The organism is Phenylobacterium sp. (assembly GCF_016124325.1).
In the GTDB taxonomy this organism is placed as follows: domain Bacteria; phylum Pseudomonadota; class Alphaproteobacteria; order Caulobacterales; family Caulobacteraceae; genus Phenylobacterium.
The window spans coordinates 112,225-167,031 of sequence record NZ_WGNY01000017.1; the positions used below are offsets into that span (position 1 = coordinate 112,225).

At 69.2% G+C, this 54,807-nt stretch carries 56 protein-coding genes and 1 tRNA gene (2 of these 57 cut by a window edge); 35 read left to right on the top strand and 22 right to left on the bottom strand.

All coding sequences use genetic code 11. The features are described from left to right. Window positions 1-1,081 carry the 3' portion of an amino acid ABC transporter substrate-binding protein gene (locus GC203_RS09885; protein WP_293453781.1) on the top strand. The gene continues 20 nt to the left of window position 1, outside the view, so 1,081 of the gene's 1,101 nt are visible here — the last part of the coding sequence; the start codon falls outside the window, past its left edge; its stop codon occupies window positions 1,079-1,081. A 96-nt stretch (window positions 1,082-1,177) separates the two neighbouring features. Here GC203_RS09885 and GC203_RS09890 read toward each other — a convergent pair whose 3' ends face one another. The 4 genes from GC203_RS09890 to GC203_RS09905 all read right to left on the bottom strand — a co-directional run bounded on the left by GC203_RS09890 (window position 1,178) and on the right by GC203_RS09905 (window position 4,818). Beyond that, the gene (locus GC203_RS09890; RefSeq protein ID WP_293453783.1) at window positions 1,178-1,585 is read right to left on the bottom strand and encodes a GNAT family N-acetyltransferase; all 408 of its coding nucleotides are present in this window, start codon (window positions 1,583-1,585) and stop codon (window positions 1,178-1,180) included. A gap of 114 nt (window positions 1,586-1,699) precedes the next feature. Next, on the bottom strand, window positions 1,700-2,542 hold the full coding sequence (gene sseA / locus GC203_RS09895; protein WP_293453784.1) for a 3-mercaptopyruvate sulfurtransferase: 843 nt from the start codon (window positions 2,540-2,542) through the stop codon (window positions 1,700-1,702). After that, a complete protein-coding gene (locus GC203_RS09900) occupies window positions 2,539-3,561 on the bottom strand; it encodes a cysteine synthase A (protein WP_293453786.1) in 1,023 nt (340 codons plus the stop codon). The genes sseA and GC203_RS09900 overlap by 4 nt, the downstream gene beginning before the upstream one ends. Before the next feature lie 45 nt (window positions 3,562-3,606). Further along, on the bottom strand, window positions 3,607-4,818 hold the full coding sequence (locus GC203_RS09905) for a cyclopropane-fatty-acyl-phospholipid synthase family protein (protein ID WP_293453788.1): 1,212 nt from the start codon (window positions 4,816-4,818) through the stop codon (window positions 3,607-3,609). A gap of 174 nt (window positions 4,819-4,992) precedes the next feature. Between GC203_RS09905 and kdsA the strand changes: the two genes are divergently transcribed. The 6 genes from kdsA to GC203_RS09935 are packed head-to-tail and all read left to right on the top strand — an operon-like array spanning window position 4,993 to window position 11,567. Further along, window positions 4,993-5,847, top strand: coding sequence for a 3-deoxy-8-phosphooctulonate synthase (kdsA, locus tag GC203_RS09910; RefSeq protein WP_293453790.1), 855 nt, complete (start codon window positions 4,993-4,995; stop codon window positions 5,845-5,847). 33 nt (window positions 5,848-5,880) lie between these two features. After that, a complete protein-coding gene (rfaE2, locus tag GC203_RS09915; RefSeq protein ID WP_293453792.1) occupies window positions 5,881-7,356 on the top strand; it encodes a D-glycero-beta-D-manno-heptose 1-phosphate adenylyltransferase in 1,476 nt (491 codons plus the stop codon). Continuing rightward, window positions 7,353-8,354 (top strand): ADP-glyceromanno-heptose 6-epimerase, encoded by a 1,002-nt coding sequence (gene rfaD, locus GC203_RS09920; protein ID WP_293453794.1) that lies wholly within the window; start codon window positions 7,353-7,355, stop codon window positions 8,352-8,354. The genes rfaE2 and rfaD overlap by 4 nt, the downstream gene beginning before the upstream one ends. A 1-nt stretch (window position 8,355) precedes the next feature. Continuing rightward, entirely contained in the window at window positions 8,356-9,447 is a 1,092-nt protein-coding gene (locus tag GC203_RS09925; protein WP_293453796.1) for a DUF3089 domain-containing protein, read from the top strand. 33 nt (window positions 9,448-9,480) lie between these two features. Next, on the top strand, window positions 9,481-10,476 hold the full coding sequence (locus GC203_RS09930; RefSeq protein ID WP_293453798.1) for an NADP-dependent oxidoreductase: 996 nt from the start codon (window positions 9,481-9,483) through the stop codon (window positions 10,474-10,476). Further along, entirely contained in the window at window positions 10,476-11,567 is a 1,092-nt protein-coding gene (locus GC203_RS09935; RefSeq protein ID WP_293453800.1) for a M14 family metallopeptidase, read from the top strand. Before GC203_RS09930 ends, GC203_RS09935 begins: the two co-directional genes overlap by 1 nt. A gap of 111 nt (window positions 11,568-11,678) precedes the next feature. On the opposite strand, the gene GC203_RS09940 is transcribed toward GC203_RS09935, so the two are convergent. Then, the gene (locus GC203_RS09940) at window positions 11,679-12,029 is read right to left on the bottom strand and encodes a YciI family protein (protein ID WP_293453802.1); all 351 of its coding nucleotides are present in this window, start codon (window positions 12,027-12,029) and stop codon (window positions 11,679-11,681) included. A gap of 71 nt (window positions 12,030-12,100) precedes the next feature. Further along, window positions 12,101-14,176, bottom strand: coding sequence for an ATP-dependent DNA helicase RecG (gene recG, locus GC203_RS09945; protein WP_293453804.1), 2,076 nt, complete (start codon window positions 14,174-14,176; stop codon window positions 12,101-12,103). A gap of 58 nt (window positions 14,177-14,234) precedes the next feature. Here recG and GC203_RS09950 point away from each other — a divergent pair, with 58 nt between their 5' ends. The 3 genes from GC203_RS09950 (at window position 14,235) to GC203_RS09960 (ending at window position 18,637) form a co-directional block, all read left to right on the top strand. Continuing rightward, window positions 14,235-14,516, top strand: coding sequence for a succinate dehydrogenase assembly factor 2 (locus GC203_RS09950; protein WP_293453806.1), 282 nt, complete (start codon window positions 14,235-14,237; stop codon window positions 14,514-14,516). A 28-nt stretch (window positions 14,517-14,544) separates the two neighbouring features. Further along, a complete protein-coding gene (mfd, locus tag GC203_RS09955; RefSeq protein ID WP_293453913.1) occupies window positions 14,545-17,991 on the top strand; it encodes a transcription-repair coupling factor in 3,447 nt (1,148 codons plus the stop codon). A gap of 259 nt (window positions 17,992-18,250) precedes the next feature. Next, window positions 18,251-18,637 carry a hypothetical protein gene (locus GC203_RS09960; RefSeq protein WP_293453808.1) on the top strand — a complete coding sequence of 129 codons (387 nt, stop codon included), beginning with the start codon at window positions 18,251-18,253 and terminating at the stop codon, window positions 18,635-18,637. 4 nt (window positions 18,638-18,641) lie between these two features. On the opposite strand, the gene GC203_RS09965 is transcribed toward GC203_RS09960, so the two are convergent. Together GC203_RS09965 and GC203_RS09970 are read right to left on the bottom strand one after the other, a co-directional pair. Next, entirely contained in the window at window positions 18,642-19,151 is a 510-nt protein-coding gene (locus GC203_RS09965; RefSeq protein ID WP_293453810.1) for a CcdC protein domain-containing protein, read from the bottom strand. Further along, complete coding sequence (locus GC203_RS09970) at window positions 19,151-20,482, bottom strand: diguanylate cyclase (protein ID WP_293453915.1); 1,332 nt, start codon at window positions 20,480-20,482, stop codon at window positions 19,151-19,153. Before GC203_RS09970 ends, GC203_RS09965 begins: the two co-directional genes overlap by 1 nt. A gap of 150 nt (window positions 20,483-20,632) precedes the next feature. On the opposite strand from GC203_RS09970, the gene GC203_RS09975 reads away from it, so the two are divergent. The 3 genes from GC203_RS09975 to GC203_RS09985 all read left to right on the top strand — a co-directional run bounded on the left by GC203_RS09975 (window position 20,633) and on the right by GC203_RS09985 (window position 23,740). Then, window positions 20,633-21,364, top strand: a complete 732-nt coding sequence (locus GC203_RS09975) for an SDR family oxidoreductase (RefSeq protein WP_293453812.1) — start codon at window positions 20,633-20,635, stop codon at window positions 21,362-21,364. A gap of 79 nt (window positions 21,365-21,443) precedes the next feature. Continuing rightward, complete coding sequence (locus GC203_RS09980) at window positions 21,444-22,580, top strand: CaiB/BaiF CoA-transferase family protein (RefSeq protein WP_293453814.1); 1,137 nt, start codon at window positions 21,444-21,446, stop codon at window positions 22,578-22,580. Window positions 22,581-22,807: 227 nt separating this feature from the next. Further along, entirely contained in the window at window positions 22,808-23,740 is a 933-nt protein-coding gene (locus GC203_RS09985; protein WP_293453816.1) for a YihY/virulence factor BrkB family protein, read from the top strand. Here GC203_RS09985 and GC203_RS09990 read toward each other — a convergent pair. Beyond that, a complete protein-coding gene (locus GC203_RS09990) occupies window positions 23,737-23,967 on the bottom strand; it encodes a sulfurtransferase TusA family protein (RefSeq protein WP_293453817.1) in 231 nt (76 codons plus the stop codon). The genes GC203_RS09985 and GC203_RS09990 overlap by 4 nt on opposite strands. Window positions 23,968-24,042: 75 nt before the next feature. Between GC203_RS09990 and GC203_RS09995 the strand changes: the two genes are divergently transcribed. Further along, entirely contained in the window at window positions 24,043-25,494 is a 1,452-nt protein-coding gene (locus GC203_RS09995; protein WP_293453819.1) for an MFS transporter, read from the top strand. Window positions 25,495-25,555: 61 nt separating this feature from the next. Here the strand turns inward: GC203_RS09995 and GC203_RS10000 are convergent, their stop codons facing one another. Then, window positions 25,556-27,115 (bottom strand): pilus assembly protein TadG-related protein, encoded by a 1,560-nt coding sequence (locus tag GC203_RS10000; RefSeq protein ID WP_293453821.1) that lies wholly within the window; start codon window positions 27,113-27,115, stop codon window positions 25,556-25,558. 151 nt (window positions 27,116-27,266) lie between these two features. On the opposite strand from GC203_RS10000, the gene GC203_RS10005 reads away from it, so the two are divergent. The 5 genes from GC203_RS10005 to GC203_RS10025 all read left to right on the top strand — a co-directional run bounded on the left by GC203_RS10005 (window position 27,267) and on the right by GC203_RS10025 (window position 29,961). After that, the gene (locus tag GC203_RS10005; protein WP_293453823.1) at window positions 27,267-27,785 is read left to right on the top strand and encodes a TadE/TadG family type IV pilus assembly protein; all 519 of its coding nucleotides are present in this window, start codon (window positions 27,267-27,269) and stop codon (window positions 27,783-27,785) included. After that, window positions 27,782-28,306 carry a TadE/TadG family type IV pilus assembly protein gene (locus GC203_RS10010; protein WP_293453825.1) on the top strand — a complete coding sequence of 175 codons (525 nt, stop codon included), beginning with the start codon at window positions 27,782-27,784 and terminating at the stop codon, window positions 28,304-28,306. Before GC203_RS10005 ends, GC203_RS10010 begins: the two co-directional genes overlap by 4 nt. Window positions 28,307-28,602: 296 nt before the next feature. Next, complete coding sequence (locus GC203_RS10015) at window positions 28,603-29,025, top strand: hypothetical protein (protein WP_293453826.1); 423 nt, start codon at window positions 28,603-28,605, stop codon at window positions 29,023-29,025. Window positions 29,026-29,133: 108 nt separating this feature from the next. Continuing rightward, window positions 29,134-29,412, top strand: coding sequence for a hypothetical protein (locus GC203_RS10020; RefSeq protein WP_293453828.1), 279 nt, complete (start codon window positions 29,134-29,136; stop codon window positions 29,410-29,412). A gap of 315 nt (window positions 29,413-29,727) precedes the next feature. Further along, a complete protein-coding gene (locus GC203_RS10025) occupies window positions 29,728-29,961 on the top strand; it encodes a hypothetical protein (protein WP_293453830.1) in 234 nt (77 codons plus the stop codon). A 205-nt stretch (window positions 29,962-30,166) separates the two neighbouring features. Here the strand turns inward: GC203_RS10025 and GC203_RS10030 are convergent, their stop codons facing one another. Both GC203_RS10030 and GC203_RS10035 read right to left on the bottom strand, forming a co-directional pair. Then, entirely contained in the window at window positions 30,167-30,382 is a 216-nt protein-coding gene (locus tag GC203_RS10030; RefSeq protein WP_293453831.1) for a hypothetical protein, read from the bottom strand. After that, window positions 30,372-30,608 carry a hypothetical protein gene (locus GC203_RS10035; RefSeq protein ID WP_293453833.1) on the bottom strand — a complete coding sequence of 79 codons (237 nt, stop codon included), beginning with the start codon at window positions 30,606-30,608 and terminating at the stop codon, window positions 30,372-30,374. The genes GC203_RS10030 and GC203_RS10035 overlap by 11 nt, the downstream gene beginning before the upstream one ends. Before the next feature lie 152 nt (window positions 30,609-30,760). Between GC203_RS10035 and GC203_RS10040 the strand changes: the two genes are divergently transcribed. Then, on the top strand, window positions 30,761-31,213 hold the full coding sequence (locus GC203_RS10040; protein WP_293453835.1) for a hypothetical protein: 453 nt from the start codon (window positions 30,761-30,763) through the stop codon (window positions 31,211-31,213). Window positions 31,214-31,320: 107 nt separating this feature from the next. Next, a complete protein-coding gene (locus GC203_RS10045; RefSeq protein ID WP_293453837.1) occupies window positions 31,321-31,686 on the top strand; it encodes a hypothetical protein in 366 nt (121 codons plus the stop codon). 44 nt (window positions 31,687-31,730) lie between these two features. Here GC203_RS10045 and GC203_RS10050 read toward each other — a convergent pair whose 3' ends face one another. Together GC203_RS10050 and GC203_RS10055 are read right to left on the bottom strand one after the other, a co-directional pair. Beyond that, the gene (locus GC203_RS10050) at window positions 31,731-32,786 is read right to left on the bottom strand and encodes a site-specific integrase (RefSeq protein WP_293453839.1); all 1,056 of its coding nucleotides are present in this window, start codon (window positions 32,784-32,786) and stop codon (window positions 31,731-31,733) included. Between the two features lie 98 nt (window positions 32,787-32,884). Then, window positions 32,885-32,975: transfer RNA gene (locus tag GC203_RS10055), tRNA-Ser, on the bottom strand. 184 nt (window positions 32,976-33,159) lie between these two features. Here GC203_RS10055 and GC203_RS10060 point away from each other — a divergent pair. The 8 genes from GC203_RS10060 to mazG all read left to right on the top strand — a co-directional run bounded on the left by GC203_RS10060 (window position 33,160) and on the right by mazG (window position 39,887). After that, the gene (locus GC203_RS10060; RefSeq protein ID WP_293453840.1) at window positions 33,160-34,170 is read left to right on the top strand and encodes a septal ring lytic transglycosylase RlpA family protein; all 1,011 of its coding nucleotides are present in this window, start codon (window positions 33,160-33,162) and stop codon (window positions 34,168-34,170) included. Between the two features lie 45 nt (window positions 34,171-34,215). After that, window positions 34,216-34,851, top strand: a complete 636-nt coding sequence (gene tmk / locus GC203_RS10065; RefSeq protein ID WP_293453841.1) for a dTMP kinase — start codon at window positions 34,216-34,218, stop codon at window positions 34,849-34,851. Next, entirely contained in the window at window positions 34,844-35,845 is a 1,002-nt protein-coding gene (locus GC203_RS10070) for a DNA polymerase III subunit delta' (RefSeq protein WP_293453842.1), read from the top strand. Before tmk ends, GC203_RS10070 begins: the two co-directional genes overlap by 8 nt. A 21-nt stretch (window positions 35,846-35,866) precedes the next feature. Beyond that, a complete protein-coding gene (locus GC203_RS10075; RefSeq protein WP_293453844.1) occupies window positions 35,867-36,643 on the top strand; it encodes a TatD family hydrolase in 777 nt (258 codons plus the stop codon). Continuing rightward, window positions 36,640-37,461 (top strand): MBL fold metallo-hydrolase, encoded by an 822-nt coding sequence (locus GC203_RS10080; protein ID WP_293453846.1) that lies wholly within the window; start codon window positions 36,640-36,642, stop codon window positions 37,459-37,461. The genes GC203_RS10075 and GC203_RS10080 overlap by 4 nt, the downstream gene beginning before the upstream one ends. Before the next feature lie 5 nt (window positions 37,462-37,466). Further along, on the top strand, window positions 37,467-38,069 hold the full coding sequence (locus GC203_RS10085; protein WP_293453848.1) for a formyltransferase family protein: 603 nt from the start codon (window positions 37,467-37,469) through the stop codon (window positions 38,067-38,069). A 417-nt stretch (window positions 38,070-38,486) separates the two neighbouring features. After that, window positions 38,487-38,975 carry a hypothetical protein gene (locus GC203_RS10090; RefSeq protein WP_293453850.1) on the top strand — a complete coding sequence of 163 codons (489 nt, stop codon included), beginning with the start codon at window positions 38,487-38,489 and terminating at the stop codon, window positions 38,973-38,975. A gap of 78 nt (window positions 38,976-39,053) precedes the next feature. After that, complete coding sequence (gene mazG / locus GC203_RS10095; RefSeq protein ID WP_293453852.1) at window positions 39,054-39,887, top strand: nucleoside triphosphate pyrophosphohydrolase; 834 nt, start codon at window positions 39,054-39,056, stop codon at window positions 39,885-39,887. Window positions 39,888-39,892: 5 nt separating this feature from the next. Here the strand turns inward: mazG and hflX are convergent, their stop codons facing one another. The 8 genes from hflX to GC203_RS10135 all read right to left on the bottom strand — a co-directional run bounded on the left by hflX (window position 39,893) and on the right by GC203_RS10135 (window position 50,074). After that, window positions 39,893-41,212: a GTPase HflX gene (gene hflX, locus GC203_RS10100; protein ID WP_293453854.1), complete on the bottom strand. Its 1,320-nt coding sequence runs from the start codon at window positions 41,210-41,212 to the stop codon at window positions 39,893-39,895. Next, entirely contained in the window at window positions 41,209-41,454 is a 246-nt protein-coding gene (hfq, locus tag GC203_RS10105; protein WP_111274395.1) for an RNA chaperone Hfq, read from the bottom strand. Before hfq ends, hflX begins: the two co-directional genes overlap by 4 nt. Before the next feature lie 100 nt (window positions 41,455-41,554). Continuing rightward, the gene (locus tag GC203_RS10110; protein ID WP_293453855.1) at window positions 41,555-42,418 is read right to left on the bottom strand and encodes a D-amino-acid transaminase; all 864 of its coding nucleotides are present in this window, start codon (window positions 42,416-42,418) and stop codon (window positions 41,555-41,557) included. Between the two features lie 4 nt (window positions 42,419-42,422). Next, on the bottom strand, window positions 42,423-43,814 hold the full coding sequence (locus GC203_RS10115; protein WP_293453857.1) for a sigma-54 dependent transcriptional regulator: 1,392 nt from the start codon (window positions 43,812-43,814) through the stop codon (window positions 42,423-42,425). Between the two features lie 13 nt (window positions 43,815-43,827). Beyond that, window positions 43,828-46,035, bottom strand: coding sequence for a PAS domain-containing sensor histidine kinase (locus GC203_RS10120; RefSeq protein WP_293453859.1), 2,208 nt, complete (start codon window positions 46,033-46,035; stop codon window positions 43,828-43,830). A 66-nt stretch (window positions 46,036-46,101) separates the two neighbouring features. Then, on the bottom strand, window positions 46,102-48,510 hold the full coding sequence (locus GC203_RS10125; protein ID WP_293453861.1) for a TonB-dependent receptor: 2,409 nt from the start codon (window positions 48,508-48,510) through the stop codon (window positions 46,102-46,104). A gap of 24 nt (window positions 48,511-48,534) precedes the next feature. Continuing rightward, window positions 48,535-49,503: a FecR domain-containing protein gene (locus GC203_RS10130; RefSeq protein WP_293453863.1), complete on the bottom strand. Its 969-nt coding sequence runs from the start codon at window positions 49,501-49,503 to the stop codon at window positions 48,535-48,537. A gap of 55 nt (window positions 49,504-49,558) precedes the next feature. Continuing rightward, the gene (locus tag GC203_RS10135; protein ID WP_293453865.1) at window positions 49,559-50,074 is read right to left on the bottom strand and encodes an RNA polymerase sigma factor; all 516 of its coding nucleotides are present in this window, start codon (window positions 50,072-50,074) and stop codon (window positions 49,559-49,561) included. Window positions 50,075-50,232: 158 nt separating this feature from the next. On the opposite strand from GC203_RS10135, the gene GC203_RS10140 reads away from it, so the two are divergent. The 6 genes in view from GC203_RS10140 to GC203_RS10165 are tightly spaced (at most 25 nt apart) and all read left to right on the top strand, a layout consistent with a single transcriptional unit that may run on beyond the window. Beyond that, window positions 50,233-50,919 carry a thermostable hemolysin gene (locus GC203_RS10140; protein ID WP_293453867.1) on the top strand — a complete coding sequence of 229 codons (687 nt, stop codon included), beginning with the start codon at window positions 50,233-50,235 and terminating at the stop codon, window positions 50,917-50,919. Continuing rightward, window positions 50,916-52,373: an AMP-binding protein gene (locus GC203_RS10145; protein WP_293453868.1), complete on the top strand. Its 1,458-nt coding sequence runs from the start codon at window positions 50,916-50,918 to the stop codon at window positions 52,371-52,373. Before GC203_RS10140 ends, GC203_RS10145 begins: the two co-directional genes overlap by 4 nt. A gap of 10 nt (window positions 52,374-52,383) precedes the next feature. Continuing rightward, entirely contained in the window at window positions 52,384-53,055 is a 672-nt protein-coding gene (locus GC203_RS10150) for an iron-containing redox enzyme family protein (RefSeq protein WP_293453869.1), read from the top strand. Continuing rightward, window positions 53,045-53,800 carry an SDR family NAD(P)-dependent oxidoreductase gene (locus GC203_RS10155; RefSeq protein ID WP_293453871.1) on the top strand — a complete coding sequence of 252 codons (756 nt, stop codon included), beginning with the start codon at window positions 53,045-53,047 and terminating at the stop codon, window positions 53,798-53,800. The genes GC203_RS10150 and GC203_RS10155 overlap by 11 nt, the downstream gene beginning before the upstream one ends. A gap of 20 nt (window positions 53,801-53,820) precedes the next feature. Further along, a complete protein-coding gene (locus tag GC203_RS10160; RefSeq protein WP_293453873.1) occupies window positions 53,821-54,471 on the top strand; it encodes a tetratricopeptide repeat protein in 651 nt (216 codons plus the stop codon). Between the two features lie 25 nt (window positions 54,472-54,496). After that, window positions 54,497-54,807, top strand: the start of a protein-coding gene (locus GC203_RS10165; protein ID WP_293453875.1) for a hypothetical protein. It continues 463 nt past the right edge of the window; 311 of the gene's 774 nt are visible here — the first part of the coding sequence; it begins with the start codon at window positions 54,497-54,499; its stop codon lies off the right edge, out of view.

The following is a 54,807-nucleotide window of genomic DNA, read 5'->3' on the forward strand; positions in this document are numbered from 1 at the left end:
GATAGCGGTCCTGGCGGCCTACCTCGGTGGCTGCGGTGGCCCGAAACCGCCCGAAAAGGCGCCGCCGCCGACGCCCGAGACCAAGGTCACCTCCGCGCAGCCGGGCTACAAGGCCGCCGTCAGCCCGACGCTGGAGACGATCCGCAAGCGGGGCTACATGATCTGCGGCGTGCATCCCGGCCTGCCGGGCTTCGCCCTGCGCGATCCGCAGGGCCGGTGGCGCGGCTTCGACGTCGACATCTGCCGCGTGGTGGCGGCCGCCGCTCTTGGCGACGCCGCGAAGGTGCGGTTCCGGGTGATCGACGCGCAGGACCGGTTCGGCGCGCTGCAGAGCGGCGAGATCGACATGCTGTCGCGCAACACCTCCGAGACCTTCGCGCGCGACGCCGGACTGGGCCTGATCTTCCCCGTGATCACCTATTACGATGGCCAGGGCTTCCTCGCGCCCAAGGCGCTGGGGCTCGCGAGCGCCGCCGAGCTGGGCGGCGCGCGCATCTGCGTCCAGGGGGCGACGGCGAGCGCGGGCAATCTCGAGGACTATTTCCGGGTGCGCGGGCTCGAGTTCCGGCCGGTCCTCGCCAAGTCGGAGGAAGAGGCCCGCACGACCTACCAGAACGAGGGCTGTGACGCCTTCACGGCCGACATCTCGGCCCTGGCGGCGTCGCGATCCGTGCTGAACAACCCCAGCGCCCACGTGATCCTGCCCGATGTCATCTCGAAGGAGCCGTTGGGACCGGTCGTCCGCCAGTCGGATCCAATCTGGGCCGACATCGTACGCTGGAGCGTCTACGCCGCGATCCTGGGAGAAGAACTGGGGCTGTCGTCCGGCACGGTGGAGCAGGCGCGGGACACCGCGACCGATCCCGAGACCCGCCGCCTGCTCGGGTTGGAGGGTGACCTGGGCGCTCTGCTGGGACTGAAGGCCGACTGGGGCTATCAGGTCATCCGGCAAGTGGGCGCCTACCACGAGATCTTCCGCCGCAACCTCGGGGGAGATTCCGCCCTGCGGCTCGACCGGGGCCTGAACGCGCTCTGGAACGCGCCGGCGCCAGGGCTGATGTACGCGCCGCCGATGCGCTAGAGCCTTCCCGGATCAGGTGGGATCACCTGATCCGGACAAGAAGGCTCGATCTTCAAGAGCGTAGAGCCCGTCCGGGCGGGTGAACCGGTTCCCACTTCACCCTGACGGGCTCCAGATGGCGAGGCGCATGGCGCAGCGGTTGGCCACGTCCAGGCCGAGAGAAGCCTCGCGTTCGCGGATGATGCGCAGGCGTGCGTTCATTTCGCCGTCCGCCATCTCGGCGAAGCCGCACCGCGCATAGAACGGCGCGTTCCAGGGAATGTCGCGGAAGGTGCTGAGCGTGACCGCCGGCAAGCCACGTCTCCGCGCCAGCACCGCCACCGCGTCCAGCAGGGCGCGGCCGACGCCCCGGCCCTGGGCGTCGTGGCGCACGGCCAGCTCCCACAGGTGCAGGGCGTCGGCGCAGGCCTGGCAGGCCGCGAAGCCGACCACGGCCCCGCCGTCGACCGCCACAAGCACGAGGCCGTCGGCCTGGAACGGGACGTAGAACTCGGGTGGGCTCACTCCATCGTCGGCGATGGCGTCCTGGCTGGAGCCGCGGAACGCCTCGGCGGCCGAGCGCTCGATGTCGGGGAAATGGATCAGTTCGTCGGCGCGGGCAGGGCGGATTTCGATGGATCAGGCTCCGGTCACGACCTCGGTGTCGGCCCGGCCGCCCCACTCGGTCCACGAGCCGTCGTAGACCGCCACGTCGAAGCGGCCCAGCCGGGCGAGCGCGAGCGCCAGGATCGCGGCGCTGACGCCGGAGCCGCAGGTGGTGACGATGGGGCGTCCCAGATCCACCGCCGCCGCCTGGAAGGCCGTGCGCAGCTCGGCGATCGGCTTCAGCGTGCCGTCGGCGCTCACCAGCCCGGCGAAGGGCACGTTGCACGCTCCGGGCATGTGACCCGACCGCAAGCCGGCCCGGGGTTCGGGCGTCTCGCCGCTGAAGCGGCCCGCGGGACGCGCATCGATCACCTGCGTCGCGCCGTCCGCCAGCGCGGCCCGCACATCGGCGAGATCCCGTACGAGCGCCGCGTCGAACGCTGGAGCGGGCGTTGTGGCCGGCGGCGAAGCGGGGGCCGTCTCGATCGGTCGTTCCTCGGCGCGCCACTTCTTAAGGCCGCCATCAAGCACGACGACGTCGGGAAAGCCCATGGTCCGCAGGGTCCACCACACCCGGGGGCCCGAGAACAGGCCCTGGGCGTCGTAGACGACGACCGTGGCTTCACGGCGGAGACCGAGCTCGCCGGCCGCCTGCGCGAACGCGGCGGGGGCGGGAAGCATGTGCGGCAGGTCGGTCGAATGATCCGCGATGGCGTCGATATCGAAGAACACCGCGCCGCGAATGTGCCCGTCGGCGTAGGATCGGGCGCCGGTCATGGGATCGCCCGGCATGAACCAGGTCGCATCGACCACCTGAATGGCGGGATCACCCAGGCGCTCGGCCAGCCAGGCCGTGGAGACGAGCGGGTCGCTCATTGCCCGTCCATCCATGGCGCCAGCGGCAGGCCCTTCTCGCGCAGGAAGGCGGGGTTGAAGATCTTGGATTGGTAGCGCTGGCCGTGATCGCACAGCACGGTCACGATGGTGTGTCCGGGGCCCAGGTCGCGCGCCATCCTGATCGCGCCGGCCACATTGATCCCGGTGGAGCCGCCCATCACCAGGCCCTCGTGCTCCAGCAGGTCGTAGATCGCCAGCAGCATCTCCTCGTCCGAGACCCGATAGGCGTGGTCCACCGTCAGGCCTTCGAGATTGGCCGTGATCCGGCCCTGGCCGATGCCCTCGCTGATCGAGCCGCCTTCCGACTTGAGCTCGCCATCGGTGTAGTAGGCGAACAGGGCCGCGCCGTAGGGGTCGGCCAGGCCGATGCGGATGTCGGGCTTGCGCTCGCGCAGCGCCATGGCCACCCCGGCGAGCGTGCCGCCCGAACCGACGGCGCTGATGAACCCGTCCACCTTGCCGTTGGTCTGCCGCCAGATCTCGGGGCCCGTGCCGCGGACGTGCGCCTCGCGGTTGGCGACGTTGTCGAACTGGTTGGCCCAGATCGCCCCGGCGGACTCCTTGGCGTCAAGTTCTTCCGCCAAGCGGCCGGAATACTTCACGTAGTTCATCGGGTTGGCGTAGGGGACCGCGTCCACCTCCACCAGCTCGGCGCCGTAGAGCCGGATGGCGTCCTTCTTCTCCTGGCTCTGGGTGCGCGGGATGACGATGGTGCATTTGTATCCCAGCGCCTTGGCCACCATCGCCAGGCCGATGCCCGTGTTGCCGGCCGTGCCTTCCACGATGCGGCCGCCGGGCCGCAATAGCCCCTTGGCCTCGGCGTCGCGGACGATGTGGAGGGCGGCGCGGTCCTTGACCGATTGGCCGGGGTTCATGAACTCGGCCTTGGCCAGGATCTCGCAGCCGGTCAGCTCGCTCGCGCGGCGCAGCCGGATCAGCGGGGTGTTCCCGATCGCGTCGAGAACGCTTCCCAGGACTTCGGTGTGGGCGACTTGCATGGCCGCCTACTTAGGGAACACGGGGGGCTGGCGACAGGGGGGCGGTCAAGCTTTGGCCAGATTGAGCTGGACGACGTTGGTCCGCTCGGTGCGGAAACCGGCCTCGCAGTAGCTGAGATAGAAGCGCCAGAGCTTGCGGAACCGCTCGTCGAAGCCCAGGCGGGTTATCTCTTCCCAGGCGCCCTCGAAACGATGGGCCCATTCCGCCAGGGTGTCGGCGTAGTTCTGACCGAAGCGCGAGATCCCGGCCCACGACAGCCCCGCGCGATCGGTCTCGGCCCGCAGGCGCTCCTCCGAGGGCAGCATGCCGCCCGGGAAGATGTACTTCTGGATGAAGTCCGGCGTGCGGCGATAGTGGTCGAACAGTTCGTCCCGGATGGTGATGATCTGAAGCCCGGCGCGGCCGGCGGGGCTCAGGCTGTCGCGGATCTTGTCGAAATAGGTGGGCCAGTACCGTTCGCCGACGGCCTCGAACATCTCGATGGAGGCCACGCGGTCGAACTTGCCGGCCACGTCGCGATAGTCGACGAGCCGGATGTCGGCCCGCTCGGCCAGTCCCTCGCGGAACATCCGCTCCTTGGCGAACCGGTACTGCTCTTCGGAAATGGTGATGCCGGTGACCCGCGCGCCGACTTCCTTGGCCGCAAACTCGGCGAAGCCGCCCCAGCCGCAGCCGATCTCCAGGACGTGATGCTCCGGCGCCAGCGCCATGCCCTCGCACAGGGTCCGGTACTTGCGCTTCTGGGCCTCAGGCAGGGGCTCGCCCGGACGTTCGAAGCGCGCCGAGGAATAGGTCATCGTGGCGTCCAGCCAGCGGGAATAGAACGCGTTGCCGAGGTCGTAGTGGGCGTGGATGTTGCGCTTCGAGCCGGCCCGGCTGTTGCCGCGCAGCGCGTGCTCGATGGCGTTGATGACGGTGATGAGCGGATTGCCGAACGCCACGCGCTCGAAGCGCGCGAAGTTCAACGCCAGCACTTCGAGCAGGGTGGATAGGTCGGGCGTCTCCCACTCGCCGGCCATGTAGGCCTCGCCGAAGCCGATCGTGCCCCAGCGCAGCGTGCGGTTCATGAAGTTGTAGTCGCGGACGATCAGGCGGGATTCCGGCCCCGGCGTCTCGCCCTCCAGCCGGATTTCCCGGCCATCGGGCAGCACGAATGTCATCACGCCCGTGTTCCAGTTCTGCGCCATGATCCGCGCCGCCGAACGGAACGCGGCCGGCGTCCCCCTGAGGTCCGGCGCCTTGGCCTGCACGCTCATACTTACGTCCCCTGAACCCCTGCGATCACGATAGCCCCATGGCTGGCCAGTGGCCAATCCGGGAAGGGGATACGCGCACGATCCGATTCGGGAGGCGCCCGGATGCGCGAACGGGGGCTTGAGGCGCGCGCCGGATAGGGTCACACAGCCGTCGCGCAGACGTGCAGGATTCCCATGGCCGCCCTGACCCTCGACCGCTGGAACTTCGCGCTCGGCGACGGCCGCCCGTTGGCGGTGATCGCGGGCTTGAACGTGCTGGAGGATCTGGGCCTCGCCCTGGACGTCGGCCGCCACCTGCAGGACGTGGCGGGCCGGCTGGGCCTGCCCTTCATCTTCAAGGCCAGCTTCGACAAGGCCAACCGTTCGTCGATCAACAGCTATCGCGGCCCTGGGCTGGAGGCCGGGCTGAAAATGCTCGCGGAGGTGAAGTCGAGGCTCAACGTCCCGATCTGCACCGACCTCCACGAGGAGGGACAGGCCGAGGCGGTCGCCGCGGTGGCCGATCTGGTGCAGATCCCGGCCTTCCTCTGCCGCCAGACCGATCTCGTGGTGGCGACCGCGCGCGCGACCCACGCGGCGGGCGGCCTGCTGCATGTGAAGAAGGGCCAGTTCCTGGCCCCGGCCGACTGCCGCAACATCCTGGACAAGGTGGTCGAGGCCACCGGCGCGCACATGACAATCCTGTGCGAGCGCGGGGTTTCGTTCGGCTACAACAACCTCGTGGTCGACATGCTCGGCATTCCGCTGATGCAGGAGATGGGCTGCCCTGTGACGATCGACGCCACGCACGCCGTGCAATTGCCCGGCGCCGTGGTCGGCTCGAACGGCGCCTCCACCGGGGGGCGGCGCAGCGGCGTGCCGGTGCTGGCCCGGGCGGCCGTGGCGGCCGGGGCGGACGGCGTTTTCCTGGAATTCCACCCCGAGCCCGACAAGGCGCTCTGCGACGGGCCCAGCGCCCTGCCGCTGGAGGCGGCCGAGACCGTGCTGACGCAGCTCAAGGCGGTCCATGACGCCGTCCACGGCGCTTGACCGACCGGGCCACGCATCCCACACGCTAGCGCCATGGACCTGGCCGCCCTTCAGAGCCTTCTGGCCGAAATCCCCGGCAAGCGGGTCGCCTGCGTCGGCGACCTCATGGTGGACCGCTTCGTCTACGGCAGCGTGACGCGGGTTTCGCCGGAGGCGCCGATCCCCGTCCTGACCCGCTCGCGGGAGCTGAAGATGCTGGGCGGCGCCGGCAACGTGGCGCGCAACGTGGCTGCGCTGGGCGGAACCGTCGCGCTCGTCGGCCTGGTCGGCGGCGATCCGGAGGGCCACGAGGCGTCACGGCTCGTGGGCGAGGAAGAGCCGGCCATCGAAGGCTACCTCGTCACCGACGCCGATCGGCCCACCACCCTCAAGACCCGCTTCGTCTCGGGCGGCCAGCAGCTTCTGCGCGTGGACCTGGAGGAGAGCCGGCCGGTGTCGGGCGAGGTGGAGCAGCGCCTCATCCGGACCCTGCGCGATGCGGCCCGCGGCGCCGGCGTCATCCTGATCTCGGACTACGGGAAGGGCGTGGTGACCGACGCGATCATCGATGCGGCGCGCGCCGTGGCGGCCGAGACCGGCGCCAAGGTGATCGTCGACTCCAAGGCCCGCTCATTCGCCCGCTACGGCGACATCGACCTGGTGAAGCCGAACGCGGCCGAGTTGGCCTATGCGACCGGCCTCTCGACGGAGACCGACGCCGAGATCGAGGCGGCGATCGGCCGTGCGCTCGAACTTTGGCCGGTCCGCGGCGTCCTCGTCACTCGGGCGGGCAAGGGCGTGAGCCTCGGCCTGCGCGGTGAAGCCGTGCGCCACTTCCCCACCACCGCCCGCGAGGTGTTCGACGCCTCAGGGGCCGGCGACACCGCCCTGGCCGCCATCGGCTTGGCCCTGGCCGCCGAGGCGCCTATCGAGACGGCCATCGCCTTCGCCCAGCTGGCGTCGGGCGTCGCGATCGGCAAGGCCGGGACCGCGACGGTGACGCCCGACGAGACGGTCGAAGCCGTGCTGTCGGCTCATGCCGCCCTGGTGGAGGGCAAGGTGGCGACGCCGCAGCGGATGGTCGAGGAAGTGGCCCGCTGGCGGGCGCAGGGCCTGAAGGTGGGCTTCACCAACGGCTGCTTCGACATCCTGCACAAGGGCCATGTCGCCTACCTGACACAGGCGCGGTCATGGTGCGACCGGCTGATCGTCGGGGTGAATTCCGACGCCTCGGTGCGGGCGCTGAAGGGGGAGGGGCGGCCGGTCAACGACCTGGAGTCCCGCGCGCTCGTGCTGGCCGGCCTGCGCAGCGTCGACCTCGTCGCGCCCTTCGATGAGGCCACGCCGCTGACCCTGATCCAGGCGGCGCGACCCGATGTGCTGGTCAAGGGCGCGGACTACGCCGAGGACGAGGTGGTGGGCGGCGACCTCGTGAAATCGTGGGGCGGCGAGGTCCGGCTGGCCGACATCGTCGACGGCTATTCCACCACGGCGGCCATCGCGCGGATGGCGCGGAAGGAAGAGGCATGACCCGGCGCATCGTGCTCGTGACGGGGGGCGCGGGGTTCATCGGCTCGAACATCGTGGCCCGGCTGGCCGAGGATCGCGATCTCGACGTCGTGGTCTGCGACCGCCTGCGCGAGGCCGAGCTCGGCAAGTGGCGCAACATCGCCAAGCATCCGATCGGCGACTTCGTCGCGCCCGAGGCGATGTTCGAGTGGCTCGAGGCCCACCGGGATGACGTAGCCCTGATCGTCCACATGGCGGCGATCTCGTCGACGACCGAGCCCGACGCCGACCGGATCGTCCATTCCAACTTCACCCTCAGCCGCGACCTGTTCCGCTGGTGCGCCGAGCGGAAGCGCCGCCTGGTCTACGCCTCGTCGGCGGCGACCTACGGCGCGGGCGAGCACGGCTTCGACGACGACAACGCCTACGAGGCGCTCGCCCGCCTGCGTCCGCTCAACGCCTACGGCTGGTCGAAGGCCCTGTTCGACCTCTTCGTGGTCCGGGAGGCGGCCCGCGGCTACGCCCCGCCGCAGTGGGCAGGCCTGAAGTTCTTCAACGTCTATGGGCCAAACGAAGACCACAAACAGGCGATGAAGTCGGTGGCCGCGCAGATCTGGCCCCACGTGCGCGACGGTCATGCCGTGCAGCTCTTCAAGAGCCATCGGCCCGACGTGCCGGACGGCGGCCAGACGCGCGACTTCGTCTATGTCCGCGACGCCGCGGACGTCACCCGATGGCTGTTCGAGACCCCGGACGTGAGCGGCATCTACAATCTGGGCTCGGGCCAGGCGCGCAGCTTCGAGGAGATGGCGCGCCAGGTGTTCGCCGCGGCGGGCAAGAACGCGCGGATCGAATACACGCCCATGCCGCCGGCCATCCGCGACAAATACCAGTACTTCACCCAGGCCCGCATGGACCGGCTCAAGGCGGCGGGCTACGCCGCGCCCATGACCTCGCTGGAGGAGGGGATCGGCGACTATGTCGGCCGTTTCCTGAGCCAGCCCGACCCCTATCGCTGAGATGGAGCCGCCGGCCAAACGCCGCGGCGGATGGCTGCTCTCGAGCCTGTTGGCGGTCGTCCTGGTGCTGGCGACGGCCGTGGTCGTGTTCTGGGGCGATCTCGTCTCGACGGCGCTGGACCCCAAGATCCCTTTCCAGACCTACCAGCCGCCGCCGGCGCCCGACTACGCCCAGGCGCGCGCCTGGTATCTGCGCCCGGGGCCGGACAACCCGCGGGCCGCCGACGTCTTCTTCATCGCCCCCACGACCTATGACGGCGGGCGCAACTGGAACTCCCGCCTCGATCACCCCAAGGCCAACCGGCAGTTCCGCGAGGTGATGGCGCCGAACTACGTGGGCCCGTTCGTCAGCGTCGGACGCATCTTCGCGCCGAAGTACCGGCAGGCCAGCCTCTACACCCTGACCACCCTTCGCGAAGACGCCCGCGAGGCCCGTCAGTTCGCGTATGGCGACGTGCGACAGGCTTTCCGCGACTACCTGGCCCGCGACAACGGCGGCCGCCCGTTCTTCATCGTCGGCGTCGAACAGGGCGGCACCCTCGGCCTGAGGCTCCTGCGCGACGAGGTGGCTCCAGACCCGATGCTCAAATCGCGCCTGGTGGCGGCCTATCTGATCGACACGGTCGTTCCGGCCGACGACCCGCCGATCCCGCCGTGCGCCGAGCGCGCCGAGGCCGGATGCCTGGCCTCTTGGGTGCGGGTCTACGATGGAGAATTCGACGCCGCCCAGCGCCTGCTGGACAGGGCCCTGGTGTGGAACGACCAGGGCGAGTTGGTAAACTTGGCCCCCCGGCCGGCGCTCTGCTTCAACCCGCTGCTCGGCGCGGTCACCGACCAGCCGGCCCCGGCCCGCCTGAACCTGGGCGCCGCCAACGCGACCGGGCTGGAGTGGGGCGCGCGGCCGCCATTCATGGTCCGGCAGGTCGCCGCCCGCTGTGTCGACGGGGTGCTGAGGGTGACCCACCCCAAGTCGAATTCGCTGAAGACGACCGGGAACTGGGCCGACCGGCGGAAGGCGCCCGGCTACAACCTGTTCTACGCCGACACCGAGGCGGATGCGAAACGCCGGCTGGCGACCTGGCTCGCCCGGTGACAAGGTCGGCGGCGACAAAAAGGGGAGGACGCCATGACCAATCGCCAGATCGTGCTCGACCGCCTGCCGGGGGCGGATCACCTGGCGGCCGAGCACTTCGCGCTGCGCCAGGGCGAGCGGCCCACGCCGGGCGAAGGCGAGGTGCTGCTGAAGACACGCTACATCTCGCTGGATGCGGCGAACCGGGCCTGGATGCAGGGCGCCACCTACCGCTCGGCGCTGGAGGGCGGCCAGGTGATGGCAGGCGGCTCGCTGTCGGAGGTCGTGGAGTCCAACGTCGCCCACCTCAAACCCGGCGACCTCGTGTTCGCCGACATCGGCTGGCAGGAGTACGGCGTCGCGCCAGGCAGGCGGCTGGAGAAGCTGCCCGACCTGAAGCCCGAGACCCACCTGCTCAGCGTCTTCGGCATCGCCGGGCTCACGGCCTATTTCGGCCTCCTGGAGTGCGGCCAGCCCAAGGCCGGCGAGACGGTCGTGATCTCCGCGGCGGCCGGCTCGGTGGGCTCGATCGTCGGCCAGATCGCCAAGATCAAGGGCTGCCGCGTCGTGGGCGTCGCCGGGGGCGAGGAGAAGGGGCGCTGGCTGACCGAAGAACTCGGCTTCGACGAAGCGGTCGACTACAAGGCCACCGATTTCAAGCGCCGGCTGCGCGCGGCCGTGCCCGACGGCATCGACGTCTTCTTTGACAACACTGGCGGCGACGTCTTCGAGGCCTGCCTGTTCGGCATGAAGAACCACGGGCGGATCGCCTGCTGCGGGGCGGTGTCGCAGTACGACGGGGCCGCGCCGCCGCACGGGCCCCGCGGCATCCCCGGGCTGATCGTCACCAAGCGTCTGACCCTGCGCGGGTTCGTGGTGATGGATTTCGCCGACCAGAACGCCAAGGCCCTGGCCGACCTGCAGGCCTGGGTGAAGGACGGGCGCCTCAAGGTGAAGGAGGACATCATCGACGGCCTGGAGAACCTGCCCTCGGCGCTGATCGGCCTGCTCAACGGCGAAAACCGCGGCAAGCGGATGGTGCGGGTCTGATGGCCGGGTCTCCGTTCAGCGCCACCTACGCCGAGGCGCGCGACAAGTTCCTGGCGGCCGCGACGGAGGCCGGGGCGAGCCTCTCGGCCTATGTCCATCCCCAGCGGGGTCCCGATGGGGGCGAACTGGCGACCGACGTCGCCTGGGTCGGGCCGGCGGACGCGCAAGCGGTGCTGGTCATGGTGTCCGGCACCCACGGGGTCGAGGGCCACTGCGGCTCGGGCGCACAGGTCGACTGGCTTCACCGCGGCGAGTACGCGCGGCTGGGACCGAAGCTGGCGGTGGCGCTCGTTCACGCCATCAACCCCTACGGCTTCGCCTGGAGCCGGCGGGTGACGCACGAGAACGTCGACCTCAACCGCAACTTCATCGACTTCACGAAGCCGCTCCCGCAGAACCCCGCCTACGACGGGCTGGCCGCGGCGGTGAAGCCGCTCACCTGGACCGAAACGGCCCGCAATGAATCCCGCGAGATCCTCCTGGGCTACGCCCGCGAACACGGCTTCCCGGCGCTCGTCCAGGCCATGTCGGGCGGTCAGTACAGACACTCCGACGGCATCTTCTACGGCGGTTCCGGGCCGACGTGGTCCCGAAGGACCCTGGAGGCGATCTTCCGCGAGCGGCTGTCGGCCGCCTCGGACGTGGGCATCATCGACTATCACACCGGGCTGGGTCCGGAGGGCTACGCCGAGCAGATCGTCAGCGCGCTCCCGACATCGGACGAATACCGGCGCGCGGCCCTGTGGCACGGCCTCGCCGTCGCCAGCCAGAGCGGCGGAGAGTCGGTCTCGGCCAAGCTGGCCGGCGACTGGCTGGACGCGGCGCCCGGGCTCCTCGGCCACGCCCGGGTGACCGGCATCGCGCTGGAATACGGCACCGTGGAAAGCAACCAGGTGCTAGAGGCGTTGCGGGCCGACAACTGGCTGCACGCCCATGGCGATCCGCTGAGCGCCGAGGGGCAGGCGATCAAGGCGCAGATCCGCGCGGCCTTCTACGTCGACACCCAGGTCTGGCATGGGATGGTGCTGGGCCAGTCGCTGATCGCGGGCCGGCAGGCGATCGCCGGACTGACCCGGGCCGTCGCGGCCTAGAGCCTTCCCGGATCAGGTGGGATCACCTGATCCGGACCAGAAGGCTCTATTTTCAAGCATATGGAGCCCGTCCGGGCGGGTGTACCGGTATCCACTTCACCCTGACGGGCTCTAGCCGATATCGAGTTCGGGCCGGACCTCGATCGCACCGTAGCGGCCCACCGGGATGCCTTGGGCGATCTCCAGCGCCTGGGCCATGTCGCGGGCTTCGATGAAGATGAAGCCGGCCAGGGCCTCCTTGGTCTCGGCGAACGGGCCATCCAGCACGACCGACGCGCCGGAGCGGCGGCGGATGGTGCTGGCCATGCCTACGCCCTGCAGCGCCGAGGCGGCAATGAAATGGCCGCGGCGTTCCAGCTCGCGGTCGTAGGCCAGGGAGGCTTCGTCGAGCGCGGCCTGTTCTTCAAGGCTGAGGGCCGCGAGGGCGCCGGGCTCAAGATAGACGAGGCAGAGATACTTCATCGTGGAGAGCTCCCGTGTCGGGTGGATGCGCCCGGAGGACGCCGGGCCGCGCCGGGCCCCGACAAAATCGGTCAGCCCGCGTCACGCAGGGCGAGGCCGGCCTTCCAGTCGAACAGCTCCTGCAGCACCTGGAGCGCCTTGCCGCGCTCGGAGGTCAGGCCGGGGTCGCGGTTGACGATCAGGCGTGCGTCGTCGCCCGCAACCGAGATCAGGTCGCGGTGGGCGAAGGGATCGGCGAAGACGTAGTCCGGCAGGCCGCTCTGGCGCAGGCCCAGCGCGTCGCCGCCGCCGCGCAGCTCCAAGTCCTTCTCGGCGATGACGAAGCCGTCGTCGGTCCGGCGCAGGATGTCGAGGCGCTGCTGGGCGGTTTCCGACAGCGGCGGGTCATAGAGCAAGACACAGGCGCTCTCGCGGCTGCCCCGGCCGACCCGCCCGCGAAGCTGGTGGAGCTGGGCGAGGCCGAAGCGCTCGGCCTGCTCGATCACCATGATGGTGGCGTTGGGCACGTTGACGCCCACCTCGACGACCGTGGTGGCGACCAGCACCGGGACGCGGCCGTCGGCGAAGTCGGCCATGACCGCGTCCTTTTCGGCGCCCGACATCTTGCCGTGGACGAGGCCGACGCCGGGGCCGAGCGTCTCACGCAGCGCCACGGCCCGCATCTCGGCGGCGGCGAGGTCGCTCACCTCGGACTCCGACACCAGTGGGCAGATCCAGAAGGCCTGGGCGCCGCCGGCGACCGCCTGTTTCAGGCGGCCGACGATCTCGTCCAGGCGGCCGATGGGCACGGCGCGGGTGGCCACCGGTGTGCGGCCTGGTGGCTTCTGGTCAATCCGGCTGACGTCCAGATCGCCGTACATGGTCAATTCCAGCGTACGCGGGATCGGCGTGGCCGACATGGCGATCAGGTGGACGGCGCGCCCCTTGCCCTGCAGGCGCTGGCGTTCGGCCACGCCGAAGCGGTGCTGCTCGTCGATGACCACCAACTCCAGCTTGTCGAAGGCGACGTCGTCCTGGAACAGGGCGTGGGTCCCGACGGCGACCTTGGCCGACCCCGAGGCCAGGGCGCGCAGCTTCTCGGCCCGCCCGGCGCCCTTGTCCCGGCCGGTGAGCAGCACGACGTCCACCCCGTGGTCGGCCAGCGGCCCCGAGATCGTCTCAAAATGCTGGCGGGCCAGGATCTCGGTGGGGGCCATCAGGGCGCTCTGGCCGCCGCACTCGGCCACGTCGGCCATGGCGCACATCGCCACCACGGTCTTGCCCGAGCCGACGTCGCCCTGGACCAGCCGGCTCATCCGCTCGCCAGCGGCGAAGTCGGCGCGGATGTCGGACAGCGCGCGCTCCTGGGCGTCGGTGAAGGCGAAGGGCAGGTCGGCGCGGATGCGCGAGGCCAGCCCCCCGGGCGTAATGCGGGCGGCGGGCTCGCGGCGGCGCGCGGCCTTGCGCTGGGCCATGGCGAGCTGGTGGGCCAGCAGCTCGTCGTAGGCCAGCCGGCGGCGGTGGGGGCAGGCGAGGGCGAGGTCGGCCTCGCTGCGGGGCGCGTGAAGGGCGTGCAGCGCCTCCCGCCACGACGGAAACCGCTCCTGGGCCTTCCACGCGGGATCGAGCCATTCAGGCAGGTCCGGCGCACGCGCCTCGGCCTCGTCGACGAACGTGCGCACCCGGCGGGGCGGGAGGCCTTCGGTGGCCGGATAGATCGCTTCGACCTCGGGAATCTCGCCGGCCTTGTCCGGCGCGAGCATGTAATCGGGATGCACCATCTGCCGGCCGAACCGGTCGTCCTCGACCTTACCCGAGATCACGCGCTTCTCACCGACGGGATGTCGCCGCTCCAGGTCGTCCCCGAAGCGTCCGAAGAAGACGAGGGTCATGAAGCCGGTGTCGTCCGTCACGCGCACCCGCGTCGGCTGTGTGCGGGTGCGAGCCTTCTGGTAGGCGTCGATCGTCACCACGAAGGTCATCACCTGGCCGTCGACAGCGCCCGACAGCACGCCGGGCGTGCGGCGCACGATCGAATGCGGCTTGAGCCACAGGACATCACGCACGAGCGGTCCCGCTACGCGCTCCAGCAGCGGCGCGACGCGGGGACCCACGCCTTTCAGCGTGGCGATCGGTGCGAAGAGCGGGAACAGAATCTCCGGCCGCATAATTCGAGCATACCCGACTGGCGCGCCGCGCCGCGCCGCTCTATATCCGCCCCTCCCGATGACGAGCGAAGATGCCCGCCTGAAGAAACTGAAGCTGCGCGCCTGGCGGCGGGGCTTCAGGGAAGCGGACCTCATTCTGGGGCCGTTCGCGGATCAGCACGTCTCGGCATTCTCGAATGACGAACTCGATTGGTTCGAGCGCCTGCTGGAACAGCCGGATCAGGATCTCTACGCCTGGATCCTCGAACGCGTCCCCACGCCGCCCGAGTTCGACGGCCCGTTGATGAAGAGACTTAAGGCGTTTCGCGACGAGGTCTACAGTGGCGGCGGCCGTGGCTGACGGCGGCGCCCTGAGCGGGCCGGCGCGCATGCGACGCGTGGCCGAAGATCCCGGACGCCTCGACCTCGTGGGCGCGCCCGAGGGCTTCGACGCCCTGGTGACGGCCGACATCCTGCGAGCCCGGAAGGGGCTGGGCGTGTTTGTCGCGCGCGACGGGACCCGCCTGTCGGCCTTCGTCGACGCCTTCGGCTTCTTCGCCCAGGATATCGAGGTGCTGTCGTTCCCGGCCTGGGACTGCCTGCCGTACGACCGGGTCGGGCCTTCGTCGGGCGTGTCTGCGCAGCGCATGGCCACGCTGTCGCGCCTCGCGGAAGGCCTGGACGGGCGGCCAAGGCTGCTGGTGACGACCGCGCCGGCGCTGCTCCAGCGCGTTCCGCCGCTCTCGGCCGTGCAAGGCGCCGGCTATTCGGCGCGGGTCGGCAACGTCGTGAGGATCGACGACCTCGAACGCTATTTCGCGGTGAACGGCTACCAGCGCGCCTCGACCGTTTCGGAGAAGGGCGAATTCGCGATCCGCGGAGGCGTGATCGACGTCTTCCCGCCGGGCGCCGACGAGCCGGTCCGTCTCGACCTCTTCGGCGACACGCTGGACTCCATCCGCGGCTTCGACCCCGAGAGCCAGCGGTCGACGCGCCAGCTCAAGGACGTGGCCCTGCTGCCGGTCAGCGAAGCGCTGGTGGACAACGAGGCGGTGAGCCGTTTCCGCACCGGCTACCTGGAGGCCTTCGGCGCCCCGGGGGACGACCCGCTCTACGCCGCGGTTTCGGAGGGTGGCCGGCGCGCCGGCATGGAGCACTACCTGCCGCTCTTCTATCCGGAGATGGCGACCCTTTTCGACTATCTGCCCGATGGGACCGTCATCGCGCTGGACCACCTGGCCCGAGACGCGCGGGACGAACGCCTGGCGATGATCGCCGACGCCTACGACGCGCGCGCCGCGGCCGAGCGCCGGGTCCACTATCATCCGCTGGATCCCGGCCGGCTCTATCTGGACGCCGAGGCGTGGGACGCGGCGCTGGCGGTTCGCCCGACCCGCCGGTTCTCGGCTTTCAACCAGGCCGAGGGCCAAGCGGTGATCGACATGGGCGCCCACGCCGGGCGCAACTTCTCGGCCGAGCGGAAGCTGGACAGCGTCAACCTCTTCGAGGCGACGGTCGACCATGCTCGAAAACTCTCGGCGGCAGGCAAGCGGGTGCTGTTCGCCTCCTGGTCGGAGGGCTCATCCGACCGGCTGGGCCACATGCTGGCCGATCATGGCCTGGCCAGCCTGCCGCTCGCGCCGTACTGGGACGCCGCCCGCGCCGCCGATCCGAAGAAGCCGCAGCGCGTCGTGCTGCCGCTGGACGCCGGCTTCGAGACCGACAACCTGGCGATCGTCTCCGAGACCGACATTCTGGGCGACCGGCTGGCGCGTCCACGCAAGCGTCGGCGCGCCGCCAACTTCCTGGCGGAAGCCTCGGCCCTCACGCCCGGTGACCTGGTCGTGCACATCGACCACGGGATCGGCCGATACGCCGGGCTCAAGACGCTGGACGTCCAAGGCGCGCCGCACGACACGCTGGAACTGCACTACGGCGGCGAGGCCAAGCTCTACCTCCCGGTCGAGAACATCGACCTCCTGACCCGCTACGGCGCCGATTCCGAGGGCGTGCAACTCGACCGGCCGGGTGGGGCCGCCTGGCAGGGCCGCAAGGCGCGCGCCAAGGAGCGGCTGCGCGAGATGGCCGATGGCCTGATCCGCATCGCCGCGGAGCGGGCCATGAAGCAGACCGCGCCGACCGAGCCGCCGAGCGGCCTGTTCGACGAATTCTGCGCGCGCTTCCCCTACGAAGAGACCGACGACCAGCTCGCGGCGATCGGCGACGTCCTGGAGGACCTCGGCGCAGGGCGCCCGATGGACCGGCTGATCTGCGGCGACGTGGGCTTCGGCAAGACCGAGGTGGCGCTGCGGGCGGCCTTCGTCGTGGCGATGAGCGGCCAGCAGGTGGCCGTGGTCGCCCCGACCACGCTGCTGGCGCGCCAGCACTACAAGACCTTCACCGAGCGGTTCGAGGGCTGGCCTGTACGCGTGCGCCGCCTGTCGCGGCTGGTGCCGGCGAAGGAAGCCGCCGAGACGCGCGACGCCCTGGCCAAGGGCGAGGTGGAGGTGGTGGTCGGCACCCACGCGGTGCTGTCCAAGCAGGTCAGCTTCAAGCAGCTGGGCCTCGTGATCGTCGACGAGGAGCAGCACTTCGGGGTCAAGCACAAGGAGAAGCTCAAGGAGCTTCGCGCCGACGTGCATATGCTGACCCTGACCGCCACGCCGATCCCGAGGACGCTCCAGATGTCGCTCAGTGGCATCCGGGAGATGTCGATCATCGCCACGCCGCCGGTCGACCGGCTGGCCGTGCGCACCTACGTCACGCCGTGGGACCCGGTCGTCATCCGCGAGGCGCTGCTGCGCGAGAAGTACCGCGGCGGCCAGGCCTATTTCGTCTGCCCGCGGATCAGCGACCTGTCCGAACTCGAACGGTTCCTGCGCGAGCAGGTCCCCGAGGTGAAGTTCGTCGTGGGCCACGGCCAGATGGCGCCCACCCAGCTCGAAGAGGTGATGAGCGCGTTTTACGACGGCCAGTACGACGTGCTGCTCTCGACCACCATCGTGGAGAGCGGCCTCGACATCCCGACCGCCAACACCATGGTCATCCACCGCGCCGACATGTTCGGCCTCGCCCAGATGTATCAGCTGCGCGGACGCGTGGGGCGTTCCAAGTCGCGCGCCTATGCCTATCTCACGACCCCGGCGGAGAAGCAGATCACGCTGTCGGCCGAAAAGCGGCTGAAGGTGCTGCAGTCGCTCGACAGCCTGGGCGCCGGCTTCCAGCTCGCCAGCCACGACCTCGACATCCGCGGCGGCGGCAACCTGCTGGGCGACGAGCAGTCGGGCCACATTCGCGAGATCGGCGTCGAACTCTACCAGCAGATGCTGGAGGACGCCGTCGCCGAGCTGAAGGCGCGGGGCGGGGACGACGAGGTCGCCGATCGGGGATGGTCGCCGCAGATCAACACCGGCGCCGCCGTGCTGATCCCGGAGGACTACGTGCCCGACCTCAATGTGCGTCTGGCCCTCTACCGCCGCATCTCCGACGCCGAAAAGGCGCAGGACCGCGAAGCGCTGGCAGCCGAACTCATCGACCGCTTCGGGCCGCTGCCGCCGGAGGCCGATCAACTGCTGAAGGTGGTCGCGATCAAGGGCCTCTGCCGCGAAGCCAACGTCGCGAAGATCGATGTCGGCCCCAAGGGCGCCGTCGTCAGCTTCCGGAACGACGACTTCAGGAACCCGGCCGCCCTCATCGCCTTCGTGGCCAAGAACCAGATCACCTGGCGGGTGCGCCCCGACAACAAGGTGGTGGTGAAGGGCGAGTGGGAAACCTCGCGCCAGCGCCTGGACGCGGCCGAGAAGGTCCTGGCCGAACTGGCGCGGCTCGCCGCCTAGAGCCTTCCCGGATCAGGTGGGATCACCTGATCCGGGCGAGAAGGCTCTATCTTTAAGCCTATGGAGCCCGTCCGGGCGGGTGAACCGGTATCCACTTCACCCTGACGGGCTCTAGATCACAAGGCGGTCAGCGGGCGGCCGCCAGCCGTTGAATCGTGGTTTAGACTTCGTGGGCTACACAAGTACGGATGATGGAGCCGCTCCACGCCCCACGGGGCGCGCCGGGGGAGCTCCGATATGGATATTCGAGGAGAACGCCATGCGGACCGCCCTGATCGCCCTGGCCGCCGTGACTTCCGCCGCAGCGGTCGCGCCGGCTGCGCCCGCGGCCGCCCAGAGCGCCGAGGCGCTCGCCGACGTGCGGTGCGTGCTGGTGCTGGGCGTCGCCGCCCGCGACCCGAACCAGAAGCAGGCGGCGTTCCAGGGAACCTACTACTACCTGGGCCGCATCGACGGGCGCGGCCTCAAGCCGAAGCTGGAGGCCCTGATGAAGGCGGAGGGCAAGAACATCCCGGGCCCCGATCAGCTCAAGGCCGAACTGACCCGCTGCGGCGGCGAGCTTCGCCAGCGCGCGACCGATCTCCAAACGACCTACCAGCACCTGCAGGCCGAGGCCGAAGCGGCCAAACCCGCGCCGGCGCAATAGGCGGTCAGCCGGCCTTCGCCTCGGCGATCATCCGGCGCGCGCGCACCCACCATTCGAGGCGTTGGGCGGAGACGAGGCCCACCGCGAGCAGCAGGAAGCTGTCGGTCGCTTCCGCGGCCGTGAGGTGCAGGGTCGAAGCCTGGCCGTCCATCACGCCGCGCAGGAGGTAGCGCAGCCCGAAGATCCCCAGGATCAGCAACATGCCCAGCGGGGACACCTTGCTGGTCACCACGTGGGTCTGCGGATCGATGGTGAAGCGGCTCGCCCGGCCGCGCCACCAGCCGAGCAGCGCGCCCAGCCCGACCGCGGCGACATCGAGCGCCAGACCCAGCGCGCTTGGCGGCGGGCTTTGGCTGAACGCCAGGATCGCCATCAGCATGATGACCATCGGTGAGATCCAGAGCCGCTCCACCCGCAACTTGCGGGCGCGCGCGTTTCTCAGGATCACGAGGCCGACGACCAGGAGCGGGACGAGATAGGTGAGGTACCCGGCGCCGGTGGGAACGTGGTTCATCAACTCGCCTTCAGGGAACGGGCCATAGCGGCGGCCTGCTCCAAGGCGTAGCCCACACCATCCGGCGACGCCACTTCGGCGACCCCGAGATCGAATTCCACCACGAACGGCGTCGCGCCCTGACCGGCCTCGAACGCCGTGCAGCCGATGACCGCCGCGATGCGCTCGCCCGCCAGACGCGCCGCGTGCAGCGGGGTCGCGGGCAGGGCCAGGGCGAAGACTTCGGGCGCAAGGCGGGCCGCGGTGTCCTCGACGCGGACGAGGCGGCCGATCATCGAGCCGATCTGCGGAATCGCCCGGGCGACCCAGCCGCCGGCGCGCGGCGCCTTGAGGTCGACGTTCTCGGAGACCTTGAGCATGCACACGCTCAGCGGCCGGTTGCGATCCTGGGCGCTGCGCGCCAGCCGGCGCAGGTGCGCGGCGAAGAGATCGCGGGTGAACAGACCGGTGGCCGCATCCATCAGGCCGGAGCTGCGCGCCTGTTCCAGCGCCGAGCGAACCGCCTTCTGACGTCGGAACGCCCGGGCGAGTTCGACCACGCGCAGCGCAGTCTCGCCTTCGGGCTGCTCCGGCGACGCCACGTCCGAGATGCCCCGGTGATACGCTTCGGCCGCCGTGATCTGCGATTCGGCCCGCATGTAGAGCAGGGCGGGCGTGTGGTAGAGCCGGGTGTTGCGGCGCAGCCCCGCGGCGATCGACAGGGCCTCGTGCGGATTGTCGCCAGCCCACAGGACCACGGCGTCGAACGGCCGCTCGTGCAGGTAGTCGAAAGCCGTGAAGGCCGTGAAGGCGCCCACGACCTCGGCCCCGTTGCGTCCCAGGGCGTTGGAGAGGGCGAGGAATTGCGGCGCCGGCTCGCCGATGGCCAGCACGCGGAAGGGCGTCGTGTCGTTCTGCGGCGCTTCGAGCGGATAGCCGCGCTCGTCGAACGTCTCCAGCCGGACCTCGAATTCCTCCTCGGCTACGGCGGTCCGCACGAGGGTTTCGAGGCGCATGGCCGCCTGGGCGGGATGCAACGGCCCCGCGAGCGTGAGGTCGAAGCCGTGATCGTGCTGAAACGGGTCGGGCGCGCCCATGGCCATGATCGGCAGACGGCGCGGGGCGCACGCGGCGCGCAGACGCCGCGCCACTTCAGCCGCTTCGCCCCTCGCGGTCGCCAGATCGACGATGGCCGCCTGAATCTGCAGGTCAGCAACAGCCGCCGCCGCCGCCGCTTCGCTGCGGGCGGTGATCGTACGCCAGCCGAGTCGATCCAGGCCCTCCGCGAGCGGTCCGGCCGTCGAATCATCTTCGGCGACGATCAGGACTCGCGCCTGCACTCCTGCCGACATATCCCCATCCCAGCACGTCTCGGCACGTCCTAAGCACGGAAGCGGGCCGGACCGGAAGACGTGATCCTTAACCGCCGTCAGGTTGCAGAAGGGTTTCATTGTGAGGGAGGGGAGCCGTTGGGGACGGATCTGACAGGAAAGACGGCCGTTGTGACGGGCGCAAACGGCGGCCTGGGCGCTCATTTCTGCCGCCTGCTCGCCGCCCAGGGCGCGGCGGTGGCGGTCACCGCACGGCGAATCGACAAGATTCGGCCGCTCGTCGACGAGATCACGGCCTCCGGAGGCCGCGCGACCGCGATGGCGCTGGACGTTTCCGACGCGGCCGCCATCGGGCCGCTGCTTGACCGGGTCCAGGCCGAGCTGGGCGGCCTCGACATCCTCGTCAACAATGCCGGCGTGGGCGGCGAAGGCCTGGCGCTGGACCTCTCGATCGAGGACTTCGACACGACCTTCGCGGTGAATGTGCGGGGCGTCTTCTTCGCGGCCCGCGAGGCGGCGAAGCGGATGATCGCCGCGGGCGTGGAGGGGCGGATCCTCAACATCGCCTCGATCGCCAGCCACACGGTGCTTCCCGGGCTGTCGGCCTACTGCGGCTCCAAGGCGGCGGTCGCGATGCTCACGCGCAGCCTGGCCCGCGAATGGGCGCGCCGAGGCCTGGCCGTCAACGCGCTGTGCCCCGGCTACATCGAGACCGCCATCAACGACGCCTGGTGGCCGACCGAGGGGGGACAACGGCAGCTCAAGGGGTTCCCGCGCCGTCGCCTGATGGACGCCAGCGACCTCGACGCGGCCTTCCTGATGCTGGTGGGCCCCGCGGCCAGCGCGATCACGGGCAGCGTCATCACCATCGACGACGGCCAGACCCTTCCGGGCGGCGGATAGGCCGCGAAGCAGGCCGCTCGCGAGGATATTGGCTGACCGAAGGGCAGGGCGGTTAGCCTTGCATCAAATGGAGGACGCCATGCGCCAGGGACCGCTCAGTGGGCTGAAGATCGTCGAGTTCGCCGGCATCGGGCCGGGCCCGTTCTGCGGCATGCTGCTGTCCGACCTCGGCGCCGACGTCGTCCGCGTCGACCGGAAGGGCGGCGGCCGTGGCGGCTCGCCCACCGACATCACCTCGCGCGGACGCCGTTCCGTGGCGCTCGACCTGAAGACGCCAGAGGCCGTCGAGGCCTGCCTCAAGCTGATGTCCAAGGCCGACGGGATCGTCGAGGGCTTCCGGCCCGGCGTGATGGAGCGCCTGGGGCTGGGGCCCGATGTGGCGCTCAAGCGCAACCCGCGCCTGGTCTACGGCCGCATGACCGGCTGGGGGCAGACCGGCCCCTACGCACACGCCGCCGGCCACGACATGAACTACATCGCCATCACCGGCGCGCTGCATGCCATCGGGACGTCGGACAAGCCCGTGCCGCCGCTCAACCTGGTGGGCGACTTCGGCGGGGGCGCGCTCTACCTAGCGTTCGGCGTGCTGGCCGGGATCATCCAGGCGCGCGAGACCGGCAAGGGTCAGGTGGTGGACTGCGCCATGAGCGACGGCGCGGCCTCGCTGATGGCGATGTTCTACGGCATGAAGGCGGCGGGCGTCTGGACGGAACAGCGCCGGTCCAACCTGCTGGATGGCGGGGCGCACTTCTACGACACCTACCAATGTTCCGACGGCAAGTGGGTCTCGATCGGGTCGATCGAGCCGCAATTCTACGCCCTCCTGCTGGAGAAGACGGGGATCACCGACCCGGACTTCCAGCGCCAGATGGACCGGGGCGCCTGGCCTGAGCTGCACGAAAAGCTCGCCAAGGTGATCGCGACCAAGACCCGGGACGAGTGGACCGCGATCATGGGCGGCACCGACGTCTGCTTCGCCCCCGTACTCGACCTCGACGAGGCGCCCAAGCATCCGCACAACGCCGCGCGGCAGACCTTCGTGGAGGTGGGCGGTGTGACCCAGCCGGCGCCGGCGCCGCGCTTCTCGGCCACCCCCGGCGCGATCCAGGGGCCGCCGCCATCGATCGGCGCTCACAATCGCGAGGCGCTGGCCGACTGGGGCTTCTCCGAGGCCGAGATCGCCGAGCTGTCCGGGGCCGCGCCCGTCGCCGGCTGACCTGTCACAGCCGGTTACCTGAAGGACCTGTTCAGGCGCGGTTCAGCCGGTTCCGCCCAGGTTTGACGCTGGATCGGACGCCGCGCTCTCCCGTCCCTCGAAGCGGGGTCCGGTCCAGATGGAACGACACGCCCATCGGCGGCGCGCCACCTTCGCAATCCGGGGTGGCGCGCCGTTAATGCATCAAGTCTTGCTTCGCCGGGCGACGACCCTCACCCTCCGCCACCATGACGTTGCTGGAAAAGGTCCGCCAGATCCGGGCTCGGGACTGGGACCCCGTCCATGCCGCGGGTGTCGCGTTGACCGTGCTTGGCAAGGCGCTGTCGCGGCTCTGGGGCCGCGATGTGATGCTCTACACCGGGGGCGTCTCGTTCTTCATCATGCTCGCCATCTTCCCGGCGATCGCCATCGTCATGGGCCTCTACAGCGTGCTGTCCGACCCCGCGAGCATCGCGGCCCAGGGCGAGGCGGTGGCGCGCCTCCTTCCCGACGCCGCGCGCCTGATCTTGCAAAACGAGCTCACGCGCCTGGCCAATGCCCCTGACGACAGCATCTCGTTCCAAAGCGGCGTGGCCCTGCTGATCGGCGGCTACGCGTCGCACCGTGGCTTCAAGGCCCTGTTGGCCGGCCTGTCGTTCATCCACGACGAGGACAACCCCCGGGGCTTCGTGGGCTTCAATCTCCTGGCGCTCGCCGTGCTGGTGGCGACATTGGGCGCGCTGGGCGTGCTCTCGGTCGCCTTCTTCGCCATCAGGATCCTGGGCGAGACGTTCGAGCTGCGGCCGCTGCGCGGGACGTTGTGGCTGTTCAGCGAGTGGACCTGGGCCAGCGTCGGCATGTCGGTGGGCATGACGCTGATCTACCGCTGGGCGATGTCGCGCGACCCGGTCGACTGGCGCGCCTCGGTGCTGGGCGGGACAGCGGCGGCGGCCCTGTGCATCTTCGCCTCGTGGGCGCTAGGCTTCTACGTCGAACAGATCGCCCAGTTCGGTGCGACCTATGGCTCGGTGGCCACGGTGGTGATCTTCCTGATCTGGCTGTCGTGGAACGTGAACGCCGTCTTCTTCGGCGGCGCACTGGCGACCGAGGTCGAGCTGGCGGTGCACGCTCGGCGCGCGCCGCTGATGTCACGATCGGGTGAGGCCCATCCCCGGCGCTAGGGTTTCACCACCAGGAAGCTGAGGGTACGCTCCACATCCGACTGCTCGATCACCTCGGCGCCTATCGAGGCGGCGAAATGCGGGACGTCGATACGCGCAAGGGGATCGTCGGCGAGCAACCGCACCCTCGCGCCAGCCGGCGCGCGCTCGAGCGCCCGGCGGAGCTTCAGGGTGGGCACCGGGCAACGGTGGCCCCGCGCGTCCACGAGGATTTCGGCTGAAGTCATACGGGGCGCTTACACCAGCCGTGCGAGGCGCCCAAGCGTTCCCGCACGGCGGATGCGAGAGGGGACGGCAAGCCGATGAGCGGGGCCTTGGAGACCTTCACCACGGATATCCCGAGCCGCCTGGACCGGCTTCCGTTCCGCCGTTTCCACTGGCTGGTCATCATGGCGCTCGGCGTCACCTGGATCCTCGACGGGCTCGAGGTCACCCTGGTCGGCGCGTTGTCGCCCGCGATCGAGGGCGCGGACGGCCTCGGCATGACCCCGACGCAGATCGGCCTGTCGGGAAGCGCCTACATCCTCGGCGCGGTCCTGGGGGCCGTGGTGTTCGGGCGGCTCACCGACCGCTACGGCCGCCGCCGGCTGTTCACGGTCACCGTGGGGCTCTACCTGCTGGCGACGATCGCGACCGGCCTGTCGTGGGACGTCTGGTCCTTCATGGCGTTTCGCTTCCTCACCGGAGCTGGGATCGGCGGTGAGTACGGGGCGATCAACTCGGCCATCGACGAGCTCATTCCCGCTCGCCGGCGTGGCCATGTGGCGCTCGCGATCAACGGCAGCTTCTGGATCGGCGCGGCGCTGGGCGCGCTCGGCTCCGTCGTCGTGCTCGATCCGCAGATCGTCGACCAGGCCCTGGGTTGGCGTCTGGCCTTCGTGATCGGCGGCGTGCTGGCGCTGACGGTCGTGGTGATCCGCCGCTACATCCCGGAAAGTCCCCGCTGGCTGATGACCCATGGGCGGCCCGAGGAGGCCGAACAGGTGGTGCGGGGCATCGAAGCCCATGTGGGCGGGGGAGGGCCGCTGCCGCCGGTTCCGGAGGGGACGCCGCCGCTGCGCCTGGTGAGGCGAGGCCACACGAGCTGGAGCGAGATCGCCGCGACGCTCTTCATACACCACCCGCGACGCACGGCGCTGGGGCTGACGCTGATGGCGACCCAGGCGTTCTGCTACAACGCGATCTTCTTCACCTACGCGCTTGTCCTGACCAAGTTCTATCACGTGAAGCCCGAGGCGGTCGGATGGTTCATCCTGCCTTTCGCCTTCGGCAACGTGACCGGCCCGCTGCTGCTGGGCCCGCTGTTCGACAGCCTCGGGCGCAAGCCCATGATCGCGGCCACCTATGGGCTGGCGGGATCGCTCCTGTGCCTCACCGGCTGGTTCTTCGATCGGGGGTGGCTCACGGCCGAGACCCAGACCGCCGCCTGGATGGTGATCTTCTTCTTCGCCTCGGCAGGCGCCAGCGCGGCCTATCTGACGGTGGGCGAGCTGTTTCCACTGGAAACGCGGGCGATCACGATCTCGCTGTTCTACGCCACCGGAACCCTGCTGGGCGGCGTGGCCGGCCCGGCGCTGTTCGGGGCGCTCATCCAGTCGGGCGAACGCTGGCGCATCTTCGCCGGCGACGCCCTGGGCGGCGGCCTGATGCTGCTCGCCGCGGCGGTGGAGCTGGCGATCGGCGTGGCCGCCGAGCGGAAGTCCCTGGAGGAGGTGGCGCCGCCCCTTTCCGTATTCTCGGACGATCCGTCGTGACGACACGGCCGCCCGCGACGGGGTCGCGGGCGGCCGGCGTAGCGTTGGGCGAAAGCTGGCGCTACCGCGAGAGGTGAAGGGCCGCGATCTGGCCGGCGATGGACTGGAACACGGCCGTCAGGGCGCTGGAGTCCTCGACATCGTAGTAGTAGTCGCGGCCCGTGGCGCAGTTCTGAAGCAGGCTGCTGTCGCCGCTCTTCACTTCGACGCGGACCGTATAGATCTCGATGTCCTTGGCCTTCATGTTCTCGCAGAGCAGCGCGAGACGGGAGTCCAGCGCGGCGGTGCGCTCGGCGTCCGTCGCGCCCTGTTGCAGCGGCGTCAGGTCGGCCTTCAGGACCCGGCCCTGCCAGATATAGCCCGTGGCCGCGTACGAGCCGTCGTTGGGTGTGTCCCGCTGCGAAATGGTGTTCTCGCCGTCGGTCATGAGCACGACGATCTTCTTGTACTTGGGCGTCCCGTAGGCGACTCCGTCCTCAAAGGGGGCGTACGGCGAGATCGTGTTCCAGCCCCACGCCATGCCGATCGGGATGTTCGTGTTGCCGCCGGCCGACAGGCTGTTGATGGCGCTGCGTAGCGACGAGAAGTTCGTCGTCAGGCGCATCAGGGTCTGCATCGAGCAGTCCTTGTTCGGGCCCTTGCCGGACCCGCCGATGCCGCTGACCTTCTTGTACTTGGTGATCGAACCCTGACGGACCCGCCAGTCGTTGCTGTTGGTCCCGTCGCTCAGGTAGTCGTTCTGGTAGTCCTGGCCGTAACCGCTCGTCTTGCTGTCGGGCTCGTCCACCGCGAAATAGGGGGTGTAGAGCGTGGCTCCCGAGGTGGCCGGCGTGTCCTGCACGTCATAGGGAGCCTGGCGCATCTCGACGCAGCCACGCCAGCTCACGCCCATCTTCTTGAACAGGTCCATGCGGTTGGCGTGCTGGGTGCCGCTGGACGTCGTGAAGATCTCGTCGTTGATCGGGGAGTCGCCGTTCTGGTCGATCCAGCTTGCGTTCTGATAGGCGCTGCTGTCCACGCGTACGGCGTTGGCGAAGGGCACCAGCGCGATCCGCACCGAGTTCGGCTCCACCGCCTTGTTCGCCGCGTCCTCCATCTTGTCGATGAATTCCCTTGCGGCGCTCTTGAGGTCGGAGAGCTTGCTGCCCTCGTTCATCGAGCCGGTGTTGTCGAGCACCAGGGCGATCTCGACCTTCATGTCCGCGCGCACCACCTCCGACGTCGCCGCGATCGGCATCGTGCCGCCGCTGAGCAGTCCGGAGATGAACGGCGTCACGTCCACCTGCGCGGCCGCGATCACGCGGCCGTTGTCGCCGAAGGTGAAGGACGAGGAGGTGAGGGCGAAGTGGTCGTCGAGCTTGAGGTTCTGCCTCAGGAAGCGCTCCCCGGCCGTCTGCAGTTCGCCATCCGTCGTCGCAGGGGTGCGGGCGGCCCCGAGGGCGGCCGCGTCCAGCGCGTCCTGAAGCTGCGACTTGGCGCTCGTCGCGCGGGCCAGGTCTATGGCGCCCAGTCCGGCGATGCAGATCGGGCCCATCGCCAGCGCCATCACGATGGCGACGTTGCCCCGGTCATCCAGCGGGCGCACGAAGCGGCGCACCTTTTCGAAGCTTGGCTTGCGCATTCTGGCCCACCTCCGGGCATGTTCGGATACTTGAGGCCCTTGAATATCGTTCGACGGATAATCTCTCCTTAGCCCAAATCGTTAATCGCAATTTACTGTAAACACCCCCGCGTTAACTTGTTGTTTGCGCCAATCCTGTATTCCAACGAGCATGGGCTCGAAATCGTCTCGAACGAACTCGTTCGCGCGCTGGCGTCGCGACGACCGCGGCGCGGCGGCCGTGGAATTCGCCTTCGTGGCCCCCGTCCTCTTCTTCTCGGTGCTTTCGCTGCTGGAGATCGGAATGATGGGCATGATGATCAGCCAGCTCGACAACGCGGTCATCGAGGTGGCGCGCAGGATTCGCACGGGCCAGGACACCGCCCCGACGTCATCCGTCGCCTTCGAGGACCAGGTTTGCGCCGCCTTGCATGGGGTCGGCGGCGCCTGCCGCGACCGGCTGACCATCAGCGTTCGGAGATTCGACTCGTTCTCGAACGCTAACGACGTCGCCAGCAATCCGCCCGACGGCCAGTTCGACCTGGGCGGCCCCGGCGACATCATGGTGGTCAAGGTCGATTACAAGTGGCCGCTCACGACCCCCTTCCTGGCCACGGCCTTCCACCGCGACGGTCCGATGGACGTGACCCTCGGGGCCAGGACGGCCTTCAAGAACGAGCCATACCAATGATCCTGCGCCTGCTGCGCCGCGCCTCCGACGATCGCTCGGGCGGCGCGGCCATCGAATTCGCCCTCATCTTCCCGGCGATCTTCGTGCTCAACGTCGGCGCGACGGAAGCGCTCGAGGCCTATGAGGCCCAGCGCAATGTGGCGCACATCGCCGCCGCGGTCGCCGACATCACCGCCCAGAGCCGCTCGGTCACCTCCAGCGAACTGAACGACGTGCTCAGCGCCGGCGTCTCCATGATCCACCCGTTCCCGCTGACGGGACTCCAGGCGCGGGTGTCGAGCATCAGCGCCAGCGCCCAGACCGGCGTGGGCACGGACTGGACCCAGAATCGGAACTACGCCGGCGGCGATAGCCCCTCCGTTCCGAGCGGCTACCTGCAGACCGGCGAGAGCGTGATCGTCGCCGACGTGATCTATGACTACAAGCCGACCTTCGGCCTGTTCCTGCCCGACACGATCCGCTTCACGCGCCACGCCTATTCGCGTCCGCGCCTCTCGCCCAAGGTGGAGAAGGTCGGCTGAGGAGAATGTGGCGGACGGGGTGGGATTCGAACCCACGGTGGGCGTGAACCCACGGCGGTTTTCAAGACCGCTGCCTCGCCCTTAGCAGGCTTCAGCGTGCGCCACTAAGAGGCTGTTTTTGTGGCTCTGCGGGTTTCGAGTGGCGCCGTGAGGTTCGCAACGGCGCCGCTCGGTTCGTCCCAAAGTGTCCCAAGGCGCACTCGTCAAATGCGCCTTTGTTCTTGGAGCGGTTCGCCGCAGGATAAGGCGCAGGTTGGGCGACCGGCAGGGGTGGGATGAGGCGCATTGCTTTCTCTTTGGCGTTCGCGCTGGCCGTCACAAGCGGAGTCGCGGCGCACGCGGGCGCCAAGATGCCGGTTGCGGGCAAGGACTTTGATGTCGTCACTCGCGACAATCCCGCCGCGCAACGGTTTGAACTGACATTCACGTCGCACGCAAAACGCCCAATTTGTCTCGCGCCTGAACAGTGGCCCAATCAGGCGGGCAAGATTGATTGGGCGCGAGACTCTGTGGCGGTGCGGGTCGGAACAGCGCACTTCCCGCTCTCGGATTGGAATGGCGGCTACTGCGTGGGCGGTTGCGTCGTCGCCAAGGTTCGGCGAGGGGAGAGCGTCAACGGCTTCATTCCCTACAAGGATTTTGAGGGCTTTGGCGCAGAGCAATATCAAGCTCGGAAGGAGCTTGTGTTCCCGCCGAGTGCGTTTTGGTGCTCGCATTGAGTGAGGCGACGAAATTCATTCAGCCAAGATCGTGGGTGCAGAAAGATATGACGCCCCGAGGTTCACGAAGGTTATGGTGAATTCATAACCTGATACGGACTAACTACAGTGAGTGAATACCTGAACACAGAAGAGCTTGTGGCAGCCTATCCCGCACTTTTCAGCGTCTCCATGCTCAAGAAGAGCCGGATGAAATACGCTGATGTGGCAGGGCCGCCGCACATCAACCTCGGTCGCAAGGTGGTCTATGACCGATCCGACGTTGAAGCATGGCTCTTGGGATTGAAGCGCGTGGTGCAAAAGTCTGCCGCTGTGGCGCCTGTCGTCAAACTTCGGCGCGGGCGCCCGACGAAGGCCGACCAGATCGCCCGAAGAGCCGCCTACTGAACTTGCTCGAACCCGGCACCCCGGATGTAAACAATCAGACGCTCCCACATGGGCTTCCAAGGTTCCGATTCCGCCCAGCAGAGATTTTGGACGTATACGGTCGCCGTGCTCGAACCAGACTTGGTGACGCCATAGAAAATGAGGCCCTTGGATTGAAGCATCGTTGCGATGTTGTAGGGCGGTTCGTTTTCAGAGTTGGAAGCCTCGACGCCACTTACACTCAATCCGTTAGCCTCTGCGAACGGCGTCAGTTTGTCATGAAATTCGCGGATGCGAGACGATGGAACATCGAAGTGCGCCTTCGCGAACGTTTTGGTGGAAACGCCCTTCCTGCATGACAATCTCGTCGCCGAGGCCGGTTCGGGGGTGCTGGTCGCGAGAACCGCTGTTGCTATCGCCAAGGCGGCTATCAAGCGCATGTATGGAGGGCTACTTCACTCGGCCTATCGTGGCAACCTGAACGGCCAATGGGTGCGTGCGCCGGATCATCGATCCTTCGCCATCTCCTCTCGCGCCCGGTCGTTTGCACGGTTCAGCGTGTCGCCGTAGACGCGCCGGGCATCCGCATCCTTCCGATCCGCAGCCTGTAGGCGGCGAGACCGCTCCTTACCGGCAGGAAGGGCGCGGGCGGAAGCCCGAGCGTTCGCGACCGTCGCCTGCTTGGAACGAAGCGTCCGAAGTGCGTCAGCAGTCTTCTCGGTCTGCTTCCATACCTCTGCGGCGGCGCCCGACTCGATGATCTCCCGAAAGCGCATCAGAAGAGGAGGTTATGGAGCCACGCCAACTCGGCGGGATCGTCAGCCGCCTCGGCGAATATGCGGTCGATCTCCGCTTGGACGACGGCATGTGAGCGACGCAGATGCGCCAGATAGGCGTTCAGATAGCCGTCTGGAAACGGGCCATTCCGCCCCTTCAGCATCAAGTCTTCGACGCTGAACGGTGTTGGCGCCGGGCCGTATTCACTCGGCATGGGGCGCCTCATCGAGCAGGGCCAGCAGCACCTTGGCGGCCAAGTCGGGATGGCCTTCCGCGAGCAGCCGCTTCCGCAGGTGGATCGCGGTCTCTGCAGGTAGCGGCTTCGCCCAACTGGTCGTGGCGAAGTTATGGGAACGTCCGGCCCACTGTTCGCTCCAACTCCGCATGGAATCGGTCAGATCACGCTCGAACATCTCATTGTAAATCTCGCCGACAACCATTCTTCTACCTCCATTGATCATGGTATTTATCCAGATCGGAGCGGAATGATTTAGGCTGGTAGGGGGTGAGACCGTTATAGTGATCCTTGAAACTAAATACGATCACGATGACGAACTACTTGGACAATCAGAGCTTCGAGTCGCGTTTCAACATGACGCGCCGCTCGGCCTATTCCCGCTGGCTCAGCGATCCGACGCTGAACGTGGCCATGACGCTGAACTTCAACCGGCCCGTTTCTCTGACGAACGCCCGCAACGCCATCGGCCAGTGCTTCGGCAAGGTGGATCGCAAGTTGCTGGGAACGCGGTTCACCCGGCGGCGCAAAGACCGCACGACGGGTGTGTTCATGTTCGAGCACCTAAAGTCCAACCTTCACGCGCACGGCCTGCTGCGGATTGCGCCGGAGCGGCTCGAACGGTTCGGCGAGATGTTCCCGCCCACCCAGCGCGGCCTGTGGTCGGACGTGTGGGCTGGCGGCTCGCAGTGGACGACGGACGCGGACGATCCCGAAGTCTTCGCCTTCTACATGACCAAGGAACAACACGCCTCGTCCGCCCCGGAGACGATGCTCTTTCTGGAAGATTTCTTCCCGACCGAGGGGTGATGCGACCGTCTCCCTCTCGGCTGCACCAGCATTGGGAACGGACACATCAGACAGTCATGCGCCCGGCGGGTTCCGACCCCGCATTGGCGAAGCCATGTCCATGCAACGTGACGATTGACGCGCAAGCTGCTCTGCAATCAATCAATGCCTTCATGGACAATTGGTGGGTCGCGCTCGTGACATTCGAACGATCTGACGCGGAGCAGGCAGTGCTTCCCGAATGGGCGCAGGGCGCATGTGGCTGGATGGCCTGCCGAGCTTCGAGCGAAGAATCGGTGCGGGATTTGCTCGCGCAAGACCTCCGTCATTGCGGATTGAAGTTGCTGGCAATCGACAGCCTCCAAGGCGCGGTTGACGAGGGCGATGCCGACGAGATCGACGAGCATCTGGCCGCCAACATGCGGCAGCTTGAGGCTGGCAAGCTCAGCGTGTGGGGCACCATTCACTGCTACAAGGCGGACGGGGAAGCCTGAGCCGTTGAACTGTCGCAGACAGCGGCGTGGAGCCTTCCCGCGCTTCACGCCGCGCCGCTGCGCACCTTCGCCTCGCGCTCCCGAAGCCGCTTGGCGGCTTCCTCCGGCGATCTGTTGATGTATCGGGCGAGCACCCCGAGCGTCTTGTGACCGCTCGTCCGGGCAAGCTCGATCACGTCGTCGTGGTAATCAGCGAGGGCCGTCAGGGCGACGTGGCGCAGATCGTGGAAGGTGAGCCGCTTCACGCCAAGGTGCTCTTCCGCCCACTTGGCCGCGTCGCGATACGCCTGCTGCACCTGCCATTCGGTGAAGCCGCCGTCCGCGCTGGGCTTGTCGGGATCGCCGAAGACCCAGCCGTCGATCCGGTGCGGAAGCCTGCGAAGCTCGTCGACCACGGCGGCGCCTGTGGCGGTCAGGATCACGTCTCGGGCCTCGCCGTTCTTCGTCTTCGGAAGATGCACATGGGTGTCGTGGACGTGCTTCCACTGCATCCGGCGGATTTCGCCCTGCCGCATACCGGTGACGAGGGCGTGCTTCACGACATGGGGAAGCCATTGCGGCCCGCGCCGACAGGCTTCCAGAAGTTTGCCCTGCTCGTCTTCGGTCAGGACGGCGAAGCGCGGAGGACGAGGCGCCGACCGAGACACGCCACGGCAGGGATTGTCGATATTGTAGCCCCACTCGCGGGCCTTCCCGAAGACGGCGGACAGCAGGTTGACCGCGTTGTTGATGGTGGTCGGCGCCTTGCCCTCCGTTTTGCGGTCGGCGATCCAAGACGCGATGTCGGACGGCTCGATCCCCGCCACGGAATAGGAGGCAAGGCCACTTCGCATCCACGCGCGCAGCCGATTGGCTTCCTGACGGGCGCCCTTCTTGGTCGGGGTCACGTCGTCCATGTAGCGTTGAAGGAGGACGCGCAGGGTCGTGCGCTTCTCCTTGCTCCGGTCAACGTAGTCGTCGGCCACGACCTTGCCGGTTTGAACGGTGTGCCACGCTTGCGCGGCCCGCAGGTCTTCGAACGTTTCGGACAGGCTCACGCCGTTGCGCCGGATTTTCACTTGGAACTGGTGAGGGCCGCGCTTGTAGATGCCGCGAGCCATGCGTTGGAGTTTAGGCATTAGTCTTCTCTAAGTTCAGAAGACTACTGTCCCACATTGTCCCTAAAAAGGCGATAAAAACCGCTGTCTATGCTGCGATTTGGCGGGTGGAGTGGGATTCGAACCCACGGAAGGCTATGAACCTTCGCCGGTTTTCAAGACCGGTGCCTTAAACCGCTCGGCCATCCACCCGCAAAGAGCGGTCTTTATTGGGACAGTATTCTACGGTTTTCAAGACCGCTGCCTTAAACCACTCGGCCACCCGTCCGGCGGCCGGCCCCTATAGCAGGGAAGGCCGCGGCGCCTCCACCGCAACGATCGGTTAACCCTGTTTCAAGGTTCCCGCACGACCATCGGCGCGAGTCGGAGGCGGAACATGACGACGTTTTCGAGCCATGGTTCGAACCTGGGGCCGTGCGCCCGTCTGGCGCTTGTGCTGCTGGCCGGCGCCTCGGTCGCGGCCTGCGCGTCCATCACGCCGCGCTATCCCAGCCGGGACGCGGCCGGGCCGCATCCGGCGCCGGGCGGCTCAAGCAGCTACAAGGTCGGCAAGCCCTATCAGGTGGCGGGCGTCTGGTACGTGCCCCGCGAGCAGCCCGACTACGACCAGACGGGCGTCGCGTCCTGGTACGGCGAAGCCTTCGATCAGAAGCCCACGGCGAGTGGCGAGACGTTCGACATGTACGCCGTGACCGCCGCGCACACGACCTTGCCGCTGCCGTCGCTGGTGGAAGTCACCAACCTCGACAACGGCCGCAAGCTGACGGTGCGCGTCAACGACCGCGGGCCCTTCGTCGGCGGCCGGATCATCGACCTCAGCTACGAGGCGGCGCGAGAGCTGGGCTACGACCGCGCTGGGCTCGCCCGGGTTCGGGTGCGCTACGTCGGCCGCGCCCCGCTGTTGGGGCCAAGCGCCGGAGTTCGCTACGCCGCGGCCAAGGCGGCGCCTGTCAGCCGGCCGCAACCGGCCGCAGCGATGGCCGCAGCCCCGCCGCCGCCGCCACCACCGCCGGCGGACACAGACGAGCCGGTGTTCCTGGCCGAGGCCGCGCCTGCGCCGCCGCCCGAGCCGATCGACACCGCCAGCCTGCCGCCGCTGACGGGCGCGGTCCTGGACGGTCCGCCGATCGAGGGCCAGGGGCCGACCGTGCGCCGCTCGCCGCTGCGCATCCAGGCGGGCGCCTTCTCCAGCGAGGTCAACGCCCAGCGCGCCGTCGCCCAACTGGCCTCGGCCGGATCGGCGACCATTGAACTGGTCCAGCGCAATGGCGCGGTGCTCTACCGCGTCGTCCTGCCGGCTCCCTCGGACGAGGCCGCCGCCTATGCGTTGCGCGACCGGGTCGCGGAGATCGGCTTCGAGGATGCGCGCGTGGTCCACGCCTTCTAGCCCCGAGCGGCTGGACAAGACGGCCGAACGCTCCATCTTGGCCGCGTGAAACGCGGTCGGTTCATCACGTTCGAAGGCGGCGAGGGCGCCGGGAAATCCACCCAGCTGCAGCGGCTGGCGGCGCGGCTGAAGAGCGCCGGCCAGGAGGTGGTCGCGACGCGCGAACCCGGAGGCTCGCCGGGCGCCGAGAGTATCCGCGATATCGTCCTTCGGGGCGACGCCGACCGCTGGAGCCCCGTCACCGAGACACTGCTGATGTACGCCGCCCGCCGCGACCACATCGAGCGCGTGATCCTCCCGGCGCTGGAGCGCGGCGCCTGGGTGGTCTGCGACCGGTTCGCCGACTCCACGCGGGCCTACCAGGGGGCGGCCGGTGGCGTCGACATGGGGCTGATCTCGGCGCTCGAGATCTATGTCCTGGATGCTGTGAGGCCCGACCTCACGCTGGTCTTCGATCTGCCGGCCGAGATCGGCCTGGAGCGCGCCCACGCCCGCGCGGGGGCCGAGATGCGCTTCGAGTCGAAGGGCATGGCGTTCCACCAGCGCCTCCGGGAGAGTTTCCGCGCCATCGCGGAAGCCGAGCCCGGCCGATGCGCGGTCATCGACGCGGCCAAGCCCATCGAGGCGGTGGAGTCCGCCGTCTGGGCTGCTGTGAGCGACAGGCTCGCGGTCCATGACTGAATTCGCGGTCCCGCATCCCCGAGACGTCTTCGACCTGGCCGGCCAGACCGACGCGGAGGCCGCCTTCGAAGCCGCGCGGAGCCGAGGGCGCCTGCACCACGCCTGGCTGCTCACCGGCCCCGAGGGCGTGGGCAAGGCGACCTTCGCCTATCGGGCCGCAAGGCGGCTCCTCGGCGCGCCGCCGGACCTCAGCCACGGCCCCCTCGGCGCCGATCCCGCCCATCCCGTGAGCCGGCAGGTCGCGGCGCGAAGCCATCCCGACCTGATCGTGCTGGAGCGCGAGGGGCCCGACGGCAAGCCGCGCAAGGTGATCCCGGTCGACGACGCCCGGCGCATGGCCGAGTTCTTCTCGAAGTCGCCGGCCAGCGCGCCGCACCGGGTGGCGATCATCGACGCCGCCGACGACCTCAACGCCAATGCCGCCAACGCCATCCTGAAGACGCTGGAGGAGCCTCCGCCCCGAGGCGTCCTGCTGATGGTCAGCCATTCGCCGGGGCGGCTCATCGCCACGATCCGCTCGCGGTGCCGGCGGCTGGCGTTCCGGCCGCTCGGGCTCGAGCCGGCCGCGGCATTCGTCCGCGAGCGGGCGGACGTGGACCCTGAATCGGCCCTTCGCCTTTCGCGCCTGGCTCAGGGCGCGCCGGGACGCGCCCTCGAACTCCTGGCCGCCGGGGCCCTGACGCTGGACGATGCGGCGCGGGAGCTGCTGGGCGGCCTGCCGCAACTGGACCGGACCCGCCTGCTGTCGCTCGCCGAGAGCTTTCGCGGCGCCGAGGGCGCGGCTCAGTTCGGACTGCTGTTCGACCTGCTCGCCGAGCGGGTCCATGCCCTGGCCTCCGACCGGGCCCGCGAGGGGATCGGCGGCCTTGATCGCTGGGCCGCCGCGTGGGAGACGCTCCAGCGCCTGCCTCGCGAAGCCGAAGCGCTCAATCTCGATCGGACGGACGCCCTGTTCACCGCCATGGCCGAGCTTCGGCAGGCCGCCCAAGCCTGACGCCGTGGTACGACCCGCCCGATGCTGATCGACAGTCACGTCAACCTGCACACCCCCCAGTTCGACGGCGATCGCGAGGCCGTCATCGCGCGTGCGCGCGCGGCCGGCGTCGACCTGATGGTCAACATCTGCGACCGGGTTTCGAACTTCGCCGCCTGCCGTGCGGTGGCCGACGCGCCCGACATCTGGTGCACCGTGGGCACCCATCCGCACGAGGCGAAGGAAGACCCCGACCTGTCGCCGCAACAGCTGATCGACCTGGCCGCCGACCCGCGCGTGGTGGGGATCGGCGAGTGCGGGCTCGATTTCCACTACGATCTCAGCCCGCGCGACATCCAGGCGCGAGTCTTCCGCGCCCATGTGACCGCCGCGCGGGAGTCGGGCCTGCCGCTCGTCGTCCACACACGGGAAGCGGACGAGGAGATGGGCGAGATCCTCGAGGACGAGTACGCCCGCGGACCGTTTCGGCTGCTCATGCACTGCTATACGTCCGGCGCGGAACTGGCCCGCCGCTGCGCGGCCCTGGGCGCCTGGTTTTCGGTCTCGGGCATCGCCACCTTCAAGGCGGCCGACGACGTCCGGGCCGTGATCGCCGACATGCCCGCGGAACGGATCATCGTCGAGACCGATTGCCCTTATCTCGCCCCCGCGCCCCACCGGGGCCGGCGCAACGAGCCCGCGTATGTGGGCCATGTGCTGGCCAAGCTGGCCGAAATCCGCGGCTGGAGCCTGGCCGACGCCGAGGCGCGTACGACCGAGGCCTTCTTCGCGCTGTTCGACCGGATCCCGCGGCCATGAGCGGAACGCTGGAGGTCACGATCCTGGGCTGCGGCTCGTCCGGCGGGGTGCCGCGCGCCGACGGCGACTGGGGCGTCTGCGATCCGGACAATCCGAAGAACTTCCGGACGCGCTGTTCCCTGCTCGTCCGGCGGCTGGGGGAGGGCGGCCAGGCCGCCGGCGGCACCACGGCGCTCATCGACGCCTCGCCCGAGCTGCGTCTCCAGACCGCCAAGGCCGGCGTGAAGCGCGTCGACGCCGTGCTCCTGACCCACGATCACGCCGACCAGGTGCACGGCCTCGACGACGTGCGGGCCTTCTTCCTGCGGCAACAGGCGCGCATTCCGTGCCACATGGACCCGCAGACCGCCGAAACGATGATGCGGCGTTTCGGCTACATCTTCGAGGGCGAGGGCGGCTATCCGGCCATCTGCGACCGCAAGGGTTTACCGGCCCACGGCGTGGATTGGACGGTGGAGGGACCGAGCGGCGCGATCCCGGTCGTCACGTTCGACCAGGATCACGGCGGCATACGATCTGTCGGCTACCGGTTCGGCGGCGTCGCCTATTCCAGCGACGTCGTAGGCCTGGACGACGCTGCGTTCGAAGCCTTGGCGGACCTCGATGTCTGGATCGTCGACGCCCTGCGCCGTCGGCCGCACCCGACCCACGCGCATCTCGACCTTGCCCTGAAGTGGATCGCCCGGGCGCGGCCGAAGCGGGCGATCCTGACCAACATGCACATCGATCTCGACTTCGATCAGCTCTGCGCCGAACTCCCGGCCGGCGTGGAGCCAGCTTACGACGGGCTTCGCTTTCTGCATCAGCTCAAGGCCTGAAAGGCGTGGAATCGCAGCCACTTAAACTAGGTTTCCTCGCGTCGGGAAATGGATCGAGCGCCCTGGCGATCATCGCTGCGATCAAGGCGGGCAAGCTGGCGGCGGAGCCCCGGGTGGTGGTCAGCAACAATCGCAGCGCGGGCGTCCTGGCCGCGGCCGCTGGAGCCGGCGTGCCGGCGCTGTGTGTCCCGACCCAGAAGGACCCCGCCGACGCCGACGCCCGGCTGGCCGACGTCCTGGCGAAGAATGGCGTCGAACTCCTTGTGTTGTCTGGATATTTGCGGAAGCTCGGACCGGAGACGCTGGGCCGCTACGCCGGCCGCATCCTCAACATCCATCCCGGGCCGCTGCCGGAGTTCGGCGGCGAAGGAATGTACGGGCGGCGCGTGCACGAGGCAGTCGTGGCGTCGGGCGCCGCGGAGAGCGCCATCGTGATCCACGTGGTCGACGAGGAATACGACCGGGGACCGGAACTGGCGCGGCGGACGGTGCCGATCCGTCCGGGAGAGACCGCGGAGAGCCTGGAGGCGCGGGTGAAGGCGCTGGAGCCGGAATTCTTCGTGGAGACGCTTCAAGGGATCGCCGAGGGCCGTCTGCGTCTGCCCTAGATGATATTTCCGATAATCTTCCTTAGGCGCAAACAATCTGCGACCGATAAGGAAGCCCCCGTCTGTCAGATGAGCTGGAGCAGTCCCCAGACCACAACGCCCCACAGCGCAAACGAGATGAGCGCGCCTACGCCGAGGCCGACCCCCACCGGGAGACGCCGAGGCTCGGCCTCTCGCCGGCGAGCGGCGACTATACGAGGCTGAATCAGAACATCGCTCATGGTGCGACGGGCTCCGGATTCTGCGTTTCAGGTCCAGGAAGATTCGCCACAAGCGTGTGGATTCCACAATCAGGGCGATACCGGATGTGGCCACACGCCGCAGCGATGGGCCCCCGAGCCTTGGACGACGCCTTGCCCGGAGCGCGCGGGCCGCCCATCTGTTAAGTTACTACTGGACCAAATGCGGAGGATAGCCATGCGCCTCATCGCCCTTGCCACCGCCGCGATGCTCGCGAGCGCCGCCGCCGCCCAAGCGGCTCCTGCTTCCGTCAGCGTCGCCCTGACCCCGGCTCTGCAGAAGAAGTTCGACAAGACCTACGGGCAGCGTGAGGCTGACCTGCTCACGGCCGACCTTCGCAAGTCCGTCGAGAGCGAACTGGCCCGCAGCGACGCCTTCGACGGCGCGCGGATCGACATCACCCTGAAGGACGTCAAACCGAACCGCCCGACCTTCAAGCAGCTCCAGGACACGCCCGGACTGTCGATGGAGAGCTTCGGCGTCGGCGGCGCGGCGATCGAAGGCCGGGTGATTTCGGCGGAAGGCCGTGAGACCCCCATCTCCTACAGCTGGTACGAAACCGACATCCGGCAAGCCTACGGCAACTGGGTGTGGACCGACGCCGAGTGGACGTTCGATCGCTTCGCCCGGCGGCTCGCCCACAACGCCGACGTCGCCAGCCGATAGAACGTCCTCGCACGACTTGCGCCATCCAGCGGCGCGCGGTGTGATCGCCGCGCGCCGTTTTGCTTTGAGTCCGGCTCCATGACCCGTCCTGCGCCTTCCGCCGACCTTCGACCGATCGACCGCCTGCTGGCCATCATGGCGCGGCTGCGCGACCGCGATGACGGCTGCCCGTGGGATCTGGAACAGACGTTCGAAACCATCGCCCCCTACACGCTCGAGGAGGCCTATGAGGTGGCCGACGCCATCGAGCGCGGCGACCTGGGCGACCTCAAGGAGGAACTCGGCGACCTCCTGCTGCAGGTCGTCTTCCATGCCCGCATGGCCGAGGAACAGGGCGCCTTCGCGTTCGACGACGTCGCCCGCGCCATCAATGACAAGATGATCCGCCGCCACCCTCACGTGTTCGGCGACGAGACCTACGGCTCGCTGGCCGAGCAGAAGGAGGGCTGGGAGGCGCTGAAGGCGGCTGAACGCGCCGGGAAGGCGCAGAACGGAACCGCCGCGGCGGCCAGGCTGCTCGACGACGTGCCGGTCGCCCTCCCCGGCCTGACGCGGGCCGTGAAGCTGTCGAAGCGGGCCGCCGGCGTGGGCTTCGTCTGGCCCACGGTGCAGGACGTGGTGGCCAAGCTGCACGAGGAGGTCGGCGAGATGCTGGCCGAGATCGAGGCCGGCGACATCGAGAAGGCCCGGGCCGAAATCGGCGACGTGCTGTTCGTGGTCGCCAATCTGGCGCGTACGCTGGACGTGGACCCCGAAGACGCCCTGCGCGGCACCAACGCCAAGTTCGTGCGCCGTTTCGGCTATGTGGAACAGCGCCTGGCCGACCGGGGCAAGACACCCGAGGAGTCCGACCTGGCCGAAATGGACGCCCTGTGGGACGAAGCGAAAGCGCGAGAACGCGGCGGCGGATGACGCCGTCAGCCGGCGTCGACCCGGGCCCCCGGGAATAGCTGCTCGAACTGCCCGAGCGCCTGGGCCGTCAGGCTGACCGACATGCGCACGGCCCCATCGGCCTGCTCCTCGCGTTCGATGACCCGGCCATGGCGGTAGAGCCAGGCGATCGCCGCGCCCTCGCCCACCGGGGCGCGAACCTCCACGGGCGGCGCCTCGTCGACGAGGCCGGCCACGGCGGCCAGCAGAGCGTCGCACCCCTCCCCCGTTTCCGCCGAGACCAGCACGGCGGCCGGATGCGCGCGCCGGACGTCGCCGGAAAGCTCGGCGCGGCGCTCAGGCCCCAGCCGGTCGATCTTGTTCCAGACCTCGAGGATGCGCCGCTCGTCCATGTCGACGCCGAGGCGCTCGAGCACGGCGCGCACGTCGGCCGCCTGCGCATCGCTCTCGTCGCTGGCGATGTCGCGCACGTGCAGGACCACATCGGCTTCCCGCACCTCTTCCAGCGTGGCGCGGAAGGCCTCGACCAGTTCGTGCGGCAGGTCGGAGATGAAGCCCACCGTGTCGGACAGGATCGCCGAACGGCCGTCCGGCAACGGCAGATTGCGCAGCGTCGGATCGAGGGTGGCGAACAGCATGTCCTCGGCCACGACCTTGGCTTCCGTGAGCCGGTTGAACAGCGTCGATTTGCCGGCGTTGGTGTAGCCGACCAGCGCGACGCTGGGGAACGGGATGCGGCGACGGGCCGAGCGTTGCAGCGTGCGCGTGCGGCGCACCTCCTCAAGCTCGCGCTTGAGCTTGCCGATCTTCTCGGCGATCAGCCGCCGGTCGGTCTCGATCTGGGTCTCGCCCGGACCGCCCATGACGCCGAAGCCGCCGCGCTGGCGCTCCAGGTGGGTCCAGGTTCGCACCAGCCGCGAACGTTCGTAGGTCAGCCGCGCGAGCTCGACCTGCAAGCGGCCTTCCCGGGTGCGGGCGCGGCGGGCGAAGATCTCCAGGATCAGGCCGGTGCGGTCGATGACCTTGGCCTGCCAGGCCTTCTCGAGGTTTCGCTGCTGGATGGGCGTGAGCGCGTCGTCGATGACCACGACGTCCAGGCCCTCGACCTCCACGAGCGCGGCGATCTCCTGGACCTTGCCCTTGCCGAACAGGGTCGCCGGCGTGAGCTGGCGCAAGGTCGCGACCATGGTCTCGCGCACCTCGAGGTCGAGCGCGCGCGCAAGGCCCGCCGCCTCCTCCAGCCGCGCCTCGGGATGGCGCGCGCGACCACGGCCCTCCCGGTCGGGATGGATCACCAGGGCGCCCTGGACGGGCGCCTCGCGGTCAACGAATTTCGTCGAGCTCAATCGGCCTCGTCATCAGCCGGCTCGTAGAGCTGCACGGGCTGGGCCGGCATGATCGTCGAGATGGCGTGCTTGTAGACCAGCTGGGATTGCCCGTCCCGGCGCAGCAGGACGCAGAAATTGTCGAACCAGCTCACGACACCCTGCAGCTTCACCCCGTTCACCAGGAAGATGGTCAGCGGCGTCTTGGACTTCCGCACGCTGTTGAGGAAGGTGTCCTGCAGGTTCTGTTTCTTATCGCTCATCGGCTTTTCGCCTTTTCGTTTTTTCCGGGCGGCCGTCCGCCCACACACAAGGTCACGCTAAGCCGCAAATCGCGGCCGTTGCAATCACAGGCCTATGACGTCAGACCGAAGTGGCCTTCGCGCGCTCGATATAGAGGCGTCGCAGCTTCGTGGCCACAGGGCCCGGCGTTCCATCTCCGACAGGCTTCCCGTCCACCTTGACGACCGGCAGCACCAGCGACCCGGCCCCGGTGATGAACGCCTCGCGAGCCTCTAGCGCCTCCTGGGGCGTGAACGGCCGCTCCTCGACCTTCAGGCCGGCCTCGCGGGCCAAGGTCACCAGCGACAGGCGGGTCACGCCCCTCAGGATGTTGGCGTTGGTGTCGCGCGTGCGCAGAATCCCGTCGCCGTCGACGATCCAGGCGTTGGACGAGGCTCCCTCGGTGACCAGGCCCAGCTCGTCCACGAACCACGCCTCCACAGCCCCCGCCTGCCGGGCCTTCTGCTTGGCCAGCGCGTTCGGCAGCAGGCCCACTGTTTTGATATCGCAGCGGCCCCAGCGGTTCTCCGGCGTGGTGACGACGGCCACGCCCTTGGCGGCGCGGGCCTCCGATGCGGCCCGGTCCACTCGGCTTACCGTGATCACGACCGAGGGCGGGGTCCCCGGCGTGGGAAAGGCGTGGTCGCGGATAGCCACGCCCCGGCTGACCTGGAGATAGACCAAGCCTTCGCGAATGCGATTGCGGCGCACGGCTTCCTTGAGCACCAGCGTCAGGGCCTTTCGGCTCATCGGCATCGGGATCGAGAGCTCGCCGAGGCTTCGCTCCAGGCGCGCGAAGTGCCCCTCGGGATCGGCGAGCCTGCCGTCGAACAGCGCCCAGACTTCGTAGACGGCGTCGGCGAACTGATAGCCACGATCCTCGATGTGGACCACGGCGTCTCCATGCGGAACGAAGCGTCCGTTCACATAGGCGATGCGACCCACGGGTTCAGGCGTCCTCAGGCTCGAGGGCGCGCGCGCCAGAGAGGCCCAACGACTTCAGCTTCCGGTGCAGCGCCGAGCGCTCCATCCCGATGAAGGCGGCCGTGCGCGAGATGTTGCCCGAGAACCGCAGCATCTGGGCGTTGAGGTATTCCCGCTCGAACACCTCGCGCGCTTCGCGCAGCGGCAGGGCGATGATCCGCTCGGCGCCCATCGACGTGGTCTGGTCGTTCACCGAAGCCTCGGGCGGCAGCATGTCGGCGGTGATGGGCTCGCTGGGCGCGCCCGACGCGAGGATGAGCATGCGTTCCACATTGTTGCGCAACTGGCGCAGATTGCCGGGCCAGGCGCGGACCTGGAGCATGGCCAGCGCGTCGTCCGAGAGCCGTCGGCGTGGCATGCCCGAGGCCTCGCAGATGCGGGCGATGAAGTCCTCCACCAGCTCCGGGATGTCCTCGCGCCGCTCGGAAAGGCCCGGCACGTTGACGGGCACCACGTTGAGACGGTGGAACAGGTCTTCGCGGAAGCGGCCCGCCGAGATCTCCTCGCGCAGGTCCTTGGATGTGGACGACATCACCCGGACGTCCACCTGCACGTCGGCGTCGCCGCCGACGCGCCGGAAGCGCTGCTCGACCAGAACGCGCAGGATGCGCCCCTGGGTCTCGCGGGGCATGTCCACCACTTCGTCCAGGTAGAGCGTCCCGTTGTGGGCCCGTTCGAAGACGCCGATCTTGGCCGGGCGTCCGCCCGCGGCTTCCTCTCCGAAAAGCTCCACGTCCATGCGCTCAGGGGTCATGCCGGCGGCGCTGATCGGCACGAATTCGTTGCGGGCGCGCAGGCTGGCGTTGTGGATCAGGCGCGCCACAGTCTCCTTGCCCGAGCCCGGAGGCCCCGAAATCAGCACGCGGCTGTTGGCGCCGGCCAGCTTGGAGATCATTCCGCGAAGCTGCTGAGCGGCCGCCGACTTGCCAAGCAGGCCTTCGGGCGTGATCGCCTGGGCGCGCAGCCGGCGGTTTTCACGCCGCAGGTTCGCCGCCTCCAGCGCGCGTTCGACCACCAGCACCAGACGATCGGACTTGAACGGCTTCTCGAGAAATTCGTAGGCGCCGCGCTTGATCGAGCTGACGGCGGTCTCGATGTTGCCGTGGCCCGAGATCATGATCACCGGGAGGTCGGCGTCGAGCGCCTTGACCATGTCGAGCAGCTCCAGCCCGTCCATGCCGCCGCCCGACATCCAGATATCGAGGATCAGCAGCGACGGCTTGCGCGCTCGGACCGCCGCGAGCGCGCTCTCGGAATCGTTCGCCGTGCGGACGTCGTAACCCTCGTCCGTGAGGATCCCGGCCACCAGATCGCGGATGTCGGCCTCGTCGTCGACCACCAGAACGTCAGACGCCATCAGTCATTCCTCACTATGCCGGGACGGTCCCGGCCGGGTCAGCCGCGCGGACGGGATGGGCCAGGGGCAGCCGCAGGACCACCCGGGCGCCCTGCCCGCCTCGCGCGTCGGTCATTTCGAGTTCGCCGCCATGGTCCTCGAGGATGCGCTTCACGATCGCCAGGCCCAGGCCCGTGCCCTTCTCGCGGGTCGTGACGTAGGGCTCGGTGAGGCGGTCGCGGTCCTTCGCCGGCAGCCCGATTCCGTTGTCCTCGATCTCGAACAGGATCTCGCCGCCACGGGTGGTCAGGCGCGCCATGATCTTGCCCTTGAGCCGGGACGAGGTCGCCTTGCGGGCCTCGACGGCCTCGGCGGCGTTCTTCAGGACGTTGGTCAGGGCCTGGCCGATCATCCGGCCGTCGGCGTAGATCTCGAAATGGTCGGCGGGCGCCTTCAGCTCGACCGTCAGGTCCGGGCTCGCGACCCGCTGCGCGAAGACGGCCGCGCGCAGGAGTTCGCCGGCGTCCAGCCGCGCGAACTTGGGCGCCGGCATCCGCGCGAACGCTGAGAACTCGTCAACCATCCGGCCTATGTCGCCTACCTGACGTACGATGGTGTCGGTGCAGCGGTCGAAGGTCTCTATCTCGGCGGGCGCGATGTCCTTGCGGTACTTCTTGCGGAGCCGCTCGGCCGAAAGCTGGATCGGTGTGAGCGGGTTCTTGATCTCGTGGGCGATGCGGCGCGCCACGTCGCGCCACGCGGCGTTGCGCTGGGCCGCCACCAGCCGGGTCACATCGTCGAAGGTCAGGACCATGCCGCCCTCGCTGTGGTTGACCCGCACGCGGAGGCGGCGCGTCGCCGAACCGCGGACCACGTCGATCTCCTGCTCGGCCTCGCGATCGCCCGACACCAGGTCGGCGAATTCGGGCGCAAGGTCGGCGAGCGGCCGGCCGCGCCCCCGGTCGGCGTCGTCCAGGTCGAGCAGAGCGGCGGCCTGCCGGTTGACGACGGAAACCCTGCCGTCCGGATCCACCCCGATGACGCCGGCGCTCACCTCGGCCAGCACCGTCTCGATGAAACGGCGGCGCTCCTCGGCCTCCTCCCCGGCCCGCCGCAGGGCTTCCTGCTGGGCCTGCAGGTCGTGGGTCATGCTGTTGAAGGCGCGCGACAGCACCGCGATCTCGTCGGGATCGGCGTCGGCGTCGACCCGGGCCGAAAGGTCGCCGCCGGCCACGCGCCCCGCCGCCTGGACGAGCCGCGCGATCGGAGCGGTGATGGCGTTGGCCGCCGCCAGCCCCAGCCACACCGCGCCCACCAGCACCAGGAGCGCGGTCTCGATGTAGCTGAGGGCGAAGATGGTCTGGATGCGGGCCCGGTTGCGCGCCACCTCACGGTACGAGACCAGCGACCCTTCCGCCTCGCGCAGGTGGGCCATGATGCCCTTCTGTAGCGGCCGCGCCACATAGAGGTAGGCGTCCGGCCAGCCCCTCAGGCGATAGATCGCCCACATGGTGTCGGTGAAGTTGGGCAGGTAGATCTCGTTGTCGGCCGCCGCGTAGGCCTGGGGTTGAGGCGCCACGAACGGCGGCGCGCCCTCGCTTTCGGCTCGGGCCAGGACGTGGCCCTTCGAATCCATCAGATAGGCGGCCGCGAAGGCATGGTAGGAAGCCAGCGCCCCCAGATATTCGTTGGCGCCCTCGGGCTTCTCGGCCAGCACGCCGGCCTCGCGGTTGAGGTCGGTGGCCATCAGGGTGACGTGGTCGCGGATGTAGGCGAGTTGGTCGTCCACGTACGAGCGGAACACGGTGGCGGAGTTCTCCACCACGGTCTGAACCCGCTCGCTGAACCAGCGTTCGACGCCCTGGCTGACCAGGACGCCGTAGAACAGGAACACCACGGCCGCGGGCGCCACGGCGGCGAGCGCGAACAGTCGGACGAAACGCACGTGCAGGCGCGCGCCCGCGTCGGCCGCTCGCGCGTCGAGCAGTTCGAGGATTCGCAAGGTGACCGAGGTGATCAGTCCCAGGATCAGGACGAGATTGAGTCCCAGGACCGTCAGGATCAGCTGGCTGGTCGGACCCAACGGCCCCTTGGCGGGGGGCGAGGCGGCAAGCAGGATCGCCAGCCCGGTCAGGCCCGCGGCCACCCCGTAACCCACTCCCAGGACCAGCCGGGAGCGCAGAGCGGCGCGGACCCGGGCCAGAATCGGATGTCCGAACGCAGGATGGGCCAACAAAGCCATTGGGCGCGGAGCCTAGGGGCCTGTGCTCCAAAATCAACAGTTATGTGGCCCGGCGGAGACGGAGACTCAGAACCCGCGCCGCAGTTCCAGACCGACCGTCCGCGGACGCTGTGGGGTCGTCTGCGATTCGGTCCGGAAGCTGAAGGGATTGCCGAAGGCCAGGGTGTCGCCGCGGCGATCCAGGGCGTTGTCGACGAAGAGCCGCGCGCGGGTTTCGCCCCAGCTCAAGGCGGCGGCGAGGCGCACCTCGCCGTAGCCGCCCATGGTGGGCGCCGTCGCTGCGTCGAACGCGAGCCGGGAGCGCCCGACGTGGGCGTAGCTGGCCGACAGGTCCAGGGTGCGCTCGTCGCCCAACGGCGCGGCGTAGGATCCGGTGAGCGACCAGGCCGTTTCCGGCACGCCGGGCAGGCTGACCTCCGGCGGCGCGGGCAGGCCGGTGTCGGCGCGGCGAAGCTCGGGCGCCTGGCGCACCCAGGCGGCGGCGAGGGAGAACGGTCCGCGGGTGTAGCTGATCTCCGCCTCGATCCCATCGCTGCGCCCGTCGCCGAGGTTGGCCGTGTACGGCAGGCCGGACGGCAGGACGAGATCGGCCTGGATATCGGTCCACTCGGCGACGAAGGCGGCGGCGCGGACGGCGATCCCCAACTCCGGCGAGCGCCAACGGCCGCCGGCTTCGTAGCTCCAGAGTTCGTCGCCGCCGTAGCGGCGCAGCGGCTGGGTCCCGCCGGCCTCGCCGAAGGCCTGGCCGGGCGGGCCCGCGGTGTTGAAGCCGGCGGTGCGATAGCCCTCCGCGGCCTGGGCGTAGAGGGTGAGGTCGGGCGCCGGGCGCCAGGCGATGAGCGCCTTGGGCGCGAAGCCCCGGTAGTGCGTGCGTCCGGTGAAGTCCCTCAGCGGCCCGGCCAGGGTGACGGCCGATCGGGTGCGCAGGCGCGAGTTGAACGCCCGTCCCCCGGCTGTCACGGTGACCTCCGGGGTCAGGTCGTAGGAGACCTCCCCAAATAGGGCGGCTTCGAACAGGCGGTCGCGGCGCGCCTCGGCGTAGGCCTGGGCGTCCTCCTCGGTCTCCAGACGGGCGTCCAGGCGCTGATCGCCTGCCGCGGCGAAGGCTCCGATCGTCCAGTGGAAACGGCCCGGCCCGACCGACACCGCGCGCGCCTCGCCGACGAGGCCGCGAATCTCGTTGCCATCGACATAGACGGTGGGGTGGGCGCCCGCAGGATAAAGCACCGCCGGCGCAGTGGCTGCGTCATAGGTCGCGCCCACGTTGTGATCCAGGCCGCCGAGACTGAAGGTGACGTGGCCCCACGCCGGGTTCCAGCGGGCCGCGAGCGATAGCGCCAGGAAGTCGTTGTCGTGCGGTTCGGGATTGCGCGTGGCGCGCGCGAATGGGCCGGCGTCAGCTGTCGCGTAGTGCGCGTCGCGGGTGGTGATCGACTGGTTGATCAGGGTCGCGTCGAGAATCAGGTCGTCGCGGGGTTGGAGCCGCGCCGCCAGGCGTGCGCCGGTGCGCCGCGACCGATTGATGGCCCGTTCGCCCGTGGCCAGGTTGTCGATGTAGCCGCCATCGGCGATGCGCCATGCGGCGAGGCGAAGGCCGCCCGCCCCATCCGCGATCGGCTGGTTGAAGACGCCTTCCGCTCGCGTCGAGGCCGAGCCCGACCGTGTGGTCGCGAGACCCACGGATAGCCAGCCGCTACGCGTCGTCGCGTCAGGCGAGTTCGGGATCACCTGGAGGATGCCGCCGATGGATCCCGCGCCGTAGAGCGAGCCTTGCGGCCCACGGAGCACCTCGACGCGGGCGATGTCGATCAATGGCAGGTCTGGATCGGGCGCGTTGTAAGTGAGCCGCAGATCGCCGAGGTAGAGCCCGACGGTCGACTGGGTGTGCCCGGTGAGCGGCCCGTCCGAGAGCCCCCGCAAGAGCACCTTGTCGCGGCCGGGGCCGAGATTGGTGACCGTGACGCCCGCAGCCAACAGCGACAGGTCCTGCACGTCGGCGACGCCATGGCGCTGGAGCGTGGAGCCCGAGACAGCGGTGAGGCCATAGGGCGACGCCGACAGCAGTGTCTCGGTCTTGTCGGCGGTCACCACCAGTTCGCCGACCTCGGCCGGCGGCCGAGGCGACGCGGGCTCGGCGGCTGTCGATGGCCGCGCCGCTGGGGTCGAGGGCGCGGCGCGCGCCCGCACCACGATGGTCCGCGCATCGGGGCGAAGCGCGAGGCAGGAGGAGCCGGCGAGCAGGCGCTGCAGCGCCGCGTCGACACTGAGCCGTCCGGTCACGCCCGCCTGGCCGGCGCAGCGGGCGTCGGGGGCGAACCCGAGCGACAAGCCGGCCTGGCGGGCGAGCGCGATGAGGGCCGCGGCGCGCGGCTGCTCGGGAATGGCGAACGCGACGGTCTCGGCCGCCCGCGCCGATGGCGGCGCAAGGGCGCCGACCGCGGCCGCCAGTCCGGCCAGACGCCGGATATGCTGCATGACCCCTCGTGCGACTCGGAACGCCTAGCGACGTAGGCTCAGTCGCACACTATCGGGTTGGCGCTCGGCCTGCACCGGCAGGAAGGCCGAAAGGCTGTCGAGCATCGTGTTCTCGTCGCCAAGGTTCAGGACGGCGGTGACCGGAAGGTCCTGGGCCTCGGGGGCGACGACAATGGGGGTGTGGACATAGCGGCTGAGCGTACGTGCGACGTGGGCCAGGGTCTCGCCCTTGAACACGAGCTGCCCCTGGGTCCAGGCCATGGTCGCGTCGGGATCGGCCCGGTGAACCGTGTCGCCCGCCTTCCCCTCGCGATGAAGCAGGGCCTGGCCCTTGACCAGGCGCGCGATGGGCGCAGCGTCCGGCTTGCGCGCGGGACGCACCTCGACCACGCCCCGTCGGACCGTGACGCGAACCTCGCCCTGATGACGCAGGACATCGAACTCGGTGCCCACGACACGGATCTGGCGGTCGCCCGCCTGGATCACGAATGGCCGACCCGGATCCTTGGCCACGTCGAACACCGCCTCGGCGTCGGCCATGAACACCTGGCGCTCCTTGCCGCCGAGCCGCACGGCGAGCCGCGACCCGCCGTTCAGCGTCACCTTGGAGCCGTCGGCGAGTTGCACCACGCGCCGTTCACCGAAGGCGGTTTCGTAGGTCTGCAACGCTGGCGTGCGGGATTGGAGGACGAGGCCCGCCCCGACGGCGACGGCGAGCGACGCGGCCGCCGCGCCCATCCAGACGGCGCGTCGGGACGGCCGGGGCCGCAGTGTGGCCACGTTCGTGGCCGCTGATGGCGGCGCCTCGTCCAGCGCGAGCCAGATGGCCTCGACCGCCTCATAGGCGCGCAGATGATGGGGCGACTCCGCCAGCCAGACCTCGAAAGCCAGCCAGTCGCCGTCCTCGGCCGTGTCGGACGACAGGCGCGCATACCAGGCCGCAGCGCGGTCGCGCAGCGGTCCCGGAATCGGCTTGTCGTTCATGTCGCTCATGATCTGGCGCAAATCTCCTGGCACTTAGACGACGCCGCACCGGCGATACCGCAATTCATCGTTCGACCTCGTCCATCAGGACCCGCAGAGCCGACATGATGTACTTCTCCACGGCGCTGCGTGAGACGCCCAGGCGTTGGGCCACCTCGCTGTGGGTCAGGCCGTCGAATTTGTGCAGCCGGAAGGCTGCGGCGACCTTGGGTGGCAATCTGTCGAGCGCGGCGACAAGCCGGGCGAGGCGCTGGCGGCTGGCGACCGCCTCGTCGGCCGGCGGCTCGTGCGCGACAGGCTCGGGCCCCTCGCCCGCCGCCTGTCGGCTCCAGGCATGGTCCCGCGCGGCCTGGCGGCGCTGGGCCTTGGCCCGGTCGAGCATCAGATTGACGCCCATCTTGTAGAGGAACGCTTCCGGGCTCCGCAGGTCCCCGGGCGTCTCCATCCCGCTGATCTTCACATAGAGGTCCTGAACCACGTCCTCGGCGACGGCGGCCGAGCCGGTTCGCAGGGTGAAGAAGCGCACAAGGTCCTCGCGCTTGCGCATATAGGCGTCGATCAGCGACGGCGGATCGGCCATGGCGGCGCGGCGACTCCCTTCCTTGGACGCGCGACTGTTCCGGCATTCGGGGTCCGCGCGCAATGACGAGCATCCCATAAGGCGCCGCCGACAATTTGTTGAGGATGTCGCCGCCGCGCGTCGTCGCAGCAAACGGGGGCCGATATCGGAGGCCGAGTTTGAGTGATCCGTCGCCGCTGGCCAGCGCGCCTGCGCCCGTCATCCATCCCTTTCCCGGGCCTTCGCCTCGGACGATCGTCGCCCGCGCCGATCACCCGTCGAGAGCGCGCTTCGAGGCCTTCATCGAGGCGCAGTTCGAAGCGGCCTATGGCGCGACCCTGCCTGGACACTTCCCACTGATCGCGGGCCTCGGCGTCCGCAACGGGCCGGTGCTGGCGGCCGCGGGCCTGCGCTTCGGCGAGACGGGCCCCTTGTTCCTCGAACAATATCTGGACGAGCCGGCCGAGCAGGCCATCGCCGCCGCCTTCGGCCGCCCTGTGGCGCGCGACAGCCTGGTCGAGATCGGCTCACTGGCGTCGGCCGGGCCGGCCGGATCGCTCCAGCTCTTCACCGCGCTCGCGGCGTGGCTCTCCGGGGTCTGCGGCCGGCGTTTCGCGGTCGCGACCGTGCGACCCGAATTGGCGCGGCTGCTCGGCAGGGCGGGCTTCGGCCTGCGCCGCCTGGGCGAGGCCGACCCGGGCCGCCTGGGCGAAGCCGCAGCAGCCTGGGGCAGCTACTATGAGCGCCGCCCGCAGGTCTATGCGGCCGAGGTGGGTGTCTCCGCCGCCCTGCCCCTGTTGCGCGAACGGCTGGCGAGCCGCAGCCTCGAGCGGCAGGTGCGCCGGCTGCGGGCGAACGCGTCATGAGCCGGGTGCTGGACGCGCTCGCCCGCCGGGCTTCGGAGACACCGGACACGCCGATCCTCACCGGTCGCGGCGTCAACCTCACCTGCGCCGACCTTGCCGCGGCCGTCGATCAGGCGCGTGACGAACTCGCCGCCCTGCTCGAAGGCCTGCCGGCCGGAGCGCCGGTCGCCGTCACCCTCGACAACGGCCCGGCGTGGGTGGTCGTCGACCTGGCCCTCATCGCCCTGGGCCGCCCCAGCATCCCCTTGCCGCCGTTCTTCTCGCCGGAGCAACGGCGGCACGCGCTCACCGATGCAGGCGCATGCCTCGTGGTGAGCGGGCCCGCCGCGACAGTTGCCCCCGCATTTGTCGTGGCGGGTTTCCCGCTTTCGGCCGAACGCCTGGACGCGCGGCCCACGCCGCTTCACCCCGGCACGGCCAAGATCACCTACACGTCGGGTTCGACCGGCGCGCCCAAGGGCGTGTGCCTGTCGCAGGCCCAGATGGAGGACGTGGCCTGCTCGCTGATCGAGGTGATCGGGGCCGAGTTCGCGGGCAAGCACCTGCCTGTGCTGCCGCTGGGCGTCCTGCTGGAGAACGTGGCCGGGCTCTACACCACTCTGATCGCCGGCGGCTGCTATCACGCGCTCGGACTCGAAGACCTGGGGTTCTCCGCCGGTCTTCGGCCGGACCTTCGCCGCCTCGTCGACGCCATCGAGGCCGAAGGCGCCACCAGCCTCATCCTCGTGCCCGAGCTGCTGCGGGCCTTGACGCTGGCGCTTGCGCTGGGCGGCCGGCGTCTGCCGGCGCTGCGGCTCGTGGCCGTCGGCGGCGCCAAGGTGTCGCCCGACCTGATCGCCATGGCCCGGGCCGTGGGCCTGCCGGCCTATGAAGGCTATGGCCTGAGCGAATGCGCCTCGGTCGTGGCGCTCAACACGCCCGCCGCCGACCGCCCCGGATCGGTGGGCCGGGTGCTGCCGCACCTGAAGGTCGCCCTGTCCGCAGATGGCGAGGTGGTGGTCGGGCCGCAGCCGTTCCTGGGCTATGTGGGCGGGCCGCCGCAGAGCGGCGCGGTCTGGACCGGCGATCTGGCCGAGATGGACGCCGACGGATGGCTGCGGATCCACGGCCGCAAGTCGAACCTGCTGATCACCGCCTACGGCCGCAACATTGCACCCGAGTGGGTGGAGAGCGAGCTGTTGGCCCAGCCCGAGATCGCCCACGCCGCCGTGTTCGGCGAAGGGGCGCCGGAGCTTTGCGCCGTGCTGGCGCCCATCCGGGCCGACCTGCCGGCCGAGGCCATCGAGACGGCGGTCGCCCGCGCCAACGCCAAGCTGCCCGCCTACGCCCAGGTGGCGCGGTGGACCGTGCGGCCGCCCTTCGACCTCGCCCGCGGCGAACTCACCGGCAACGGCCGCCCCCGCCGCGACGTGCTCCGCGAAACCCACCAGGCCTTCATCGAGCTTCAGACCTGAGGTGAATTCCATGTCCTTCTTCGAACGACTCGAACGCGAGACCGCGGTCGAGCGCGGGGCCCTCTATGCCGTCCCGCAGATTCTCGCGGGCCTCTCCGGCGAGATCACGCGCGAGGCCTACGTCGCCTACCTGGGCGAGGCCTACCATCACGTCAGCCACACCGTGCCCCTGCTGAAGGCGGCCCGTGACCGGATGGACGCCGCGCACGAGCGGTTCCGCGCCGCGCTCGACGAGTACGTCGAGGAGGAGACCGGGCACGAGAAGTGGATCCTGAACGACATCCGCAACGCCGGCGGCGACGCCGACGCGGTGCGCGACGGGCCGCCGGGCGCCGCGACCGAGCTGATGGTGGCCTTCGCCTACGACTACGTCGCACGGGTCAACCCGATGGGCCTCTTCGGCATGATCTATGTGCTGGAGGGCACGAGCATCGCCCTGGCCAGCCACGGTGCGGCGGCGGTGGCGCGCGGACTGGGGCTGGGCCCGGAGTGCTTCTCCTACCTCACGTCCCACGGCGCGCTCGATCAGGATCACATGAAGTTCTTCGCTGGACTCATGGAAACTGTTGATGATCCCCTCGATCAGGACGCGATCGTGCACGTCGCCAAGCGCGTGTTCGGCCTGTTCGCCGACGTGTTCCGCAGCATCCCGCTCGAAGCGAGGCTGGCTCATGCGGTTTGATGGCCAACGCATCGCCGTCACGGGCGGCGCGGGCGAGATCGGCGGGCTGATCGTCAGCCGCATGATCGCCGAAGGCGGCGACGTGGTGGTCTTCGACCGCCAGGCCCCGCGGACCTCCAACGCGGAATACGCGCCGTGCGATCTTTCCACGTCCGAGGGGCTGGAGGCCGCCGCGGCGCGCCTCGGCGACCAGCCTTGGGATGTCCTGGTGAACCTAGCGGGGGTTCAGTACTTCGGCCCGGCCGAGGGCGAGCCGCCCGAGCAACTCGCCCGCACCCTGGCGATCAACCTGCACGCGCCGATCCGGCTGGCCCAGGCGGTGCTGCCGCGCATGAAGGCCGCCCGGCGCGGTCAGATCGTCAACGTCGGCTCGATCTTCGGCTCGATCAACTTCGCCCACTTCGCCAGCTACTCCAGCTCCAAGGCGGGCCTGCGGGCCTTCAGCCAGGCGCTGCGGCGCGAACTGGCCGGTAGCGGCGTGGACGTCACCTACGTCGCCCCGCGCGCGGTGAAGACCGGCTTCAACTCCGCCAAGGTGCTGGAATTCGCCGCCCTGACGAAGATGGCCATGGATGATCCCGTCTGGGTCGCCGACCGGATCGTCGAGGCCATCGCCGCCCGGCGTCGGGACGTCTACCTCGGCTTCCCCGAAGCCTTCTTCGTCCGCCTCAACGCCATCGCGCCCTGGCTCGTCGACCGCGCCCTCGCGTCCAACGATCGGCGCGTCGCGCAGCTCTTCATCTGAAACCCGAAAGGACAGACCCGATGCGCACCCCCCTGCTCGCGCTCGCCGCCCTGGCCGCCAGCGCCAGCCTCGCCGCCGCCCAGCCGGCCCCGCCCGAAAGCCAGGTTCAGGCGCTCGCCCGCACCTGGGATCATGTGAACTACGAGCTCCAAGGCCAGGCCAAGGCGGCCCAGGCCGCGGCCCTGGCCGCCCAGGCCGATGCGTTGGCCCGGCAGTATCCCGGCCGCGCCGAGCCGCTCGTCTGGAAGGCCATCGCGCTCTCCACGGAAGCCGGCGCGAAGGGCGGCCTGGGCGCCCTGTCGCTGGCCAAACAGGCCAAGGCCACGTTGGAGCAAGCCGAGAAGATCAACCCCAACGCGCTCGGCGACGGCTCGGTCTACACGAGCCTGGGCTCGCTCTACTATCAGGTGCCGGGGTTCCCGGTCGGCTTCGGAGACAAGGATAAGGCCCGGACCTATCTGCGAAAGGCGCTTGCCGCCAATCCGAACGGTCTGGACCCGAACTACTTCTACGGCGATTTCCTGTACCATCAGGGCCAGTACGCCGAGGCCGAGAAGGCTCTGCAGAAGGCTCTCGCCGCTCCGGCGCGGCCCGGGCGGGAAGTGTCGGATCGCGGCCGCCGGGCCGAGGTGACGAGCCTGCTGGCCGAAGTGCGCGCTAAGGGCGGATGAGCGGAATGATGACGAAGACGAGGACATGACCCGCCCGAACGATCCTGCCGCCCTGAGCAAGGTGCCGGACGTCACCCTGATGTTCTGGGTGATCAAGTGCCTGGCGACGACCCTCGGGGAGACCGGAGGCGACGCGCTGTCGATGCAGTTCGCCCTCGGCTACGGCGCTTCGAGCCTCGTCTTCCTCGCCGCCTTCGGCGCGGCGCTGGCCCTGCAGGTCCGGGCGCGGCGGTTCCACCCGGCGCTGTACTGGCTGGTGGTCGTCACCACGACGACGGTCGGCACGACCGTCTCGGACTTCTTCGACCGCAGCCTGGGCCTGGGCTACGTCGCCTC

What these genes read in the sequence shown, in the direction of transcription:
- GC203_RS10130 (WP_293453863.1), bottom strand. Translation starts at nt 49,503, where the DNA reads ATGAGCGACATGAACGACAAGCCGATTCCGGGACCGCTGCGCGACCGC.
- hfq (WP_111274395.1), bottom strand. Translation starts at nt 41,454, where the DNA reads ATGAGCGATAAGAAACAGAACCTGCAGGACACCTTCCTCAACAGCGTG.
- GC203_RS09940 (WP_293453802.1), bottom strand. Translation starts at nt 12,029, where the DNA reads ATGAAGTATCTCTGCCTCGTCTATCTTGAGCCCGGCGCCCTCGCGGCC.
- GC203_RS10145 (WP_293453868.1), top strand. Translation starts at nt 50,916, where the DNA reads ATGAGCCGGGTGCTGGACGCGCTCGCCCGCCGGGCTTCGGAGACACCG.
- GC203_RS09970 (WP_293453915.1), bottom strand. Translation starts at nt 20,482, where the DNA reads ATGTCGGCAGGAGTGCAGGCGCGAGTCCTGATCGTCGCCGAAGATGAT.
- GC203_RS10075 (WP_293453844.1), top strand. Translation starts at nt 35,867, where the DNA reads ATGCTGATCGACAGTCACGTCAACCTGCACACCCCCCAGTTCGACGGC.
- GC203_RS10035 (WP_293453833.1), bottom strand. Translation starts at nt 30,608, where the DNA reads ATGGTTGTCGGCGAGATTTACAATGAGATGTTCGAGCGTGATCTGACC.
- GC203_RS10010 (WP_293453825.1), top strand. Translation starts at nt 27,782, where the DNA reads ATGATCCTGCGCCTGCTGCGCCGCGCCTCCGACGATCGCTCGGGCGGC.
- GC203_RS10090 (WP_293453850.1), top strand. Translation starts at nt 38,487, where the DNA reads ATGCGCCTCATCGCCCTTGCCACCGCCGCGATGCTCGCGAGCGCCGCC.
- GC203_RS10000 (WP_293453821.1), bottom strand. Translation starts at nt 27,115, where the DNA reads ATGCGCAAGCCAAGCTTCGAAAAGGTGCGCCGCTTCGTGCGCCCGCTG.
- GC203_RS10135 (WP_293453865.1), bottom strand. Translation starts at nt 50,074, where the DNA reads ATGGCCGATCCGCCGTCGCTGATCGACGCCTATATGCGCAAGCGCGAG.
- GC203_RS10060 (WP_293453840.1), top strand. Translation starts at nt 33,160, where the DNA reads ATGACGACGTTTTCGAGCCATGGTTCGAACCTGGGGCCGTGCGCCCGT.
- sseA (WP_293453784.1), bottom strand. Translation starts at nt 2,542, where the DNA reads ATGAGCGACCCGCTCGTCTCCACGGCCTGGCTGGCCGAGCGCCTGGGT.
- GC203_RS10150 (WP_293453869.1), top strand. Translation starts at nt 52,384, where the DNA reads ATGTCCTTCTTCGAACGACTCGAACGCGAGACCGCGGTCGAGCGCGGG.
- GC203_RS09990 (WP_293453817.1), bottom strand. Translation starts at nt 23,967, where the DNA reads ATGACTTCAGCCGAAATCCTCGTGGACGCGCGGGGCCACCGTTGCCCG.
- rfaE2 (WP_293453792.1), top strand. Translation starts at nt 5,881, where the DNA reads ATGGACCTGGCCGCCCTTCAGAGCCTTCTGGCCGAAATCCCCGGCAAG.
- GC203_RS09900 (WP_293453786.1), bottom strand. Translation starts at nt 3,561, where the DNA reads ATGCAAGTCGCCCACACCGAAGTCCTGGGAAGCGTTCTCGACGCGATC.
- GC203_RS09950 (WP_293453806.1), top strand. Translation starts at nt 14,235, where the DNA reads ATGACGAGCGAAGATGCCCGCCTGAAGAAACTGAAGCTGCGCGCCTGG.
- GC203_RS09995 (WP_293453819.1), top strand. Translation starts at nt 24,043, where the DNA reads ATGAGCGGGGCCTTGGAGACCTTCACCACGGATATCCCGAGCCGCCTG.
- GC203_RS10040 (WP_293453835.1), top strand. Translation starts at nt 30,761, where the DNA reads ATGACGCGCCGCTCGGCCTATTCCCGCTGGCTCAGCGATCCGACGCTG.
- GC203_RS09925 (WP_293453796.1), top strand. Translation starts at nt 8,356, where the DNA reads ATGGAGCCGCCGGCCAAACGCCGCGGCGGATGGCTGCTCTCGAGCCTG.
- mfd (WP_293453913.1), top strand. Translation starts at nt 14,545, where the DNA reads ATGCGACGCGTGGCCGAAGATCCCGGACGCCTCGACCTCGTGGGCGCG.
- GC203_RS09980 (WP_293453814.1), top strand. Translation starts at nt 21,444, where the DNA reads ATGCGCCAGGGACCGCTCAGTGGGCTGAAGATCGTCGAGTTCGCCGGC.
- GC203_RS10070 (WP_293453842.1), top strand. Translation starts at nt 34,844, where the DNA reads ATGACTGAATTCGCGGTCCCGCATCCCCGAGACGTCTTCGACCTGGCC.
- GC203_RS10005 (WP_293453823.1), top strand. Translation starts at nt 27,267, where the DNA reads ATGGGCTCGAAATCGTCTCGAACGAACTCGTTCGCGCGCTGGCGTCGC.
- GC203_RS10120 (WP_293453859.1), bottom strand. Translation starts at nt 46,035, where the DNA reads ATGGCTTTGTTGGCCCATCCTGCGTTCGGACATCCGATTCTGGCCCGG.
- mazG (WP_293453852.1), top strand. Translation starts at nt 39,054, where the DNA reads ATGACCCGTCCTGCGCCTTCCGCCGACCTTCGACCGATCGACCGCCTG.
- GC203_RS09960 (WP_293453808.1), top strand. Translation starts at nt 18,251, where the DNA reads ATGCGGACCGCCCTGATCGCCCTGGCCGCCGTGACTTCCGCCGCAGCG.
- GC203_RS09985 (WP_293453816.1), top strand. Translation starts at nt 22,808, where the DNA reads ATGACGTTGCTGGAAAAGGTCCGCCAGATCCGGGCTCGGGACTGGGAC.
- GC203_RS10155 (WP_293453871.1), top strand. Translation starts at nt 53,045, where the DNA reads ATGCGGTTTGATGGCCAACGCATCGCCGTCACGGGCGGCGCGGGCGAG.
- GC203_RS09930 (WP_293453798.1), top strand. Translation starts at nt 9,481, where the DNA reads ATGACCAATCGCCAGATCGTGCTCGACCGCCTGCCGGGGGCGGATCAC.
- GC203_RS10160 (WP_293453873.1), top strand. Translation starts at nt 53,821, where the DNA reads ATGCGCACCCCCCTGCTCGCGCTCGCCGCCCTGGCCGCCAGCGCCAGC.
- GC203_RS10050 (WP_293453839.1), bottom strand. Translation starts at nt 32,786, where the DNA reads ATGGCTCGCGGCATCTACAAGCGCGGCCCTCACCAGTTCCAAGTGAAA.
- GC203_RS09905 (WP_293453788.1), bottom strand. Translation starts at nt 4,818, where the DNA reads ATGAGCGTGCAGGCCAAGGCGCCGGACCTCAGGGGGACGCCGGCCGCG.
- GC203_RS09935 (WP_293453800.1), top strand. Translation starts at nt 10,476, where the DNA reads ATGGCCGGGTCTCCGTTCAGCGCCACCTACGCCGAGGCGCGCGACAAG.
- GC203_RS10080 (WP_293453846.1), top strand. Translation starts at nt 36,640, where the DNA reads ATGAGCGGAACGCTGGAGGTCACGATCCTGGGCTGCGGCTCGTCCGGC.
- GC203_RS09965 (WP_293453810.1), bottom strand. Translation starts at nt 19,151, where the DNA reads ATGAACCACGTTCCCACCGGCGCCGGGTACCTCACCTATCTCGTCCCG.
- kdsA (WP_293453790.1), top strand. Translation starts at nt 4,993, where the DNA reads ATGGCCGCCCTGACCCTCGACCGCTGGAACTTCGCGCTCGGCGACGGC.
- GC203_RS10125 (WP_293453861.1), bottom strand. Translation starts at nt 48,510, where the DNA reads ATGCAGCATATCCGGCGTCTGGCCGGACTGGCGGCCGCGGTCGGCGCC.
- rfaD (WP_293453794.1), top strand. Translation starts at nt 7,353, where the DNA reads ATGACCCGGCGCATCGTGCTCGTGACGGGGGGCGCGGGGTTCATCGGC.
- GC203_RS10115 (WP_293453857.1), bottom strand. Translation starts at nt 43,814, where the DNA reads ATGGCGTCTGACGTTCTGGTGGTCGACGACGAGGCCGACATCCGCGAT.
- GC203_RS10030 (WP_293453831.1), bottom strand. Translation starts at nt 30,382, where the DNA reads ATGCCGAGTGAATACGGCCCGGCGCCAACACCGTTCAGCGTCGAAGAC.
- recG (WP_293453804.1), bottom strand. Translation starts at nt 14,176, where the DNA reads ATGCGGCCGGAGATTCTGTTCCCGCTCTTCGCACCGATCGCCACGCTG.